Origin of the sequence: Cohnella caldifontis (genome assembly GCF_029360585.1) — a bacterium.
Taxonomy (GTDB): domain Bacteria; phylum Bacillota; class Bacilli; order Paenibacillales; family Paenibacillaceae; genus Cohnella; species Cohnella caldifontis.
Genome location: NZ_JAQZSJ010000010.1, coordinates 57,672 through 115,342, shown reverse-complemented (window position 1 = coordinate 115,342; position 57,671 = coordinate 57,672). Strand labels below are relative to the sequence as shown.

Annotated in this window: 49 protein-coding genes and 1 other annotated feature (1 of these 50 only partly in view); of the genes, 45 read left to right on the top strand and 4 right to left on the bottom strand. The window is 60.8% G+C overall.

Going from position 1 to position 57,671, the window contains the following annotated elements; all coding sequences use genetic code 11:
* The 33 genes from mraZ to PTZ19_RS15130 all read left to right on the top strand — a co-directional run.
* Nucleotides 1-184, top strand: the end of a protein-coding gene (mraZ, locus tag PTZ19_RS15290; protein WP_276355936.1) for a division/cell wall cluster transcriptional repressor MraZ. The gene continues 254 nt to the left of window position 1, outside the view; only the last 184 of its 438 coding nucleotides appear in the window; its start codon lies off the left edge, out of view; the stop codon is at nt 182-184.
* A gap of 155 nt (nt 185-339) precedes the next feature.
* Nucleotides 340-1,293: a 16S rRNA (cytosine(1402)-N(4))-methyltransferase RsmH gene (gene rsmH / locus PTZ19_RS15285; protein WP_276355935.1), complete on the top strand. Its 954-nt coding sequence runs from the start codon at nt 340-342 to the stop codon at nt 1,291-1,293.
* A gap of 61 nt (nt 1,294-1,354) precedes the next feature.
* The gene (gene ftsL, locus PTZ19_RS15280; RefSeq protein ID WP_276355934.1) at nt 1,355-1,759 is read left to right on the top strand and encodes a cell division protein FtsL; all 405 of its coding nucleotides are present in this window, start codon (nt 1,355-1,357) and stop codon (nt 1,757-1,759) included.
* Between the two features lie 12 nt (nt 1,760-1,771).
* Complete coding sequence (locus PTZ19_RS15275; RefSeq protein WP_276355933.1) at nt 1,772-4,036, top strand: penicillin-binding transpeptidase domain-containing protein; 2,265 nt, start codon at nt 1,772-1,774, stop codon at nt 4,034-4,036.
* An 82-nt stretch (nt 4,037-4,118) separates the two neighbouring features.
* The gene (locus PTZ19_RS15270) at nt 4,119-6,041 is read left to right on the top strand and encodes a stage V sporulation protein D (RefSeq protein ID WP_276355932.1); all 1,923 of its coding nucleotides are present in this window, start codon (nt 4,119-4,121) and stop codon (nt 6,039-6,041) included.
* A gap of 85 nt (nt 6,042-6,126) precedes the next feature.
* A complete protein-coding gene (locus PTZ19_RS15265) occupies nt 6,127-7,614 on the top strand; it encodes a UDP-N-acetylmuramoyl-L-alanyl-D-glutamate--2,6-diaminopimelate ligase (protein WP_276355931.1) in 1,488 nt (495 codons plus the stop codon).
* Nucleotides 7,611-9,011: a UDP-N-acetylmuramoyl-tripeptide--D-alanyl-D-alanine ligase gene (locus PTZ19_RS15260; RefSeq protein WP_276355930.1), complete on the top strand. Its 1,401-nt coding sequence runs from the start codon at nt 7,611-7,613 to the stop codon at nt 9,009-9,011. Before PTZ19_RS15265 ends, PTZ19_RS15260 begins: the two co-directional genes overlap by 4 nt.
* A gap of 3 nt (nt 9,012-9,014) precedes the next feature.
* Nucleotides 9,015-9,974: a phospho-N-acetylmuramoyl-pentapeptide-transferase gene (mraY, locus tag PTZ19_RS15255; protein ID WP_276355929.1), complete on the top strand. Its 960-nt coding sequence runs from the start codon at nt 9,015-9,017 to the stop codon at nt 9,972-9,974.
* Between the two features lie 15 nt (nt 9,975-9,989).
* Nucleotides 9,990-11,423: a UDP-N-acetylmuramoyl-L-alanine--D-glutamate ligase gene (murD, locus tag PTZ19_RS15250; RefSeq protein WP_276355928.1), complete on the top strand. Its 1,434-nt coding sequence runs from the start codon at nt 9,990-9,992 to the stop codon at nt 11,421-11,423.
* A 46-nt stretch (nt 11,424-11,469) separates the two neighbouring features.
* Nucleotides 11,470-12,567 carry a stage V sporulation protein E gene (spoVE, locus tag PTZ19_RS15245; protein WP_276355927.1) on the top strand — a complete coding sequence of 366 codons (1,098 nt, stop codon included), beginning with the start codon at nt 11,470-11,472 and terminating at the stop codon, nt 12,565-12,567.
* 5 nt (nt 12,568-12,572) lie between these two features.
* The gene (gene murG, locus PTZ19_RS15240) at nt 12,573-13,700 is read left to right on the top strand and encodes an undecaprenyldiphospho-muramoylpentapeptide beta-N-acetylglucosaminyltransferase (protein ID WP_276355926.1); all 1,128 of its coding nucleotides are present in this window, start codon (nt 12,573-12,575) and stop codon (nt 13,698-13,700) included.
* Nucleotides 13,701-13,918: 218 nt separating this feature from the next.
* Nucleotides 13,919-14,824, top strand: a complete 906-nt coding sequence (murB, locus tag PTZ19_RS15235; protein ID WP_276355925.1) for a UDP-N-acetylmuramate dehydrogenase — start codon at nt 13,919-13,921, stop codon at nt 14,822-14,824.
* Nucleotides 14,825-14,841: 17 nt separating this feature from the next.
* Nucleotides 14,842-16,131, top strand: coding sequence for a UDP-N-acetylglucosamine 1-carboxyvinyltransferase (gene murA / locus PTZ19_RS15230; protein WP_276355924.1), 1,290 nt, complete (start codon nt 14,842-14,844; stop codon nt 16,129-16,131).
* 86 nt (nt 16,132-16,217) lie between these two features.
* Nucleotides 16,218-17,000, top strand: coding sequence for a cell division protein FtsQ/DivIB (locus PTZ19_RS15225; protein ID WP_276355923.1), 783 nt, complete (start codon nt 16,218-16,220; stop codon nt 16,998-17,000).
* Between the two features lie 200 nt (nt 17,001-17,200).
* Entirely contained in the window at nt 17,201-18,448 is a 1,248-nt protein-coding gene (gene ftsA, locus PTZ19_RS15220) for a cell division protein FtsA (protein ID WP_276355922.1), read from the top strand.
* A gap of 47 nt (nt 18,449-18,495) precedes the next feature.
* Nucleotides 18,496-19,635: a cell division protein FtsZ gene (gene ftsZ / locus PTZ19_RS15215; protein WP_276355921.1), complete on the top strand. Its 1,140-nt coding sequence runs from the start codon at nt 18,496-18,498 to the stop codon at nt 19,633-19,635.
* Nucleotides 19,636-19,771: 136 nt separating this feature from the next.
* Entirely contained in the window at nt 19,772-21,559 is a 1,788-nt protein-coding gene (locus PTZ19_RS15210; RefSeq protein ID WP_276355920.1) for a sensor histidine kinase, read from the top strand.
* Nucleotides 21,544-23,145, top strand: coding sequence for a response regulator transcription factor (locus PTZ19_RS15205; protein WP_276355919.1), 1,602 nt, complete (start codon nt 21,544-21,546; stop codon nt 23,143-23,145). Before PTZ19_RS15210 ends, PTZ19_RS15205 begins: the two co-directional genes overlap by 16 nt.
* A 235-nt stretch (nt 23,146-23,380) precedes the next feature.
* The gene (locus PTZ19_RS15200) at nt 23,381-24,262 is read left to right on the top strand and encodes an ABC transporter permease (protein ID WP_276356014.1); all 882 of its coding nucleotides are present in this window, start codon (nt 23,381-23,383) and stop codon (nt 24,260-24,262) included.
* A 12-nt stretch (nt 24,263-24,274) separates the two neighbouring features.
* Nucleotides 24,275-25,210, top strand: coding sequence for a carbohydrate ABC transporter permease (locus PTZ19_RS15195; protein ID WP_276355918.1), 936 nt, complete (start codon nt 24,275-24,277; stop codon nt 25,208-25,210).
* A gap of 98 nt (nt 25,211-25,308) precedes the next feature.
* The gene (locus PTZ19_RS15190; RefSeq protein WP_276355917.1) at nt 25,309-26,850 is read left to right on the top strand and encodes an ABC transporter substrate-binding protein; all 1,542 of its coding nucleotides are present in this window, start codon (nt 25,309-25,311) and stop codon (nt 26,848-26,850) included.
* Nucleotides 26,851-27,086: 236 nt separating this feature from the next.
* Nucleotides 27,087-28,049, top strand: a complete 963-nt coding sequence (locus tag PTZ19_RS15185) for a sigma-E processing peptidase SpoIIGA (RefSeq protein ID WP_276355916.1) — start codon at nt 27,087-27,089, stop codon at nt 28,047-28,049.
* A 19-nt stretch (nt 28,050-28,068) separates the two neighbouring features.
* Nucleotides 28,069-28,791, top strand: a complete 723-nt coding sequence (sigE, locus tag PTZ19_RS15180) for an RNA polymerase sporulation sigma factor SigE (RefSeq protein ID WP_276355915.1) — start codon at nt 28,069-28,071, stop codon at nt 28,789-28,791.
* 132 nt (nt 28,792-28,923) lie between these two features.
* Complete coding sequence (gene sigG / locus PTZ19_RS15175; protein WP_276355914.1) at nt 28,924-29,706, top strand: RNA polymerase sporulation sigma factor SigG; 783 nt, start codon at nt 28,924-28,926, stop codon at nt 29,704-29,706.
* 143 nt (nt 29,707-29,849) lie between these two features.
* A complete protein-coding gene (locus PTZ19_RS15170) occupies nt 29,850-30,122 on the top strand; it encodes a YlmC/YmxH family sporulation protein (RefSeq protein WP_276355913.1) in 273 nt (90 codons plus the stop codon).
* Between the two features lie 123 nt (nt 30,123-30,245).
* The gene (gene pgeF, locus PTZ19_RS15165; RefSeq protein ID WP_276355912.1) at nt 30,246-31,052 is read left to right on the top strand and encodes a peptidoglycan editing factor PgeF; all 807 of its coding nucleotides are present in this window, start codon (nt 30,246-30,248) and stop codon (nt 31,050-31,052) included.
* Nucleotides 31,049-31,744 carry a YggS family pyridoxal phosphate-dependent enzyme gene (locus PTZ19_RS15160; RefSeq protein WP_276355911.1) on the top strand — a complete coding sequence of 232 codons (696 nt, stop codon included), beginning with the start codon at nt 31,049-31,051 and terminating at the stop codon, nt 31,742-31,744. Before pgeF ends, PTZ19_RS15160 begins: the two co-directional genes overlap by 4 nt.
* A gap of 44 nt (nt 31,745-31,788) precedes the next feature.
* Nucleotides 31,789-32,241, top strand: a complete 453-nt coding sequence (locus PTZ19_RS15155; RefSeq protein WP_276355910.1) for a cell division protein SepF — start codon at nt 31,789-31,791, stop codon at nt 32,239-32,241.
* 7 nt (nt 32,242-32,248) lie between these two features.
* Nucleotides 32,249-32,518 (top strand): YggT family protein, encoded by a 270-nt coding sequence (locus tag PTZ19_RS15150; protein ID WP_276355909.1) that lies wholly within the window; start codon nt 32,249-32,251, stop codon nt 32,516-32,518.
* An 11-nt stretch (nt 32,519-32,529) separates the two neighbouring features.
* Nucleotides 32,530-33,315 (top strand): YlmH family RNA-binding protein, encoded by a 786-nt coding sequence (locus tag PTZ19_RS15145; RefSeq protein WP_276355908.1) that lies wholly within the window; start codon nt 32,530-32,532, stop codon nt 33,313-33,315.
* A 92-nt stretch (nt 33,316-33,407) separates the two neighbouring features.
* Complete coding sequence (locus PTZ19_RS15140; RefSeq protein WP_276355907.1) at nt 33,408-33,893, top strand: DivIVA domain-containing protein; 486 nt, start codon at nt 33,408-33,410, stop codon at nt 33,891-33,893.
* A gap of 165 nt (nt 33,894-34,058) precedes the next feature.
* Nucleotides 34,059-34,327 (top strand) — a binding site (T-box leader).
* Between the two features lie 52 nt (nt 34,328-34,379).
* Nucleotides 34,380-37,466 carry an isoleucine--tRNA ligase gene (gene ileS, locus PTZ19_RS15135; protein ID WP_276355906.1) on the top strand — a complete coding sequence of 1,029 codons (3,087 nt, stop codon included), beginning with the start codon at nt 34,380-34,382 and terminating at the stop codon, nt 37,464-37,466.
* 191 nt (nt 37,467-37,657) lie between these two features.
* Nucleotides 37,658-37,954, top strand: coding sequence for a DUF5665 domain-containing protein (locus PTZ19_RS15130; RefSeq protein ID WP_422615005.1), 297 nt, complete (start codon nt 37,658-37,660; stop codon nt 37,952-37,954).
* On the opposite strand, the gene PTZ19_RS15125 is transcribed toward PTZ19_RS15130, so the two are convergent.
* Nucleotides 37,941-38,666: a TraR/DksA C4-type zinc finger protein gene (locus tag PTZ19_RS15125; protein ID WP_276356012.1), complete on the bottom strand. Its 726-nt coding sequence runs from the start codon at nt 38,664-38,666 to the stop codon at nt 37,941-37,943. The two genes, PTZ19_RS15130 and PTZ19_RS15125, sit on opposite strands and share 14 nt — an antisense overlap.
* 305 nt (nt 38,667-38,971) lie before the next feature.
* Between PTZ19_RS15125 and lspA the strand changes: the two genes are divergently transcribed.
* The 12 genes from lspA to PTZ19_RS15065 all read left to right on the top strand — a co-directional run bounded on the left by lspA (nt 38,972) and on the right by PTZ19_RS15065 (nt 54,277).
* Nucleotides 38,972-39,496: a signal peptidase II gene (gene lspA / locus PTZ19_RS15120; protein WP_276355905.1), complete on the top strand. Its 525-nt coding sequence runs from the start codon at nt 38,972-38,974 to the stop codon at nt 39,494-39,496.
* A complete protein-coding gene (locus tag PTZ19_RS15115) occupies nt 39,465-40,454 on the top strand; it encodes an RluA family pseudouridine synthase (protein WP_276356011.1) in 990 nt (329 codons plus the stop codon). The genes lspA and PTZ19_RS15115 overlap by 32 nt, the downstream gene beginning before the upstream one ends.
* Before the next feature lie 1,515 nt (nt 40,455-41,969).
* Nucleotides 41,970-43,223, top strand: coding sequence for an LL-diaminopimelate aminotransferase (locus PTZ19_RS15110; RefSeq protein ID WP_276355904.1), 1,254 nt, complete (start codon nt 41,970-41,972; stop codon nt 43,221-43,223).
* Between the two features lie 236 nt (nt 43,224-43,459).
* A complete protein-coding gene (gene pyrR, locus PTZ19_RS15105) occupies nt 43,460-44,065 on the top strand; it encodes a bifunctional pyr operon transcriptional regulator/uracil phosphoribosyltransferase PyrR (RefSeq protein ID WP_276355903.1) in 606 nt (201 codons plus the stop codon).
* 176 nt (nt 44,066-44,241) lie between these two features.
* Nucleotides 44,242-45,546 (top strand): dihydroorotase, encoded by a 1,305-nt coding sequence (locus PTZ19_RS15100; RefSeq protein WP_276355902.1) that lies wholly within the window; start codon nt 44,242-44,244, stop codon nt 45,544-45,546.
* Between the two features lie 21 nt (nt 45,547-45,567).
* A complete protein-coding gene (carA, locus tag PTZ19_RS15095) occupies nt 45,568-46,719 on the top strand; it encodes a glutamine-hydrolyzing carbamoyl-phosphate synthase small subunit (protein WP_276355901.1) in 1,152 nt (383 codons plus the stop codon).
* Nucleotides 46,706-49,927, top strand: coding sequence for a carbamoyl-phosphate synthase large subunit (carB, locus tag PTZ19_RS15090; RefSeq protein WP_276355900.1), 3,222 nt, complete (start codon nt 46,706-46,708; stop codon nt 49,925-49,927). The genes carA and carB overlap by 14 nt, the downstream gene beginning before the upstream one ends.
* 97 nt (nt 49,928-50,024) lie before the next feature.
* Nucleotides 50,025-50,765, top strand: coding sequence for an orotidine-5'-phosphate decarboxylase (gene pyrF / locus PTZ19_RS15085; protein WP_276355899.1), 741 nt, complete (start codon nt 50,025-50,027; stop codon nt 50,763-50,765).
* Nucleotides 50,762-51,415, top strand: coding sequence for an orotate phosphoribosyltransferase (gene pyrE / locus PTZ19_RS15080; RefSeq protein ID WP_276355898.1), 654 nt, complete (start codon nt 50,762-50,764; stop codon nt 51,413-51,415). Before pyrF ends, pyrE begins: the two co-directional genes overlap by 4 nt.
* Nucleotides 51,416-51,650: 235 nt before the next feature.
* Nucleotides 51,651-52,055, top strand: a complete 405-nt coding sequence (locus PTZ19_RS15075; RefSeq protein WP_276355897.1) for a hypothetical protein — start codon at nt 51,651-51,653, stop codon at nt 52,053-52,055.
* Nucleotides 52,056-52,221: 166 nt separating this feature from the next.
* Nucleotides 52,222-53,151, top strand: a complete 930-nt coding sequence (locus PTZ19_RS15070) for an ABC transporter ATP-binding protein (RefSeq protein ID WP_276355896.1) — start codon at nt 52,222-52,224, stop codon at nt 53,149-53,151.
* A gap of 4 nt (nt 53,152-53,155) precedes the next feature.
* Complete coding sequence (locus tag PTZ19_RS15065) at nt 53,156-54,277, top strand: ABC transporter permease (RefSeq protein ID WP_276355895.1); 1,122 nt, start codon at nt 53,156-53,158, stop codon at nt 54,275-54,277.
* A 79-nt stretch (nt 54,278-54,356) separates the two neighbouring features.
* Here the strand turns inward: PTZ19_RS15065 and def are convergent, their stop codons facing one another.
* From def to nagZ, 3 genes are all read right to left on the bottom strand, one after another.
* Nucleotides 54,357-54,875, bottom strand: coding sequence for a peptide deformylase (gene def, locus PTZ19_RS15060; protein WP_276355894.1), 519 nt, complete (start codon nt 54,873-54,875; stop codon nt 54,357-54,359).
* Between the two features lie 5 nt (nt 54,876-54,880).
* On the bottom strand, nt 54,881-55,123 hold the full coding sequence (locus PTZ19_RS15055) for a helix-turn-helix domain-containing protein (RefSeq protein WP_276355893.1): 243 nt from the start codon (nt 55,121-55,123) through the stop codon (nt 54,881-54,883).
* 1,134 nt (nt 55,124-56,257) lie between these two features.
* Nucleotides 56,258-57,589, bottom strand: a complete 1,332-nt coding sequence (nagZ, locus tag PTZ19_RS15050) for a beta-N-acetylhexosaminidase (RefSeq protein WP_276355892.1) — start codon at nt 57,587-57,589, stop codon at nt 56,258-56,260.
* Nucleotides 57,590-57,671 lie beyond the last annotated feature (82 nt).

Here is a 57,671-nt window from a genome sequence, read left to right as displayed (position 1 = left end):
CAGGATCAACGTGCCCGCGCACCTGCGGGAATACGCCAAGCTGGAGAAGGACTGCACCGTGATCGGCGTTTCCTCCCGCGTGGAGATTTGGGATTCGGCCACTTGGGAAGAATATTCCCGTCAGTCGCAGGATTCGTTCAATGAAATCGCCGAGAAGCTGGTCGATTTCGACTTCAATTTCTAACCGGTTCGCAACCTCATCAAAGAGAGACATCGTTTGGAATTCCAAGAGAGCAAGAGGTCCCCGCCATGCAATCGGAAACCGCGCCCGGCGTTACGGGGGCCGATTCCGGAATCCGGCATCTTGAAACGAGACAGCTTGCGGGGAGGGTACGACGCATGTTCCACCACATCACGGTCCTGAAGGACGAAGCCGTCGAAGGACTGAACATCCGTCCGGGCGGCATCTACGTAGACTGCACGCTGGGCGGCGCGGGCCACAGCTCGGAAATCGCGGCCAGGCTCGGTCCCGGCGGCCGCCTGATCGCGCTGGATCAAGACGATACCGCGCTCGAGAACGCGAGAACTCGCTTGGCCCCGTTCGGAGATCGCGTCACGCTGGTGAAAAGCAACTTCCGCCATCTCGTCCGGGCCCTGCGCGAAGCCGGCGTTCCGGAGACGGACGGGCTGCCTCGGGCGGACGGCGTGCTGTTCGATCTCGGCGTCTCGAGCCCGCAGCTGGACGAAGCCGACCGGGGCTTCAGCTACAACCGCGACGCGGAATTGGACATGCGGATGGACCGGGAACAGGCTTTGACGGCTAGAACCATCGTCAATGAATGGGAAGAGAAAGAGATCGCCCGGATCATCCGGGAGTACGGCGAAGAGAAATTCGCGCGCAATATCGCCCGCAGCATCGCGGCCGCCCGTCAGAAGGCGCCGATCGAAACGACGGGCGAGCTCGTGGAACTGATCAAATCGGCGATCCCGGCGCCGGCCCGGAGGACGGGTCCGCATCCCGCCAAACGGACGTTCCAGGCGCTGCGCATCGCCGTCAACGACGAACTCGGGGCGTTCCGGGATGCCCTGAAGGATACGATCGACGTATTGAAACCCGGCGGCAGAGCAGCCGTCATTACGTTCCATTCGCTTGAAGACCGCATTTGCAAAACGATGTTCGCGGCGGAAACCGCCTCCTGCACCTGTCCCCCGGATTTTCCGGTCTGCGTGTGCGGAGGGGGAGACGGACGGCTTCGGCTGACGCCGAGGAAACCGATCCTTCCGTCCGAGCGGGAGCTGGCCGACAATCCCCGCGCACGTTCCGCCAAACTGCGGATCGCGGAAAAATTATGACCTGGATTTGTCGAATTCTGGAAAATACGATCGAGCTCAATAAAGGGGGTTTTGCAGAAACATGGCTTATTATGGCAACCTGGCGCTTCGTCCGGAGCGCAAGCCGCAGGAGACGCAACGGCCGGAGAAAGAACGGGAGAAGGTCGTCCGCCGCCGCTCGATCCCCATCGGAGAGAAGCTGCTCTATTTGCTTACGGTGGCCGTGTGCGCCGTCGTGGCCGGACTCATAATTTACCGTTACGCGGAAATCTATCAAATGAACCGGCAAATCCAAGAGATGAACCGGCAATACGAGCAAACGACCGGCCAAATGAAGGAGCTTCAGAGGGAAGTCGAGCGTTTGAGCGACCCGAAACGGATCATCGACGAAGCGACGAACAAGCTGGGCATGGTTCCGCTCGATCCGAACCAGGGAATCACGGTCGGCGAAGGCGGCAAAGCGATCGCCATGAACACGAAGAAATAAGAGGGTAATCGCATGTCCATCAGAATCAAAAAACGGACGCTGCTGGTGGGAGGGCTCATGACTCTCCTGTTCGTCGGCTTGATTTTCCGGATTTATTGGGTCCAGGTCGGCCCCGTGTCGGCGATGTGGTCCGAACGCGCCCTGGAGCTCTGGTCCACCAAAGAAACGATCCCCCAAGAACGGGGGCAAATCCTGGACCGCGACGGCAAAGTGCTCGCAGCCGATGCCGCGGCCTACACCGTGGCGGTCGGTCCGCAGAAAATCGCCGACTTGGAGAAGGAAAACCCGGACTGGCGGATCGCCGACCGCATCGTGTCCAAGCTGCATAACGTGCTGGGCACGCCCGAGGCCGATCTCCGGAAAATGATCGAAGCGAAAAAGGATAACGGCACGTACCTCGCCCAGAAGGAGATCCGCCCGGACGGCTGGAAAATCGACGCCGCGGTGAAGGATCGGCTGGACAAATTCCGCGCGGAACTCCTGGAGCTGACGAAGAAAAAAGACGTCGGCCTTTATTTCGTGGAGGAGCAAAAGCGGTATTACCCGAACGGCACGCTCGCGGCCCATATCCTCGGCTATACGAACAAGGACGGGAACGCCGTGATCGGGCTGGAGAAAGACCTGGACAGCGAACTGAAAGGTTCGCCGGGCTTCATCCGCTACGAGAAAGACAACACGGGGGCGCAGCTGCCCAATGGCAAAGTATCGATGCAGCCTGCCGTAGACGGCAAAGACGTGACGCTGACGCTCGACCGCGACGTCCAATTTTACATCGAGCAAGCGCTGAGCAAGGCTTACGACGAGTACCATCCGATCAGCATCACGGCGATCGCGGCCGATCCGAAAACGATGGATATTCTCGGGATGTCGAGTTACCCGACCTTCAACCCGAACGAATATTGGAAATACGCCGACAACCAAGCCGCGTTCAAAGACGACGCGATCCAATCCGTGTACGAGCCGGGATCGACCTTCAAAATCGTCACGTTGGCGGCGGCCGTCCAAGAAGGCATGTTCGATCCGAACGAGACGTACAAATCCGGGAGCATCAGGGTGCCCGGGTGGACGATCCACGACCATAATTGGAGCGGATGGGGGGAAATCACCTTCCTCGAAGGCCTCAAGCGCTCCAGTAACGTGGCTTTCGTCAAGCTCGGCTACGAGAAACTCGGCGCCGGGAAGCTGCGGCAATATATCGACAACTTCGGTTTCGGCGCGAAGACGGGGATCGACTTGCCCGGCGAAGTCGCCGGCTCCATCCGTTTCCGCTACCCGTCGGAGGTGGCGACGGCCACTTTCGGCCAGGGGCTCGTTCAGGTAACGCCGATCCAGCAGGTGACGGCGGTCGCGGCCGTCGCGAACGGCGGCAAATTGATGAAGCCCCGCTTGATCGAGTCGATTTCGGACCCCGCCCACGGCACGAAGCAGGTGTTCGAGCCGCAAGCGGTCCGCCAGGTCATTTCCGAAGAGGCCGCGCGCAAAGTCGGCGATTATCTGGAAACCGTCGTCAGCGACCAGAAGATCGGCACGGGCAAAAACGCGTACATCCCCGGCTACCGGATCGCGGGTAAAACCGGAACCGCCCAGAAGGTCATCGACGGGAAATATTCGGACGACAAGTACGTCGTCTCCTTCATCGGTTACGCTCCGGTGGAAAACCCGAAGATCGTGCTTTACGTCATCGTGGACGAACCGCAGGTTCCGCTGGCCGGCGGCGGCTCCGTCGCCGCTCCGATCTTCCGGGAAATCATGGAGCAGTCGCTTCGCCATCTGGGCATTGCCCCGAACTTGCCGGACGTCCAGGCAAGCGCGAACGGCAAGAACACGGCAACCGTCGCGGCGGCCAACCCCGGCGACGTGACGGCGGTCGTGCCCGACGTGACCGGCACGGCGCCGGCCCAAGCCAAAAACGAGCTCAGCCGGCGGTCTTTCGATGTCCAGGTCATCGGCAAAGGAAGCAAAGTCTTGCAGCAGCTGCCGAAAGGCGGCAGCATCCTGCCGACTTCGCAGCCGGTCTATCTGCTCACCGACGCGAAGCCCGGCACGGTGCCGGACATGGCGGGGTTGTCGCTCCGGGACGCGATGAGCATGTGCTCGCTCCTGAAAGTTTCCTGCACGGTCGAGGGCGAAGGCTACGTCGTCTCCCAGAAGGCCCAATCGTCCGGCGGCAAAACCGCGGTCCAGCTGACCCTGGCGCCCCCGGACCGGAAGCCGGAAACGGCCGAAAAAGCGAAAACCGCCGCGAAGACGCCCGACTCCGGCGCCCCGAAAGGCTGAAGGCTTGTTCTAAAGACCCCCGACCGCGGAATAGGCTTGTATCAGGCCGATCGGCCGCGGTACGCGCAAGGGGGTCTTTGTCGTGAAAATATCCCAGGTCACGGTACGCAGACGGTTGTTCATGGCGCTCCTGTTCGTCGTTTTCGCTTTCGCGGCGCTCGTGATCCGGCTCGGTTACGTCCAGCTGTGGAAGGGCGCCGAGCTTTCGCAGAAGGCGGAGGATTCCTGGCGAAGGGAGATTCCGTTCCAAGGCAAACGCGGGGAGATCGTGGACCGCAATGGGGTTAAGCTGGCCTATAACATCAGCTCCCCGACGGTGTGGGCGATCCCCGTTCAGATCAAGGATCCGCAGGAGACCGCCCGGAAACTGGCTCCGGTGCTGGGCACGACGGAAAGCAAGCTGCTTCCGCTGCTCAAAAAGAACGAGATGTATGTCGACCTCAAGCCGGCGGGCCGCAAAATCACGCTGGAAAAAGCCCAGCAGGTGCGGGAGCTGGGACTTCCCGGCATCATGGTCGGGGAGGACAACAAACGGTATTACCCGTTCCAAAGCCTGGCTTCCCATATTCTCGGTTTCACGGGCGGTTACAATCAGGGGCTTACGGGCTTGGAGCTCCGTTACGACGACCGGCTCAGCGGACTGCCCGGCAGCGTGTCGTTCCTGACCGACGCCGCCGGACGGCAGATGCCGGGCTCCACCGACAAGTACACGCCGCCCCGCGACGGGCTCAAGCTGCAGCTGACGATCGACCAGGCCGTCCAGTCGATCGTGGAGCGGGAGCTGGACCAGGCCATGCTGAAGTTCCAGGCGAAAGACGTGATCGCCATCGCGATGAACCCGAACAACGGCGAAATCCTGGCGATGGGCAGCCGCCCGACGTACGAACCGGACAAATACCGCGAGGTATCTCCCGAAGTCTATAACCGGAACCTGCCGATCTGGATGACGTACGAGCCGGGCTCCACGTTCAAGATCATCACCCTGGCCGCCGCGCTGCAGGAGGGGAAAGTGGACCTGGAGAAGGAGCATTTCTACGATCCCGGCTCCGTGGAGGTGGGCGGCGCCAGGCTCCGGTGCTGGAAGCGGGGAGGACACGGCAGCCAGTCGTTCCTCGAGGTCGTGGAAAACTCCTGCAACCCGGGCTTCGTGGCGCTGGGACAGCGGCTGGGCAAGGATAAGCTGTTCGGCTACATCAACGCGTTCGGCTTCGGCAAAAAAACCGGCATCGACCTGAACGGGGAAGAGAACGGGATCCTATTCAAGCCTTCTCAGGTCGGCCCGGTCGAACTGGCGACGACGGCGTTCGGGCAAGGCGTATCCGTCACGCCGATCCAGCAGATCACGGCGGTGTCGGCGGCCATCAACGGAGGCAAGCTGTTCAAGCCGCATGTAGCGAAAGCCTGGATTCAGCCCGATACCGGAACGGTGCTCGAGGAGAAACAGCCGGAGCTCGTCCGGCAAGTCATATCGCCCGAGACATCCAAGAAAGTGCGGGAAGCGCTGGAGAAGGTCGTCGCCCAAGGCACCGGACGGAACGCGTTCCTGGACGGCTACCGGGTCGGAGGCAAAACGGGAACGGCCCAGAAAGTCGTCGGCGGCCGCTACTCGCCCGACGAGCATATCGTTTCGTTCATCGGCTTCGCGCCGGCGGACGATCCGCAGCTGGTCGTTTACGTGGCGGTGGACGACCCGCAAGGGATCCAGTTCGGGGGACTCGTCGCCGCGCCGATCGTGCGGAACATCATGGCCGACGCGCTGCCTTATCTGGGCGTAAAGCCGCGGACCGAACAAGTGGAGAAAGAATATAGATACGGAGATACGAAAATCGTGACCGTGCCCAATCTCGTCGGCAAGACGGTTTCCGATATTTACGAGGATCTGAACATGAACTTCCGGCTGGCTTCCTCCGGCGAAGGCAGCACGGTGATCCGGCAGGCTCCGGCGGCCGGGGCCCGCATGGAGCAAGGTTCCGTGATCCGGATTTACCTCGGAGCGGGTGACTGATTTTGCCAATCGCCTTTCCGCTCTTGATGCGGGTGCCGGCATGGTGAATAATGGAGGTACACGGGCCCTAGGAGGACGGTTGCACATGAATCTGCACGAATTGTCAAAACGGTTGCTGCTCTCCCGGATCGTCGGCGACGGCAGCGCCGCCATTACCGATCTGGAAACCGATTCCCGCAAAGCAAAGCCGGGCACGCTGTTCTTCTGCCTGCCCGGACATACCGTGGACGGGCACGAATTCGCCGGACAGGCGGCGGAGAAGGGGGCGGCGGCGCTGGTCGTCTCGCGGGAGCTGCCGGTCTCGCTGCCGCAGTTGGTCGTACCCGACACCCGGCTGGCGCTCGCCGTGCTGGCCGATTTCTTTTACGGCCATCCTTCCCGGGCGCTGCGTCCCGTCGGCGTGACGGGCACGAACGGGAAAACGACGACTACGTACTTAATCGAGAAAATTTGGCAGGACGCCGGTACGCCCGCCGGCGTCATCGGGACGATCGAGACGCGCTTCGCCGGCCGGAGCCTTCCGATGTCGGGGACGACGCCCGACGTGCTGGAGCTGCAGCGGATCTTCCGGGCGATGGCGGATGCCGGCACGCGGCGGTGCGTCATGGAAGTGTCCTCGCACGCGCTGGAGCAGGGCCGGGTTAAAGGGGTCCGATTCCGCACCGCGATTTTCACCAACTTAACTCAGGACCATCTGGATTACCACGGGACCATGGAAGCGTACGAGGCGGCCAAAGGGCTCTTTTTCGCGCGTCTGGGCAACGATTACGGCTCCGGACCGGAGGATCGTTCCTTTGCCGTCCTGAACGCGGACGACGACGCTTCCGGGCGGTTCGCGAAGCTCACCGCAGCGGAAACCGTGACGTACGGCATCGACCGCGAAGCGGATTTCCGGGCGGCGGACGTGGCGATTACCGCGAGCGGCACCTCGTTCACCTTGCGATACCCCGCCGGGGAACGGCAAGTCCGGCTGCGGCTGGTCGGCAAATTCAACGTGTACAACGCGCTGGCCGCGCTGGCCGCGGCCTTCTGCGAAGGGATTCCGGTCGACCGCGCGATCGCCAGCCTGGAATCCGTGACGGGCGTGCCCGGCCGGGCGGAGCTCGTCGACGAAGGCCAGGATTTCGCGGTCGTCGTCGATTACGCCCATACGCCGGACGGCCTCGAGAACATCCTCCGCACGGTGAGGGAATTGACCGATCGGCGCGTGATCTGCGTGTTCGGCTGCGGCGGCGACCGGGACCGGACCAAGCGGCCCAAAATGGGCAAAATCGCGGCTCGCCTCGCGGACGCGCTGATCGTCACCAGCGACAATCCGCGGACCGAGGACCCGATGGCGATCATCCAAGAGATCGTTGCCGGTTTGAGAGAAGCGCACGTGTCCGAAGACCGGTACGCGCTGGAGCCCGATCGCCGCTCGGCGATCGAAAAAGCGGTTGAAATGGCCGGCCCCGGGGATGTAGTATTGATTGCGGGCAAAGGCCATGAAACCTATCAAATCATCGGCGGCGTCACCCATGATTTCGACGACCGCCTGGAGGCGCGAGCCGCCGTAAGGAGCCGAAAAGCGTGATCCAAGCCACCCTTAGGGAAATCGCCGCCTGGTGCGGAGCCGAATATGACGAATCCGCGGGAGCGGCCCGGATCGCCGGCGTTTCGACGGATACCCGGACGCTTCGGCCGGGCGAACTGTTCGTGCCGCTCGCGGGCGATCGCTTCGACGGGCACGACTACCTCGAGACCGCCCGGACCGCGGGAGCCGCAGCGGCGCTGTGGGCGCGTTCCCGTCCGGTTCCGGAGTCGCCCGGCCTGCCGCTCTTGCGGGTCGACGATACGCTCGAGTCGCTGCAACGGCTGGCCGAGGGTTACCTGGCGTCCCTGAACGCCAAAGTGGCCGCGGTCACCGGCAGCAACGGCAAAACGACGACGAAAGACCTGCTGTCCTCCGTTCTCTCCACGCGGTTCCGCGTACATAAGACGGAAGGAAACTTCAACAACCATATCGGCCTGCCGCTCACGATCTTGCGGGCGGCCCCGGACACCGAAGCGTTCGTGCTGGAAATGGGCATGAGCGCCCGCGGCGAAATCTCCTTGCTGTCCCGTCTGGCCAAACCGGATATCGCCGTCATCACCAACATCGGCGAGGCGCACCTGGAGCATCTCGGTTCCCGCCGCAACATCGCGAAGGCGAAGCTGGAAATCGCCGACGGTTTGAAGCCCGGAGGCGCCCTTATCGTGAACGGCGACGAACCGCTGCTGCATGAAGAGATCGCCGAGCTTGGACTCGACGGGCGAGCGAAGGTGCTGACGTTCGGGGAAGGGCCGGACAACGCCCTGACGGGGTCGGACTTCCGCGTGACGTTGGAAGGAACGGCTTTCCGCGTCCGGTCGGACGGCGGCGAGGTTGCTTTCGAGATCCCCGCACCCGGCAAGCATAACGCGATGAACGCGCTGGCGGCCGTCGCCGCGGGACGCGTCTTCGGCTTGTCCGACGCGGAAATCGCCGAAGGCCTGCGTTCCGCGAAGCTGACCGGCATGCGGATCGAGCGGACCCGCGCGGCGAACGGCGCGGTCGTGCTGAACGACGCGTACAACGCCAGCCCGACCTCCGTCCGCGCGGCGCTCGCCCTTCTGGCCGGGCTGAACGGTTACCGCCGCAAACGGATCGTGCTCGGCGACATGCTGGAGCTGGGCCCGGAGGAAGTCTCGTTCCACGCCGGCATCGGCAAGTCGATCACGCCGGAGATCGCGGACGACGTTTACCTGTTCGGCCCTTTGTCGATCCATACGGCGGAAGCGGCCAAGCCGGCCTTCCCCGTCGGCGCGGTTCGCCATTTCGCGGACAAGAAGGAGCTGGCGGCCGTACTGGCCCGCGACACGGAACCGGACGACCTGGTGCTGGTCAAAGCTTCCCGCGGCATGCGCCTGGAAGAAATCGTCGCCGCTTTGCAGAAAGGAGACGCCCTTTAAGCCATGGACTACGGATCGGTGCTGCTCACGCTCGGCGTGTCGTTCGTGCTGGCGGTTTTGCTAGGGCCTCTCCTCATTCCGCTCCTGCGCCGGATGAAATTCGGCCAGCAGGTGCGGGACGACGGCCCCCAGTCCCACCTCAAGAAGTCGGGAACGCCGACGATGGGCGGGATCATCATTATGCTGGCGCTGACGCTGGCTTTCCTGAAATTTTCGGAACGGGGCTTCGAATTCTGGGCGCTGCTGGTCGCTTGCCTGGGCTTCGGCCTCGTCGGGTTTCTGGACGACTATATCAAAATCGCGTTCAAACGTTCGCTGGGCTTAACCGCCAAGCAAAAGCTGTTCGGCCAGCTGTTATTTTCCATCCTTTTCTGCGGCATCCTATACGCGAACGATCATCCGACGACGCTCGGGATTCCCGGAACCCACCTCTCCTGGCAGCTGGGCTGGGGCTATTACGTTCTCGTCGTCATCATGTTTTTCGCCTCCAGCAACGCCGTGAATTTCACCGACGGGCTGGACGGGCTGCTGTCCGGCACGAGCGCGCTCGCGTTCGGGGCGTTCTCCGTCGTCGCGGTCGAGGCCGCGGAGCCGCAGTCGGCCGTCTTCTGCGCCGCGGTCGTCGGGGCGGTGCTGGGGTTCCTGGTCTATAACGCGCACCCGGCGAAGGTGTTCATGGGCGACACGGGCTCGCTCGGCCTCGGCGGGGGAATCGCCGCCGTCGCCATCCTGACGAAAACTGAAATATTGCTGATCGTGATCGGCGGGGTGTTCGTCCTGGAAATGCTGTCGGTCATTCTCCAGGTCGCTTCTTTCAAAACGCGGGGCAAGCGCATTTTCAAGATGAGCCCGATCCATCACCATTTCGAGCTGTCGGGCTGGTCGGAATGGCGCGTCGTCGCCGTGTTTTGGCTGGCGGGGCTGATCTTGGCCGCGGCCGGTCTGTTTTTGTACAAGATGTAAAGGGGCTATATTCGGATGAATCAGCTGGAAGAATACCGCGGGCGGGAGGTCGTCGTGCTCGGCCTCGCCAGGAGCGGCGTCGCCGCCGCCAAACTGTTCCATCAAGCGGGCGCGCTCGTCACGGCGAACGATCGGAAGGAAAGGTCGCAATGTCCCGAAGCCGAGGAACTTGAGGCTTTGGGCATTTCTGTTGTATGCGGGGGACATCCGGACGGCCTGGTGAACGAACGGACTTCGCTGCTGGTCAAAAACCCGGGCATCCCGTATTCGGCGCCGCCGGTCGCGGAGGCCGAGCGCCTGGGCGTGGCCATCGTCACCGAGGTGGAAGTGGCGGGACAGCTGTCCAAAGCGCCGATCATCGGCATTACCGGGTCGAACGGGAAAACGACGACCACGACGCTGACGGGGGAGCTGCTGAAAGCCGCGGGGCAACATCCGCTCGTGGCCGGAAATATCGGCCGGCCGCTGTGCGAAGCGGCGCTGGAGGTCCGCGAGGACGGATGGCTCGTCGCCGAGCTCAGCAGCTTCCAGCTCAAGGGCACGGCCGATTTCCGGCCGCGGATCGCCTGCCTGCTCAACATCGCCGAGACGCATCTCGATTACCACGGCACGATGGAGGATTATGTCGCCTCCAAGGCGAAATTGTTCGAGAATCAGACCGGAGAAGACGTCGCGGTGTATAATGCCGACTACGCCGTATGCCGGGAATTGTCGAACCGTTTCGCCGCCCGCAAGCTGCCGTTCTCGCTGACCCAGGAGCTTGCGGCCGGCGTCTGCGTCGTGCCGCCCTATCCGTCGATCAAACCGCTCGAGGAAGAGCCGGACTTGGAGAGATGGGTCGTCTGCCGGGATTTCGAAGGGCGCGAAACGCGCCTGATCCGGGTGGGCGACATCGGCCTCCCGGGCCGGCATAATACCGCCAACGCGCTGGCCGCGATCGCCGTCTCGCTGGCCGCCGGCGCCGATCCGGCGCTGCTGGAAGAACCGCTGCGCACGTTCCGGGGCGTCGAGCACCGGCTGGAGTACGTCGGCAAGTTCGGCGGTTCGCACTATTACAACGACTCGAAAGCGACGAACCCGATGGCCACCACGATGTCCATCCTGTCGCTGCCCTCCCCGCTGATCCTCATCGCGGGAGGGCTCGACCGCGGTTCCGACTACATGGAGCTGCTCCCGGTGTTCCGGACCCGCGTGAAAGGGCTCGTCGCCTTGGGGGAGACGCGGGAGAAGCTGCGGAAGGTGGCGGAAGCCGCCGGTTTAACGGACGTGAAAATCGTCGAACCTGTGGGTGACGCCGAGGGCACGCTCCGCAGGGCCGTCGAGGAAGCCGCCGCCATGGCGCGGCCCGGCGACACGGTGCTGCTGTCGCCGGCCTGCGCGAGCTGGGACATGTTCCCGTCTTACGAGGTCCGCGGCCGCATGTTTAAGCAATCGGCGCATACGTTGTAGAAGGGGGCTTGTCCCCACTTCCACAAGTACGCGAGGTGTCCGATTCATGGCCAAGTCCCGTTCCGTTCCCGATCTTTGGATGATCGCCGCCACGCTCGGCATTCTGGCCATCGGCATCGTGATGGTCTACAGCGCCAGCGCCGTCGCGGCGTTCCACGATTACGGGGACCCGTATTATTACGTGAAGCGGCAGTTCGTATTCGCCTTGCTCGGCGTGGCCGCGATGTTCTTCACGATGAACGTGGACTACCAGGTATGGCGCAAATGGGCCGGGCCGGCGCTGCTGGCGTGCTTCGGCCTGCTCCTCATCGTGCTCGTGCCGGGCGTCGGCGTCGTCCGCGGCGGGGCCCGCAGCTGGCTCGGCATCGGCTCGTTCGGGATCCAGCCTTCGGAGTTCATGAAGCTGGCGATGATCCTGTTCCTGGCCCGGCTGCTGTCCGAACGCCAGGACCGCATGCATTCGTTCCGCGAGGGGCTGCTGCCTCCGCTGGCCATTCTGGGCGCGGCGTTCGGCCTCATCATGCTCCAACCCGACCTGGGCACGGGCGTGGTGATGTTCGGCGCCTCCCTGCTCGTCATCTACGCGGCGGGAGCGCGCGTGGCCCATCTCGGCGGGCTCGGCCTGCTGGGCCTGGCCGGCCTGGGCGGACTCATCGCCGCGGCGCCCTACCGCCTGCAACGGATCACGGCGTTTCTCGATCCGTGGCAGGATCCGCTCGGCGCGGGGTACCAGTCGATCCAGTCGCTGTACGCGATCGGGCCGGGCGGCCTGGTCGGCCTCGGGCTCGGCATGAGCCGCCAGAAGTACAATTATTTGCCCGAGCCGCAGACGGACTTCATTTTTTCCATTTTGGCGGAAGAGCTCGGGTTTATCGGGGGCACCTTGCTGCTGCTGCTGTTCCTCGTGCTGATCTGGCGGGGAATGCGCACGGCCATCACGCTCAGCGATCCGTTCGGAAGCTTGCTGGCGGCCGGCATCGTCGGCATCATCGCCGTGCAGGTGCTCATCAACATCGGGGTCGTCATCGGCTTGCTGCCGGTGACGGGCATCACGCTGCCGCTCGTCAGCTACGGGGGCTCGTCGCTCACGCTGCTGCTTACGGCTTTAGGCATTTTATTGAACTTATCCCGTTATACGAGGTGACCGCCATGCGCGTCGTGTTGACCGGCGGGGGAACCGGGGGGCACATTTACCCCGCCCTCGCCATCGGCAAGGAATGGAAAGCCCGCCATCCGGATACGGAGCTTCTGTACATCGGGGGCCGCAGGGGGATGGAGAGCCGCATCGTGCCGCAGCACGGCATCGCGTTCGAAGCGCTGGACATCACGGGTTTCCGCCGCTCGCTCTCCTGGGAGAACGTGCGGACCGTCATCCGCTTCTGGCAGGCGGTGCGCCGCTCCAAGGAACTGCTGCGCCGCTTCCGGCCGGACGCCGTGGTCGGCACCGGCGGCTACGTGTGCGGACCCGTCGTGTACGCCGCGCATAAGCTCGGCATTCCGACGCTCATCCACGAGCAGAACGTCGTGCCGGGCTTAACCAACAAATTCCTGAGCCGCTACGTGGACGCGGTAGCCGTCAGTTTCCGGGATTCGCTCCCGTTTTTTTCGCGCATACCGGACTCGGTATACGCCGGCAACCCATGCGCGACCGCGGTCGTCGGGGCGGACGCGGCCCGGGGATTCGCCTCGCTCGGCTTGCCGAAGGGCACCCCGTTCGTGCTGACCGTCGGAGGCAGCGGCGGGGCCCGGGCGATCAACGAAGCCGCCGTCGGCATGGTGCCGATGCTGGATCGGCTGCCCGGCGCGCACTTCGTCTTCGTGACCGGCGAACGGTTCCATGAGGAGACGAGGGACCGCGTGCGCGGGCTCGAATCGGCCGCGTCCGGCCGGGTTCATGTGCTGCCGTACATCCATAACATGCCGGAAGTGTTGGCCGCGGCTTCCTTGGTCGTCAGCCGGGCAGGCGCGTCGCTGATCGCGGAGTTCACCTCCGTCGGCATGCCGTCGATTCTCGTCCCGTCCCCCAACGTGACGAATAACCACCAGGAGCCGAACGCCCGCAGCTTGGCGGACGCGGGGGCGGCCGTCATGATCCTGGAGCGGGAGCTGACCGGCGAATCGCTGTTCGCGGCCGTATCTTCGATCATGAAGGACGAGAAGCGGAGAGCTTCCATGGCCGAAGCGGCCCGCAAGCTGGGCATGCCGGACGCGGCGAAGACGATCGCGGAGCAGTTGGAACGGATCATCGAAAAGCGGAAGAAAAAGACCGCCGGCTGACGGGGTGCGCCCCGCGGCGGCGGGAAGGGGAGGGCGGCCTAGGCGTTTGTCACCTCCCCTGACGGCCTGACATAAGATACAGGGTGATCGTGACAGCCGCAGACGTGCGCCAGCGCGGGAGGGCGGCGGCGACCGGCCCTCAGGCGAAGACGTAATGGAATCGGCTCGGCTTGGGCCGCCCCCGGCGGCCGAAAGCTCGAGAGAGGAGGAACTTTCGAATGCAGAAGTGGATCCAGGAGCTTGCGCAGGCTCCGGTAGGGCAGGTGCGGTTCCAAGAACCGCTGGCTCCCTATACCACTTGGAAAATCGGAGGTCCCGCGGACGCGCTCATCGTGCCCGAGAACCGCGAGGAGCTGGCCGCCGCCCTGCGGCTGCTGCACCGCCACGGCGTTCCGTGGCAGGTGCTGGGCCGCGGATCGAACACGCTGGTCTCCGACAAAGGAGTGCGGGGCGCGGTCGTCAAGCTGGGCGACGGCTTCGACGAAGCCCGGTTCGAAGGCGGAACCGTGACGGCAGGCGCTTCCTACTCCTTCATCAAGCTCTCGGTCCTGGCCGGCAAGGAAGGGCTGACCGGGCTGGAATTCGCGGGAGGGATTCCCGGCACGGTGGGCGGAGCCGTCTACATGAACGCCGGAGCGCACGGCTCGGACGTATCACGCATCTTTCAGTCAGCCGACATCGTCTGGGAAGACGGAAGCGAAGCGGTCCTCGGAACGCAGGAGATGGCGTTCTCGTACCGCCATTCCGTGCTGCACGACAGGCGCGGCATCGTCACCCGCGCGGTTTTCCGCCTTACGCCCGGGAACCGCACGGAAATCGCGGCGGCCATGGCATCGTACAAAGACCGCCGGAGGCGGACGCAGCCCCTGCAGGAGCCAACCTGCGGCAGCGTGTTCCGCAATCCGCCCGGCGACCACGCCGCCAGGCTGATCGAAGCCGCGGGCCTCAAAGGCATGCGGGAAGGCGGGGCCCAGGTCTCCCTCGTGCACGCCAACTTCATCGTCAATCTCGGCGGTGCGACGGCTGAGGACGTTCTCACCCTCATGGGGAGAATTCAGCGCACAATCGAAGCAAAGAACGGAATCCAGCTGGTGCCGGAGGTTCTCTTGATGGGTGAGCGGTAACCCGGAGGTGAAACCCCTTGGACAAACTGGTGATTGAAGGCGGTACGCCGCTTTCGGGCACCATACGCATCCACGGAGCCAAAAATGCCGCTTTGCCGATTTTAGCCGCCAGTCTGCTCGCGGAGGAACCGGTCGCGATCCGCAACGTTCCCCGCCTGCTGGACATCGAAGTCATGCTGGACATTTTGAGGGAATTGGGCTGCAAGGCCCGGTACGACAACGATAACCGTTCGGTCGCCGTCGATTCCACGATGGCCGGGTCTTCGCACATTCCGGAATTTCTGATGAGACAGATGCGTTCCTCGGTGTTCCTGACGGGACCGCTGCTGGCCCGGTTCGGCGAGGTGCAGCTGTACCAGCCGGGCGGGTGCGCGATCGGGGAACGGAAAATCGATCTCCATCTCCGAGGCTTGGCGGCCCTCGGGGCCGACATTCAGGAGAAGGGCAGCCGGATCGTCTGCCGGGCGCCCGAGCTGCGAGGAACCGAGGTCATCTTGGATTTTCCCAGCGTGGGGGCGACGGAAAACATCATGATGGCCGCGGTGAAGGCGAAGGGACGGACCGTGATCGTCGGAGCCGCCCGCGAGCCGGAAATCCAGGATTTGCAAAATTTCCTCAACCGGATGGGCGCCCGAGTTCGGGGGGCGGGGACCGACACCATCCAAATCGACGGCGTCGAATCGCTTCACGGCGGGGAGTACGAAATCATCCCGGACCGGATCGTGACCGGCACGGTCATGGTGGCCGCTGCGGCGACCCGCGGCGAAGTATCGATCGAAGGAACGCAGCCCGCGCATTTGACTTCCCTGATTCACGTCCTCCGGCGGGCAGGTGTTCAAATCGAGATCGGCAATGATATAATGAAAGTCGGCGCGTATGCCCGGCCGAAAGCGGTCGAACGCGTCGTGACGTCTCCGTATCCGGCGTTTCCGACCGACCTGCAGGCCCAGCTCATGGTGATGCTGGCGTTGTCGGAAGGCGTGAGCCTGATCAAGGAGACGGTATTCGAAGGACGGTTCAAGCACGTCGACGAACTGTGCCGCATGGGCGCGGACATCCGGGTGGACCTGAATAACGCGTTCATCCGCGGGGTTCCCGAGCTGTACGGAACGTCGGTCGAAGCGACCGATCTGCGGGCGGGAGCCGCTCTCGTCATCGCGGGATTGGCTGCCCAAGGCCGGACCGTCGTCGAGCAGGTTCACCATATCGACCGGGGATACGACCGGATCGAAGAGATGTTCGCCCGACTGGGCGGGCAGATCATAAGAGAGACGAACGAGAGAGAGATCGTGCACCAGGCCAGGTGATCCCAAGCCCCGCGCGGTATGGCTTCAGTCGCGGGGCTGCTTTATGCCATGCGGGCGGAATCGGCCCGATAGAAGGAGGAACAAGGATGAACGAACGGATCCCCGCTCTGAAACGGGAGAAGGAAGCCCCGAAACGGCGCAGCGGCCGGCTGATCGCGATGCTGGTCTTGCTGCTCTTGATCGCGCTCGTGATCCTGTTTTTCCGCTCCTCTCTATCGAAGGTGTCCCAAATCGAAGTTTCGGGCATCCATCATTTGTCGGAAGCCGACGTGAAGAAGGCGCTGGGCGTCGTACCCGGCGATTCCTTCTTTACGCCGGGTTCCGGCAAGTTGGAAGAACGGATCCGGGTTCTGCCGCCGGTGAAAAGCGTACGGGTGCTCAAGAAGTTCCCCGGAACCGTGGAGGTCCGGGTGCTGGAATTTGCCGAGGTCGCCAGCGAGATCGGTTCGGACGGCGCGGTCCGGGTCGTGCTGGAGAACGGGCTGGCGCTGCCCGCGGTTGCGGGCGGCATGCCGGACAAGCCGGTCCTGACCGGGTGGAAGCCGGACGACGCCGTCCGCAAGGCGCTGTGCGGGACGCTGGCGTCCATGCCGGACGGGCTGTTGTCCGATTTGTCGGAGATCAAGCCCGATCCTTCCAAGTCGTATCCGGATCGGATCAAGCTGTTTACGAGATCGCGGTTCCAAGTGATCACGACGGTGTCCAAGCTGAAGGAGAAAATTCCCTATCTTAGCGAAATCGTGGAAAATCGGGAACCCGGCACGATCACGATGCTGGAAGCGGACACCTACCTGCCCTTCTCCGCGCAAAAAGGGACCTCCGAAACCGGGGAAGCCGATGGACATAAGGAAAACGGCACTACTCAATAGTTTAAAAAGATGCTAGAATTTCATTTATGGGCCATCGGAATGGAAGCGTAGAATGCCGATTCGCCCTTTCGGACGAAAAACGAAAAAAATTGTAGAAAAAAGAGGGAAAATCCCGCGGATGTAGAATCTTCATAAGGATACATCCGTATCCATCCCTTAATCGCTCTCATATCCATCGATCTACGGGAGGTGCCGCCGTTTTGAGCAGCAACGACCTCATTGTCAGCCTGGATATCGGTACGTCCAAGATCCGGGTGATCATCGGGGAAATCAGCAACGGGGCCATTAACATCATTGGCGTCGGATCCTCGGATTCCGAAGGCATCCGCAAAGGCGCCATTGTCGATATTGACCAGACCGTGCAATCCATCCGCAATGCCGTCGACCACGCCGAACGAATGGTCGGCATTACGATCGACGAAGTATACGTCGGCATCGCCGGGAATCATATCGCCCTGCAGACGAACCACGGCGTCGTCGCCGTGTCCAACGAAGACCGGGAAATCGGCCAGGAAGACATCGAGCGGGTCATGCAGGCCGCCAGAGTCGTCGCCCTGCCGCCGGAGAGGGAAATCATCAATCTCGTGCCGAAGCAGTTTCTGGTGGACGGATTGGGAGACATCCAAGATCCCAGGGGCATGATCGGCGTCCGGCTCGAAGTGGAATGCACGATCATCACCGGTACGAAAGCCGCCGTACATAACCTGATGCGCTGCGTGGAGAAAGCGGGCCTGCGCATTTCGGGCATCATCCTGATGTCGCTCGCTTCCGGCATGATGGCGCTGTCCAAGGACGAAAAGATCATGGGCACCGTGCTGGCCGACATCGGCGCCGGCGCGACGACGCTGGCCGTGTTCGAGGGCGGAAGCCTGGCGGCGGTATCGACTTTGCCGATCGGCGGGGACTACGTCACGAGCGATATCTGCTACGGCCTGAAAACCCAGACGGAGCACGCCGAGAAAATCAAGCTCAAGTTCGGATGCGCCCGGGCCATGGATGCCGCCGAGGACGTCAAGTTCAAGGTGACGCGGGTCGGGACCAACGTAGAGAAAGAATTTTCCCAGGCAGACCTCGCCAATATCATCGAACCCCGCATGCAGGAAATTTTCCAGATGATCCGCCAGGAAGTGAAACGCCTCGGTTACTTGGACAAGATCAACGGATATGTCTTGACGGGCGGCTCGGTCTCGATGGCCGGCGTCCTTCCGCTTGCCCAGACAGAGCTGGAATCCAGCGTAAGGATCGCGGTGCCGGACTACATCGGCGTGCGCGACCCGTCGTTCAGCAGCGGAGTCGGCATGATCCAATACGTGACGAAATATTTGCGCAACCGGGGAGCCGCCCCCGGCAAGCGCCCGGTCAAAGCCAAAACGGCCGCCGCTTCGGGTTCCTCTTCGAAGCCGGGACTCAAAGAATGGTTCAAAAACCTGTTCAAAGAATTCATTTAAGCCGCCGCTTACGATAGGTTCAAGCGAAGCGAGGAGGAGTTTGGTACATGTTGGAATTCGATTTTGAAATGGAACCGCTCGCGAAAATCAAGGTCATTGGCGTCGGAGGCGGCGGCAGCAACGCGGTCAACCGAATGATCGAGAACGGCGTCAAGGGCGTCGATTTCATCACCGTGAACACGGACGCCCAGGCGCTTCAACTGACGAAATCCGAACAAAAGCTGCAGATCGGCGACAAGCTGACGCGCGGACTCGGCGCGGGCGCCAACCCGGACGTCGGAAAGAAAGCGGCCGAGGAATCCCGGGAAGTGATCCTGAACACGCTGAACGGCTCCGACATGGTGTTCGTCACCGCGGGCATGGGGGGCGGCACCGGAACCGGAGCGGCACCCGTCATCGCGGAGTTGGCGAAGGAAAGCGGGGCCCTGACGGTCGGCGTCGTGACGAGGCCTTTCACGTTCGAAGGGCGCAAACGCTCGACGCAAGCCGAGCTTGGCATTGAAGCGCTCAAGGAAAAAGTCGACACGCTGATCGTGATTCCGAACGACCGGCTGCTCGAGATCGTCGACAAGAAGACGCCGATGATGGAAGCGTTCCGCATCGCCGACAACGTCCTGCTGCAGGCCGTCCAAGGCATCTCCGACCTGATCGCCGTACCGGGCCTCATCAACCTGGACTTCGCCGACGTGAAGACGATCATGACCGAACGCGGCTCCGCTCTCATGGGCATCGGCCAAGCCAGCGGCGAGAACCGCGCGACGGAAGCGGCGCGCAAGGCGATCATGAGCCCGCTGCTCGAGACGTCGATCGACGGCGCCCGCGGCGTCATCATGAACATCACCGGCGGATCCAACCTGTCTCTGTACGAAGTCAACGAAGCGGCCGAAATCGTTATCGCGGCTTGCGATCCGGAAGTCAACATGATCTTCGGCGCCATCATCGACGACAACATGCGCGAAGACATCAAGGTGACGGTCATCGCCACCGGCTTCGAGCACAAGGCGCCGTCGCGCCGTCCGGGGTCGCCGCTTCCGGCGGCTGAGCATCAGCCGCAAGCCGGCGCAAGCAGCGCTTCCGAAGTGCGCCCGGCCGGCAACCTTCGGCCGTTCGGCAGCCAGCAGATGTCGAACGACCAGCTCGACATCCCGGCGTTCCTCCGCAACCGCCCGCGCGGCGGGGACCGGTAAGATGAAGAAAGAGACAAAGACGGCCTTCGGGTCGTCTTTTTTGTTGCCCTGTTGCGGAAAACGTTTTCAATTGCTAAGCTAGCAATAGCTTACAACGGAACGGCACGCGAATCGAATCGTACGGTTTATACACGGTTTGGGGGGAGTCCCGCTGAAGCGATCGATCAAGGCGCAGCTCGTGATCAGTTTCTTCGTCGTCATGATCCCGGTCGTGCTGTTCGTCGTCGGCAACAACCTGTATGCGAAGAACGTCGTGCGCGACAAAATATCCGAGACGTACCGGAACACGCTGGATCTGTTCGCGGAATCCACCGATCGCGCGATGTCCGAGATCAGCGGCTATCTGAGCAAGCTGGCCGTGCTCGATACCGACGTCGGAATCCTCGCATCGTATCCCGTCGGAAGCGACCCCTACATGCTGACGAAAATCCGGATCCAGAACAAAATCCAGAGAGACGTCGGCTTTTACAATTTGATCGACACGATCTTCGTTTTCAGCGACGACGATCTGATCTTCAGCACCTCCGGAAGGGTGGACGCCGTGAAAGTCGTGCTGAACGATAACGCCGGACTTTTCATCCGCAAAGGCCGGCTTGCGCAAAAAAACGAATGGATGCTCTGGTACGACAAGCGCATGCCGGGCGGAGATTTTCTGGTCCGGTCGATGGAGGTAACGGACGGTTTATACGTCGGGGCCATCATCCGCGTTTCCACCATTCTCGATCAATTGGCGATTCAGTGGAACGACGGGGGCATCGGGGAAAGCGCCGTTTTCGAGTGGGGCGGCCGGCGTCTGGGGGTTTCTTCCGAGGAGAGCGGTTTTCATCTGCCGAACAAGGAGTGGCTTCGGGACGACGCCCCTTTCCGCTTCGTGAAAGACGAGGCGACGGGCAAACGGTTCATGATCATGAACCACCCCAGCAGCCAGGCGGACATCACGACCAGCATCATCATTCCGGAAAGTTATATGCTTCAGGGGCTGCCCTATTTCCAGAAAGTCGCTTACTTCATGGCGCTGGGGATTTTGCTCATTTTCGCCTTTTATTTGTTGTTTATCCGCCATAAGCTTTTCAAGCCGCTTCAGCAGCTCATCTCGGGCATGAGGAAAATATCGTTCGGCATCCTGGACGTGCGGCTGCAGACGAACGATACCGTGGAATTGGTGTTCCTGGCGAACACGTTCAACAACATGGCCGAGCAGATCAAGACGCTGCGAATCGGCATGTACGAAGAACAGCTGCGTGCGCAGAGAATCGAACTGAAACAGCTTCAGGCGCAGATCAATCCGCATTTTTACATGAACAGCCTGAACATCATCTATAACTTCGCGGCGCTGGGCGAGTTGGAGCCGGTGAAGAGAATGGCCTTGCATTTGGGCGATTATTTCCGCTTCATCATGCGGGTCAACCGCGATCTGATCACGCTGGAGGAAGAACTCGGCCATATCGAAAGCTATTTGCGGATCCAGAGCTACCGGTTTCCGAACAAGCTGTCGTGGCGCTATGACGTTCCGGAGCGGATGAAAGGCAAGGCCGTTCCGGCGCTTTGCGTCCAGCCTTTCGTGGAGAACGCCATCATCCACGGGTTCGTCAACCATCGGAAGCCGTTCGTCATTACGATCGGCGGGCAAATGGTCGAGGAGGCGGGCGGACGTTTCATGCTTCTGGCGATCGAGGATAACGGAGTCGGATTCGCCGACGACGTACTGGAGCTTCTGAACGCGGGCGAAAAGCTCCCCCAATCGGAGACGAGCCGGCTGGGCGTGCTGAACGTCATTCAGCGCCTGAAGCTGCATTATCGCGGAGAGGCGAGCGTCACGTTCTTCCATGCACCTGGGAACGGCGGAGCGGCGGTGCGGATCAAGCTTCCCGCCCCGCCGGAATCCGAACGGCCGGAGGGGGAATCGGAATGTACAACTTATTGATCGTGGACGACGAAGAGGTCGCGATACGGGGAATCGCGCACGGAATCGACTGGTCTTCCTTGCCGATCGCGGATATTCACTCCGCTTACGACGCGGAAGAAGCCCGGCAAATTTTCCAAGATCATCCGGTGCACATCCTCATATCGGACATCGACATGCCGAAGGAGAACGGCATCGAGCTGCTCGAATGGGTGAATGACCACTTCCCGAACACCGAAACGATTTTCCTCACGGGGCATGCCGACTTCAAGTTCGCCCAGCAGGCGGTTCGGCTCGGCAGCTTCGATTATTTGCTGAAGCCGATCGATCATGCGGTGCTGAAGGACCGCGTGGCGAAAGCGATCGACGCGATACGCGAGCGCGAGGAGGAGGAGGTTTACCGGAAAACGTACGAATACTACCACGACCAATGGCACCGCCAAGTTCCCTTGCTCGTGGAACGGTTCTGGCTTGACGTGCTCCATCTGCGGATTGCCGCCGTCCCCCGCGAGCTTGAGCCGATGTACCGGTTGTACGGCATCGGCCTCGGGACCGGGGATCCCGTGCTGCCGCTGCTGATCAGCATCGAGGAATGGAAGCAGGACTGGAACGCCCGCGACGAAGAGATCATGACCTACGCGCTCAAGAACGCGGCTGCCGAACTGCTGCTCAAAGATCAGCCGGGCCATGTCGTGCACGATCCGAGCGGGATGCTCTTCGCGCTGCTGTACCGCCCCGAAGCGGAGACGCCGGAGCGGCTGACCGCGCGCTGCGAGGAGTTCGTTCGCAAATGCTCCGAGTATTTGCATGCGGTCGTTTCATGCTACATCGGCGAGCCGATACGGGTAGGCGCGCTTCGAACCGCCATGGATTCGCTGGCGGACATGGAGAGATCGAACGTCGGCAAGATGGGCAAAGTGTTCCGCCTTGCCGCTTTCGACCGGGAGAGGAAAACGACGGCAGCCGCGCCGAATTTGCAGGAGTGGGCGGCGCTGCTCGAGCAAGGAAAGAAGGCCGAGCTTCGCCGGCGGATCGAGCTGACGTTCGACAGGCTGCGGGCCGAGCGGGTCGATCATGCCTTCATGGTCAACTACTACTTCGGACTGGTGCATGTCGTATTCCAACTGTTGCAGCGCCGGTCGATTTCCCCGGAAGTCGTCTACCCCGGCCGGGAATGGCGCGACGGAGAGCACGCGCTGAAGTCGCTCGGGGCGATGAGAGCTTGGACGACGGCTTTTACGGATGCCGCGGCCGAGCATCTGCAAAGCCATTCGAACGAAGCTTCGAATACGATCGTCCGCGTGAAGCAGTTCATCGAGCGCCATTTGAAGACGGATTTGAACCGCGAAGCGATCGCCGCGCATGTTTACTTGAATCCCGCCTATCTGTCGAGACTGTTCCGCAAGGAGACCGGTCAATCGCTGACCGATTACACGGTCGAATTGCGGATCGAGAAGGCCAAACGCGAACTCGCGAAGACGAACGTCAAAATCAGCGATATCGCCATTTCGGTAGGTTACTGGAATTTCTCGCACTTTTCCAAGCTGTTCAAGAAGCTGACCGGCCTGACGCCCCAGGAATACCGTAAACGATACCAGGACATCTGACCATGCATGGGGAATCGATCAAACGCGATTGGCGAAGGAAGACGGGAGCCGCGCTCTCCGTCTTCCTTTTTCGCATTCGAAGGGAAGCGCCGGATATCGGTTTCCCCGAAGCAAAAAGTCATCGGAGTGTTAATTCGGTCACGTCGGCGATAGAGGGGGGAGGGCGCGTCTTCGTACAATCGAGCAGCAGGGAGCCGGAGGAGGGGTCGGATTGAGGAACATACGTCGATTCTGGATGTTTTACTTGATGCTGCTCCCGGGCGTCGCGCTGCTCGTCTTGAACAACTACATTCCGATGGCCGGCATCGTCATCGCGTTCAAGACGATCAACTACTCCGACGGGATCTTGGGCAGTCCCTGGTCGGGATTCACGAACTTCAAGTTCCTGTTCCAGTCGCACGATTCGTACGTCATCATCCGCAATACGCTTCTCTACAACTCGCTGTTCATCGCGCTGAACATGACGATCCCGCTCGCGTTCGCGTTGATGCTGAACGAGATGAAGAACCGCTTTCTCTCGAAGCTGCATCAGACGATCATGTTCCTGCCGTTCTTCCTGTCGATGATCGTCATCTCCTATCTCGTATTCGGTTTCATGAGCGACGAGCACGGTTACTTGAACGGCACGCTGCTGCCGGCTTTGGGCCTGGAGCCGATCCGTTGGTACTTCACGAAGGAAGTGTGGCCGATCGTGCTGCCGTTGATCAATACGTGGAAAGGCATGGGCTACTACGCGGTCGTCTACATGGCGGCCATGATCGGCATCGACGACGAATATTACGAAGCGGCCACGATCGACGGAGCCAGCAGATGGCAGCAGATGAAGGGGATTACGGTTCCGTTGATCATGCCGGTGATCACGATCATGACGCTGCTGCAGATCGGGCGCATTTTCAACGCCGACTTCGGCTTGTTTTTCCAAGTGCCGCGCGAATCGGGCGCGTTGTTTCCCGTGACGAACGTCATCGACACTTACGTGTACCGAACGTTCCTGACCGTCGGGGATATCGGTCTCTCGTCGGCGGCGGGGTTGTTCCAGTCGGTCGTCGGGTTCGTGCTGGTGTTCCTGTCGAATTGGGTCGTGCGCCGGCTCAACAGCGAAAACGCGCTTTTCTAGGAGGAGAAACCGATGGCTGCATCTGCAAGCAAAATCCAAGCCGGATCCCATCCGAACAATCGACCGTCCTCCCTCGCGTCGCTTGGCATTCATACATTTTTCGTCGTCTACTCTTTGCTGTGCATCATTCCGCTGCTTCTCATCGTCACGGTTTCCATCTCCGACGAGCGGTCGGTCGTGAAGAACGGGTACCGGTTTCTGCCCGATCGATTCAACACGGCCGCTTACGAGTTTCTGTTCAAGGATATCGGGCAAATTCTCCATTCGTACGGCATTTCCATCGCCGTTACCGTCATCGGCACCGTCCTGAGCATGATCGTCATCGCGCTGTATGCGTACCCGATTTCGCGTTCCAACTTTCCTCACGCCAAGTTTTTCACTTTTTTCGTCTTCTTCACGATGCTGTTCTCCGGAGGACTCGTGCCCTGGTATCTGGTGTACGTGCAGATGCTGGACCTGAAGGACACGCTGTGGTCGCTGATCATGCCGCTGATCATGTCGGCGTTCTGGGTGCTGATCACCCGGACGTTCTTCAAGGAGACGATTCCCCAGCAAGTGCTGGAGTCGGCCAAAATCGACGGGGCGGGCGAATTGCGGATTTTCATCCGGATCGTGCTCCCGCTGTCGATGCCGGTTCTGGCGACGGTGTCGTTGTTTCAGACGCTGGCGTATTGGAACGATTGGTTCTTGAGTCTCGTGTTCATCACGGACAACCGCAATATATCGGTACAGTACTTGCTCTACAAGATGCTGGCGAACATCCAATTTTTGTCGAGCAACCCGACGGCCGCGGCGGAGATCGCCCGGGCCGGGGGGATGTTCAACTTCCCGAGCGAGACGGTCCGGATGGCGCTGGTCATCGTCGGCGTAGGCCCGATCGTTTTCGCCTATCCGTTCTTTCAGCGGTACTTCGTCCGAGGCCTCACCGTCGGCGCCGTCAAAGGATAAGATGCGGCGCCGGGAGCGGAATCGTCGACTTCTTCCCTCGCGGCTTGAACCGGAATGCCGGTTGAGCATAAATTTCGAATTGGGGAGGTCCACCAGTCATGAAGCACGCGAATCAACGAGCGTTCATGCTTCTCGCCGTGCTGGCGGCGGTCGCGCTCGCCGTTGCGGCTTGCGGCGGCGGCGGCAAAAGCGGCGGCAGCAGCGGGGGCAACGGCGGCGAGCCGTCCGAGAGCGGCAGCAAGGCTTCTTCTTCGGCGGCATCGGATTTGAAGCCTTATCAGCTAAAGCTCGTATATGAAGGTCCGCCGCAAGCGGATGAAGCCAAAGTCGAAGAAGCGCTGAACAAGCTGTTGACCGAGAAAATCAACGCGACGATCGACATCGCTCCGATCGACTGGGGCGCATGGGATGACAAGATGAACCTGCTGATCGCTTCCCGCGAGCCGGCGGACGTTCTGTTCACCGCCCAATGGAACGGCTATGCGAAGAACGTGGCCAAGGGGGCGTACCTGGAACTGGGTTCGCTGCTCGACCAGTACGGCCAAGGCATCAAGGATTCGTTGGATCCCGCCTTCCTGGAAGGTTCCAAGATCAAAGGCAAAAACTACGGCATTCCGACCAACAAAGAGCTGGCCTCCGCAGGCGGCATCGTGTACCGCAAAGACATCGCCGATGAGCTCGGCCTCGATATGAGCAAAGTCAAGACGATCGAAGACCTGGATGCGATCTACAAAGTCGTCAAGGAAAAGAAGCCGGACATGATCCCGCTCTATACGACCGGCGGAGTGTTCGCGGCCCACTACTTCGTGGAATTCGACTTCCTCGGCGACGGAACGATTCCCGGGGCTATTTTGAAGAGCAAAGACGATACGACGGTCAAAATGGCCGAGGAGTTCGACGAATACAAGCATGCGCTGAAAGTCGCGCGAGACTATTTCCAGAAAGGCTATATCAATAAAGACGCGGCCACGACGCAGCTGTCTTCGCAAGATGCGTACAAAGCCGGCAACGTGTTCTCGACGGTCGAGCCGATGAAGCCGGGCAAAGCGGACGAAATCGCCAATGCCGCAGGCCTCGGCGGCAAGCTGGCGCAAATCACGCTGACGGGCAAAACGGTCGCGACGTCCGAAACGGCGGGCGCGATGCTGGCGATTTCCTCGACGTCCAAGGACCCGGCTCGGGCGATGATGTTCATCAACTTGCTCCATACCGACAAGGAAATCAACAACTTGCTGAATTTCGGGATCGAAGGCGTGCATTATACGCTGAACGGAGACATCATGACGCCGACCGCCGCGACTCCGCAATATTCCCCCGGCGTCGCGTGGGAGCTCGGCAATCAATTCCTGAACCATGTCTGGAATACGGAAGCGCCGGATAAGTGGGAGCAGTTCAAAGCGTTCAACAGCGGCGCCAAATCTTCTCCGGGTCTCGGCTTCGTATTCGACGGCGAACCCGTGAAAGCGGAAGTCGGCGCGCTTGCGAACGTCATCAAGCAGTACCAGAAACCGCTGGAAACCGGTTCGGTCGATATCGACAAAGTGCTGCCGGAATACGTAGCGGCGCTGAAAGCGGCCGGCGTAGACAAAGTGATCGCCGAGAAGCAGAAGCAATTCGACGCTTTCCTCGCTGCCAAGTAATCGAACCCGCGATAAGGGCCGTTCCCATGGGACGGCCCTTGTCTTTTGTCCGTGCAGCAGAGGGAACCTTCATGAGAGCTTCTCCCGCAAACCCCGGCCGCATTCGTCAAAAATACCCCCGCCGGCGGCGGCAAGATTAGACAGACATCGGCCGCGAAAGCCCTTATACTGGGTACATTCCATCCCGGCCCGATCCAGGCGGAATTTCGGACATCCGGACAAAGGACGGGGTTCCCGTGGTCGTGTATGTGGACTTGGTGTTTCTCACGAATCTGGCCGTCGACGGCACCGTGCTGCTGGCCACGGCCAAGGCGAGGCGCCTGCGGCCGGGCCGCGCCAGACTGGCCGCCGCTTCCGTGCTTGGCGCCGCATACGCGGCCGCCATGTTCTGGACGGACGTTCCCTACCTGTATTCGCTGGGCGCCAAAGTGCTCGTGTCGGCGCTGATGGTGCTGCTTACCTTCGGGTACGGCGGCCCGCTCGCTTTCCTCCGCACGTTCGGCGTCTTCTATACGGTGAATTTCGTCACGCTCGGCGGGGTGATCGGGCTCGGCAGCCTGCTGCAGTCCGCAGGCTCTCCCTGGAGCGGGATGTCGGTCACGCAAGACGGCGGTCTCGCGCTGGATTGGCGGATGCAGCTCGGGTTGTTCGCTGCCGCGTTCGGCTTGTCGGCGTGGCTGTTCCACGGAACGTCCGAAGTGAAGGCGAAGCAAGCCGATACCGACGCTCTGCTCTGGCGCGCGGAAATTCGCGTGGGCGGGGAGACGTGGGAAATCCCCGCCTTGCTCGACACGGGCAATCGGCTGTACGAACCGCTCACCCGGATCCCGGTCATGATCCTGGAAGCCGATTTATGGCGGCCGCACCTTCCTTCCGGATGGTGCGAGCGGCTGCAGAACGAATCCGCAGACAAGCTGATTTCGGAGCTGGACGATGCCGCGCGGGACGCGTTCCCTTGGATGGATCGGCTTCGGCTGGTGCCGTACCGCGGGGTGAACGGCGTTTCCCGCCTGATGCTGGCCGTCAAACCCGATGCCGTGACGTTATCGAGGGAAGGGGGGGCGGCGGCGGTGTCCACCCGGCTGCTGATCGGCCTCGACGGAGGCCGGCTGTCGTCCGATGGCGCTTACCGCGCCATCCTTCACCCTGATCTGGTCGCAACCGGCCGCGAGCGGCCGGCTCCATCCCAACCCGCCTGACAGGAGGTTTAAAACGCTCATGCTCGTCAAATGGAAGCTGATGTCCCAACTGACCCTCTACCGCCTGTTGCTCTGGCTCGGTTGGAAGAGCGAAGAGGTTTACTACATCGGAGGAAGCGAAGCGCTTCCCCCGCCGCTCACCCGCGAGGAAGAAGAATACTTGTTGGAACGCCTGCCGTCGGGGGACGCCGCGATCCGCGCGATGCTGATCGAGCGCAACCTGCGTCTTGTCGTGTATATCGCGCGCAAATTCGAGAACACCGGGATCAACATCGAAGACCTGGTGTCGATCGGGGCGATCGGCTTGATCAAAGCGGTCAACACCTTCGATCCCGAGAAGAAGATCAAGCTGGCCACCTACGCGTCCCGCTGCATCGAGAACGAAATCCTGATGTATTTGCGCCGCAACAGCAAAACGCGGACCGAGGTCAGTTTCGACGAGCCGCTGAACATCGATTGGGACGGAAACGAGCTGCTGCTCTCCGACGTGCTGGGAACGGAAAACGACACGATTTACCGCAACATCGAGGAACAGGTCGACCGCAAGCTGCTGCACAAAGCCCTGGACAAACTGACCGAACGCGAGCGGACGATCATGGAGCTGAGGTTCGGCCTGGCGGACGGGGAAGAGAAGACGCAGAAAGACGTCGCGGATCTGCTCGGCATTTCGCAATCGTACATTTCCAGATTGGAAAAACGCATCATCAAACGGCTCCGGAAGGAGTTCAACAAAATGGTGTGAAAGGCGCGCGTGGCGCGTCTTTTCTTTTGTCCGCGGCCCTCGTCCGCCCGGATTCGACAGGAGTCGACCGGAATAAAAAGGGGCTCCCCGGAGATACTTGACAGTAACGTTTGCTCCCGGGAGGAATTGCCATTGACCCGTAACAAAGTGGAAATTTGTGGAGTAGACACCTCTAAGCTTCCTGTCCTGACCAACGCCGAGATGAGGGAATTGTTTCTTGCTCTGCAAACCCGGGGAGAATGGGAGGCCCGCGAGAAGCTGGTCAACGGGAATTTGCGGCTCGTGCTCAGCGTGATCCAACGGTTCAATAACCGCGGGGAGTACGTGGACGACCTGTTCCAGGTGGGCTGCATCGGGCTGATGAAGGCGATCGACAATTTCGATCTCGGCCAGAACGTCCGGTTCTCCACCTACGCGGTGCCGATGATCATCGGGGAAATCCGCCGCTACTTGCGGGACAACAATCCGATCCGGGTCTCCCGCAGCCTTCGCGACATCGCCTACAAGGCGCTGCAGGTCCGGGACCAGCTGACGAACCAGCACGCGCGGGAGCCGACGATTTCGGAAATTTCCGCGGAACTGGGCGTGCCGAAGGAAGACATCGTATTCGCGCTCGACGCCATTCAGGATCCGGTTTCGCTGTTCGAACCGATCTACCACGACGGGGGAGATCCGATCTACGTCATGGACCAGATCAGCGACGAGCGGAACAAGGACATCCAGTGGATCGAGGAAATCGCGCTGCGCGAAGCGATGCGGAAGCTGAACGAAAGGGAGAAAATGATTCTTTCGATGCGTTTTTTCGAGGGCAAGACGCAGATGGAGGTCGCCGAGGAAATCGGCATCTCGCAGGCGCAGGTGTCCCGGCTCGAGAAGTCGGCGATCCAGCAAATGCAGAAGCACGTGAAAACGTAAGAGGACGGACCCGCAAGGGTCCTTTTGCGTTTCTATGCCGCGGTCGGATCGAGAACCCGTTTCGCAACGTTTTTCATGACTTTTTGGGGGCCGGGCTCATATATTTAGGGGGAAGGGGAGGAAACGGAAAGGGGGCGGCGGGGTTGAAAATTTCCGATTTCCAGACGAAGGACGTCATCAACATCGTGGACGGCAAGAAGCTCGGGCAAATCAGCGATTTGGAACTGGACCTGAGACAGGGGAGAATCGAAGCGATCGTCGTACCGGCCGTGACGCGGTTTTTCGGCATGTTCGGGGGAGGCAACGACGTGGTCATTCCCTGGCGCAACATCGTCAAAATCGGGGCTGACGTCGTGCTGGTCCGGCTGGATGACGCCAAACCGTACCGCGAAGAAGGGGAAGCCGCCAATCGATAGGCCGGAGGAAGCAGGCATGCGGGGGCCGTCTATTCGGAGATCCGCCGAGAAGCTTGGAGGGCTTACGTCCGATTTCGGCGCCGGCGCCGGTTATGGTACACTGAGGAGCGGAGGTGAGGCGGCATGGAACCATTCGCTCCCTTGGGCCGAGAAGGGGAAACCTCGCGGTTGTCCCTGACCGGCTGGGACGGCGAAGGCGTATCGGCCGGTTTTACGACGCGGCAAGCCGGCAACGTCGCGCTGCACGTGGGGGACGATCCGGCACGGGTCATCGAAAGGCGCCGCGCCGTCGCCGAGGCGCTCGGTTGGGATTTTGCCGTTTGGACTTGCGGGGAGCAAGTGCACGGAGCCGAGGCGTCCGTCGTCCGGCGGGAAGATGCCGGCAAAGGCCGCTTGGACCGGGATTCGGCTTTCCAAGATACGGACGCGTTCGTTACGAACGAACCGGGCGTTTTGCTCGTCCAATATTTCGCCGACTGCGTGCCGCTGTATTTCCACGATCCCGTCACCGGAGCGATCGGACTGGCGCACGCCGGCTGGAAAGGCACCGTGGCGGACATCGCCGGACGTGCCGTCGCCCGAATGGCCGAAACGTACGGCACGAGACCCGCGGATCTGCGAGCGGCGATCGGCCCTTCGATCGGGGCGTGCTGCTACGAGGTGGACGACGTCGTCATCCGGCGGGTGCTTCCGATGGCCGAAGACAAACCCGTCCTTCATCCGACGGCGGACGGCAAAGCCAGGCTCGACTTGAAAGAATTAAACCGACACCTTATGATAAAAGCAGGAATATTGCCGAGCCGCATCGAAATGTCTAGTTGGTGCACCAGCTGTCGGACCGATCTGTTTTTCTCCCATCGCGCGGAGAAGGGGAAAGCCGGACGGATGATGAGCTGGTTGGGCAGGAAAAAAGAGGTGACGTTGCCGTGACGCTGGACAGCCGGCTGCGGGACGTGGAACGCAGACTCGCGGAGGCGTGCGCGCGCTCCGGCCGCAAACGGGAAGACGTGACGGTCATCGCCGTCACCAAGTACGTTTCGGCGCAGACGGCGGCGGAAGCCGTCGGCGCGGGCGTCCGTCAGATCGGGGAGAACCGTTGGCCCGACGCGAAGGACAAGTGGGAGCTTCTGAAGGGACAAGCCGTCTTCCATTACATAGGTTCCCTTCAGACGAATAAAGCGAAAGACGTCGTCGGCCGTTTCGATTATATCCATTCGCTGGACCGGCTGCCGCTGGCGGAAGCCATTCAGAAGAAGGCGTCCGCGCTCGGCATCGAAGTGCCGTGCCTGATTCAAGTGAACGTATCCGGGGAAGAGAGCAAACACGGTTTGCCTCCCGAGCAAGTGCCCGAATTTCTGGGCGGGCTGCGCGCCTTCCCGGCGGTCAAGCCGATCGGTCTCATGACGATGGCCCCGCACGAAGAAGATCCGGAGCGTACGCGCCCGGTATTCCGCGGCCTTCGGGAGCTCAGGGACGAGCTGAATCGGATCGGGCTTACGGACGTCCCCTTGCGGGAGCTGTCGATGGGGATGTCGAACGACTTCGAAGTCGCGGTGGAAGAAGGCGCGACCTGGGTTCGGCTGGGTACGGTATTGGTCGGCAAGGAAAATAGAGAAGGATAACGATCCGTACCGGGGCGGAACGGACATTTGGAGGAGGGCTAACCATGGGCGTCATGAACCGATTCTTGAATTACCTGGGGCTTCAGGAGGAAGAAGAGATCGAGCGGGATACCGAGCGCGCGGGCGCCCGGGAAGAAACGGAAATTGAAACTTCCCCTTTCGAATCGCGTAGGAATGGGAGTAAGAATAACGTGGTCAGCATCCATTCCCAAAAAAGCGCCCGCATGGTGCTTACCGAACCGAGAACGTACGAGGAAGCCCAGGAGATCGCCGATCATCTGAAATCCCGCCGTTCCGTCGTGGTCAACCTCCAGCGGATTCGCCGCGAGCACGCGATCCGGATCGTCGACTTTCTCAGCGGCACCGTTTACGCGCTCGGCGGGACTATTTCCAAGCTTGGACCCGACATTTTCCTCTGCACGCCGGATTCCGTGGAAGTGTCGGGCACGATCACGGAGATGCTCTCGGAGGATGCCGATTATCCCAAAATGAGGTGACTCCGAATTGACGATCAGCGGTTACATTTATTTGCTTTATAACGTCTATTTCTACATGATCTTGATCTACGTGCTGATGTCCTGGCTGCCCGCGGTGAAGAACAGCGTGGTCGGCGATTTCCTCGGCAAGCTCGTCGAACCGTATTTGCGCCCTTTTCGCAGGCTGATTCCGCCGATCGGCGGCATTCTCGACATCTCGCCGATCATCGCGCTGTTCGCGCTGCGCTTCGTGGCGGCCGGCCTGGATGCCATCGTTTCGTTTTTCAGCCGCAGTTAGGAAGGGTGCTTATGAGCAAGAGCGAGATTTATTCGCATTTCCACCCGGAAGAAAAAGCTTTCGTGGACCGCGCCTGGGAATGGGTCGAGCGCGCCGCCGAGCGTCATGAGATGCGGCGGACCGATTTTCTCGATCCCCGCCAGGCGTTTATTTTGTCTACGCTGGCGAATCGCCATCCGGACGCCGCGGTAAGGCTGGATGGCGGAAGCCCCGAGGCGGAGCGAAAGCGGGCTTTGATCGCGCCGGACTATCGGGCGTTGGATGAGGGAGACATGGGCATCGCGGTGCTGGACATCTCGTCCGAGGACCGGCGGATTTCCGAATTGGACCATGGGGATTATCTCGGAGCTTTGCTCGGACTCGGGATCAAACGGGAGAAGATCGGGGACCTGCATGTCCGGGAAGACGGCTGCCATGCGGTGATCGCGGAGGAGATCGGGGATTTCCTGGTCGGGCATATGAAACAGGCCCATCGGGTGGACGTCCGCGTTGCCGTAATGCCGCTCTCGGAGCTGCGGGTCGTCCAACCGCAATGGGAGGAGATGACCGTCTCGGTCGCTTCTTTGCGGCTGGACGGCATCGCCGGCGACGTCTACCGGCTCAGCCGGGCGAAAATCGTCGAGCCGATCCGGGCCGGCCGTTGCCGGGTGAACTGGAAAACCGTGGAAGATCCGTCGGTCCCGCTGCGGGAAGGTGACGTCGTCTCGATGAAAGGTTTCGGCCGGTTCAAGGTAGTCGGAGTCGAAGGGCTGTCGAAAAGCGGCAGAACCCGGGTGCGAATCGGCAAATTTGTGTAGAAACGCGGAAGGATTTTCGCGGGTCCCGTCGAATTTACTCCTTGTAAAGAAGGCACGGCTTTAACGGAAAGCATATAGGAGGAGGCAAGACCATGCCATTATCGCCACTCGACATCCATAACAAGGAATTCAGCCGGCGGCTGCGTGGATATGACGAAGACGAGGTCAACGAGTTCCTTGATCAGATCATCAAGGATTACGAGGCCATGATCCGCGAAAATAAAGAGCTGCAGAACCAGCTTGCGACGATGCAGGAGAAGCTCGGCCACTTCGCGAACATCGAAGAGACGCTCAGCAAGACGATCATCGTCGCCCAGGAAGCGGCGGACGAGCTCAAGAACAACGCGAAGAAGGAAGCGCAGCTGATCGTGAAGGAAGCGGAGAAGAACGCCGACCGGATCATCAACGACTCGCTCGCCAAGTCGCGCAAAGTCGCGCTGGAAGTCGAGGAGCTGAAGAAGCAGGCCGCGATTTACCGCGCCCGGTTCCGCGCGCTCGTGGAGACGCAGCTCGACTTGCTCGGCAAGGACGGCTGGGATTCGCTCGACACGCGAGAGCCGAAGGAAATCGAAGCGTAAGCCGGAACGATGGACCGGCCTGGGGAACCGTCCGTGAGGAGAAATCCGCTTGGGCGGTTTTTTTGCGTCGTACCGGAAACGATGCCCAGCCTCGTCACGGCCGGGCGCCGAAGGATTTGACAAAAGGCGCGCCAAACCGTATAACAATAATAAGATTGCACATGGCAAACGTCGAAGACGGGAACCAGTAAGCGGAGTTTCCGATCCCAGAGAGTTGGCGGCCGCTGCGAGCCAACGTTCGGACCCGGCTGAACATCGTCCCCGAGACGCCCCTTGAACCTGCCCGCGGATCCGCGGCTCAGTAGAGGGCGCCGGATGCCTGCCGTTACCGGGCGGGCCGATCGCCGATCGGCCGACAAGTGCCGTCCCTCTGCCTTTCGAACGGGCATAGCGGCGGAACAAGGGTGGTACCGCGAGCACGCCTCGTCCCTTTCGGGGGACGGGGCTTTTTTTTATTTTGCGATCAGAAAAGAAGGGGTGTACGGGATGCGCCGAATCGACGTCAAAGAACGGGCCAGAGCCCGCGAGCAACGCATTTTGGAAACGTGGAACCGGGAAGATACCTTCCGGAGATCGATCGAGAACCGCGCCGGCCGGCCGAACTTCGTCTTCTACGAAGGACCGCCGACCGCGAACGGCAAGCCCCACATCGGGCACGTGCTGGGCCGCGTCATCAAAGACTTCGTCAGCCGCTACAAGACGATGTCCGGTTACCGGGTCATCCGCAAGGCGGGATGGGACACGCACGGGCTGCCGGTCGAATTGGGCGTGGAGAAGCAGCTCGGCATCTCCGGCAAGCAGGAAATCGAGAAATACGGCATCGAGCCGTTCATCCAGAAATGCAAGGAGAGCGTGTTCGAATACGAGCGCCAGTGGCGCGAGCTGACCGAAGCGATCGCCTATTGGACGGATCTCGACGACCCGTACATCACGCTCCGCAACGAGTATATCGAGAGCGTCTGGAACATCTTGGCCACGATCCACGACAAAGGCCTGCTGTACCGGGGCCACCGCGTCAGCCCGTATTGCCCGGATTGCCAGACGACGCTCAGCTCGCATGAAGTCGCCCAAGGATACGAAGACGTCAAGGATCTGACCGCGACGGCCAAATTCCGCCTGAAGGACAGCGGCGAATACGTCCTCGCCTGGACGACGACGCCGTGGACGCTGCCGGCCAACGTCGCGCTGGCCGTTCACCCGGACATCGATTACGTTCGCGTCCGCCAAGGTGACGAGACGTACATCGTCGCCGGCACGTTGGCCGAGAAGGTCATGAAGGGCGAGTACGAGACGCTGGGGTCCGTGAAAGGCCGCGACCTGGTCGGCTTGACGTACGAGCCGCTTTTCCAATACGCGAAGGTAGAGAACGCCTACCGCATCGTCGACGCCGATTATGTCAGCGACGCCAGCGGTACGGGCATCGTCCACATTTCGCCGGCTCACGGCGAAGACGACAACCGGGTGGCCCGCCAGCACGGATTGCCGATGCTGATGGTCGTGAACAACGCCGGCCGGTACATCGACGAAGTCACCGACTTCGCCGGCCGTTTCGTCAAGGATTGCGACGTGGACATCGTCAAGGATTTGACCGCCCGCGGCTTGTTGTACCACAAGGAAAAATACGAGCACAGCTACCCGTTCTGCTGGCGCTGCAAAACGCCGCTGCTCTACTACGCGACCGAAAGCTGGTTCATCCGCACGACCGCGGTGAAGGACCAGCTCATCGCCAACAACCGGAAAATCGCCTGGTACCCGGAGCACCTTCGGGATGGCCGTTTCGGCAAGTTCCTCGAGGATCTCGTCGACTGGAACATCAGCCGGAACCGGTATTGGGGCACGCCGCTTAACGTATGGGTGTGCGAGTCCTGCGGCAAGGAGAAGGCGCCGCACAGCCACGCGGAACTGCATTCGCTGGCCGTCGGTCACGTGGCGGAGGATCTCGAGCTGCATAAACCGTACGTGGACGACGTGAAGCTGCGCTGCGAATGCGGCGGCACGATGAACCGCACGCCCGAGGTCATCGACGTCTGGTTCGACAGCGGCTCGATGCCGTTCGCGCAGTACCATCATCCGTTCGGGGACGAAAAGACGTTCCGGGAGCAATACCCGGCCGACTTCATTTGCGAAGGCATCGACCAGACCCGCGGCTGGTTCTTCAGCTTGCTGGCGGTCTCCACGCTGTACAACGGCCAGGTGCCGTATAAATCCGTCATTTCGACCGGCCACGTGCTGGACGAGAACGGGCAGAAAATGAGCAAGTCCAAAGGCAACGTCATCGACCCGTGGGAGATCATCGACGAATTCGGCACCGACGCGTTCCGCTGGGCGCTGCTGGCGGACAGCGCGCCCTGGAACAGCAAGCGGTTTTCCAAGACGATCGTCGCCGAAGCGAAATCGAAAGTCATCGACACGCTGGTCAACACGCACGCGTTCTACGCGCTCTACGCCGACATCGACGGATTCGATCCAAAGAAGCATCCGCGCCGCAAGTCGGACAACAAGCTGGACCGCTGGATCCTGTCCCGGCTGAACACGCTGGCAGGGGAAGTCCGCAAAGGCCTGGACGCCAACGACTTCCTGAACCCGGCCCGGGCGATCGAAGGTTTCGTCGACGAGCTGTCCAATTGGTATGTCCGCCGCTCCCGCGACCGCTTCTGGGGAAGCGGGCTGACGGACGATAAAGCGGCCGCGTACCATACGCTGCGCGACACGCTGCTGACGGTGTCCCGCTTGATCGCGCCATACGTTCCGTTCGTAGCGGAGGACATTTACCGCAACCTGGGCGGCGGGGAGAGCGTCCATTTGGCCGACTTCCCGAAGGAAGACCCGGCGCTCACCGACGAAGCGCTGGAACGGGACATGGCCGCGGTCCGCGCCGTCGTGGAGCTGGCCCGCAACGTCCGCAACGAGACGGGCATCAAGACGCGCCAGCCGCTGTCCGAGCTGCTCGTGTCGCTGTCCGCGGACCTGGATCTTTCCAAGTACGAGGAGATCATCCTGGATGAGCTCAACGTCAAGCGCATCACCCAAGTCTCGGACGACAGCGGATTCGTCCGTTTCCACATGAAGCTGAACCTGAAGATCGGCGGCAAAAAGTACGGCAAAAACGTCGGGCCGATCCAGCAGGCGCTGAAATCGCTGACGGCGGAGGAAGCCCGGGAGGTCGTCTCCGGCGGATCGTTCCGGATGACGAGCCCCGAAGGGGAAGCGCTCGACATTCCGCTGGAGGAGCTGCTCGTGGAGAAGGAAGCCAAGTCCGGCTTCGCGTCCGCGTCCGGCGGAGGCGTGACCGTGGCGCTGAACACGGAAATCACGCCGGAGCTGGAGCAAGAGGGACTGGTCCGCGAAGTGATCCGAGCCGTGCAGGATACCCGCAAAAAGCTGGACCTGCCGATCGAGGCCCGCATCCGGCTCACGATCGACGCCGATGCCGAGACGGTGGCGGCGATCCAGGCGTTCGAACACGTGCTTCGCGAAAACGTCCTGCTTCGGGAGGTCGCGTTCGACCTCAAAGAGGACATGGAGCGGGTGCAGGCGGGAGACAAGACGATCGGGCTGTCGATCGAGGCGTAAAAATTGGAAACGCGCATTGCCAGGCAAAAAGCCGATTCGTGCCCGCGAGGGTTACGGATCGGCTTTTCGACTCATTCTAAAGGAACAGTCCGTTAGAATAGGCGGTGACGCTTTTGTCCGAAAAGGAACAACGTCCGATCGACGGGAATTCCGAACCTGTCCCTGATCCGAGGGACGGGGAGGCCCGGGAGTTGACCGCGTCGCTCCGCGGGGTAGCGGAGCTGATGGACCGCATTTCGCGGGATATGCAGAAAGCGCAGCTGGCCGAATACATCAACCTGATGAACCGGCCGTGGCAATTGATTTGGCGCAATTTCCTGTCCGGGCTGACGCGCGGAATCGGCATCGCGCTCGGCTTTACCTTCTTCGCGGCGACGATCGTCTGGGTGCTGCAGACGCTCGGCAAACTGAACCTGCCGATCGTCGGGGACTACATCGCCGATATCGTCCGCATCGTCCAGCGCCAGTTGCAGATCAATCCGTATTAAACGAGTCGTTTTCGTCGTAGTACCCGTCCGGCTCGAGCAGCGAGTACCCTTCGCCGGCATTCATATATCGGCGGTACTCGCGGTTGCGGACGACCGATACCCGGCGGCCGGTGATGTCGGTGGCGAGAAAGCTTTCGATCGGCTCGACGAAGCCTTCGTTCTCGTCCGCTTCGATATGGATGGAATCATAGTCCAATACCCGGTTGTCCTCGGCCATGGCCGGACTGTTGGAATTGCCCCAGTTCGCGACGATCTGCCAGGCGTCTTCGCCGTCGAAGGCGGTCTGGTCGTTCTCGTCCATGCTGGTTCTACCGAACGGCGGCTGCAGGAAGCGCTCCTCGACCGGCCTGCGTTTGGACGTATCTTGCCGGGGCTCGTGTTCCACGCAATACTCGGCCGTCGGCATGGCGTCCAGACGTTCCGGGGAGATGAAAGCCCCGCACTCCTTGCAGCGCCCGTATTCGCCGGTCTCCATCCGCTCCAGGGCGGATTCGATGCGCTCCAAGCGGTAGGCGTCCCGCTCGAGCAGCGTCCGGTCTTTGCTGCGCTCGAACATTTCGGTTCCCAAATCCCCGGGATGGTTATCGTTTACGGATAATTCGTCGAGCGAATCGCGCATGGATTCGTTCAACTGATAATGGTCGTTGCCGCTGACCCGCTTCTCCAAGTCGCTCTTGTCCCGCAGCAGCCTCCGGCGAAGCTCGTGCAGCATGTCTGGGTTCAACGGATGACTCACGGCTGTTCCTCCTTTAATCGGGAGTTTGACGGAGTCAAACTCTCTCCGTTCCAGGGAGTATTGACGAAGTCAAACGCTCCCCCCTGCGTTCTTCCTCTATTGTTCTCCGCCCGATGCCGTTTTACGTGCCGCGACCCAAGGGGGAGTCGGCCAAAACTTACGGAATTTGCCGAACGCCGCGGGGCGGATCACGTATGGGTATTGACTCGGTTCGTGGCAACGTATCCGGCGATGTGTTAAAATCAACACGTTGGAGATACGAAGAAAGGCGGAATACTTTCATGCAGCGACGCGTATGGCCCGTTTGGACTTATTATGCCATTGCGGCACTGGTGTTCCTGATCGACTACGTCAGCAAAAAGGTCGTCGTCAACACCATTCGGGAGAACGATCAAATCAAGGTGCTGGGGAATTTCTTCTGGCTCACTTCCATCCGCAACCGCGGGGCCGCGTTCAGCATCATGCAGGAGCAGCGGTGGTTTTTCCTTACGGTCACGGTGGTCGTCGCGGGAGCGATCATCTGGTATGTCCAGCGGTCGTACCGGACGGGAAGCCGGCTTCTCTTGGTCGCGCTCGGCATGATCCTGGGCGGAGCCCTGGGCAATTTCCTGGATCGCGCGTTGTACGGCGAAGTCGTCGACTTTTTGCAATTCAATTTCGGCAGCTATACGTTCCCGGTCTTCAACCTTGCCGATTCCGGCATTTGCGTCGGGGTGGCGCTGGTGATTCTGGATTCGCTGCTGTCGAACAAACGGGAGAATCGATCGAATGACAATGGAGAATCCACCCGAGAGCAGCCCATCTGAAGAGTGGGATTTGGATGCTTCGGAAGAGTTGGACCGCAAGCGGTCATGGACGGTGGAAGACGGGCAAGCCGGAGAGCGGGCGGACAAGCATATCACGGACGCGATGGGGGATCCCGCCGTCTCCCGTTCCCAAGTGCAGGAATGGATCCGCGGGGGGCTGGCGACGGTAAACGGGTTGGCGATCAAGCCCAACGCGCGGGTAGCGGCCGGCGATCTCGTCGAAGTGACGATCCCCGAACCCGAGCCGGTGGAAATCGTGCCGGAAAACATCCCTTTGGATATCGTGTACGAGGATGGGGACGTCATCGTCATGAACAAACCGCGGGGCATGGTCGTCCATCCCGCCGCCGGCCATCCTTCCGGGACGATCGTCAACGCGCTGATGTACCACTGCCGCGATTTGTCGGGCATTAACGGCGTCATGAGACCCGGCATCGTCCACCGCATCGATAAAGATACATCCGGGCTGCTGATGGCGGCGAAAAATGACCTTGCCCACGCTTCCTTGGCGGCCCAGTTGAAGGAACATTCCGTCACCCGTCGGTACCAGGCCATCGCGTACGGCATCATCCCGCACGACCGGGGGACGATCGACGCGCCGCTCGGACGGGACCCGCATGACCGCAAGCTGTATACCGTAACCGAAAAAGGCGGAAAACGCGCCGTCACCCATTTCGCGGTGGCCGAACGGTTTCCGCCGGACTACACGTTCGTGGAGCTGCGGCTGGAGACCGGAAGGACGCACCAGATCCGGGTGCATATGAAGTACATCGGTTTCCCGCTCGTGGGCGATCCGGTGTACGGAGGCCGTGCGGGGAGGACGCTGGGCATGTCCGGCCAGGCGCTGCACGCCGGCGTGCTGGGCTTCGATCACCCGCGGACGGGCGAGCGCCTGGAGTTCTCCGCGCCGCTTCCCGAGGACATGGAGCATGCGCTCGCGATTTTGCGCACGCGATGAGGGACGCGGGTAACGCGGCAGTGGCAGAACCGCGATGAACGCGCCGAACGCGTTAAGTCGGTGAGACCGACTTCATGGTGCGCGACAGGCACGGAGTGTTGGCGTTACGTCGGTGAGACCGACTTAATGGTGCGCGACAGGCACGGAGTGTTGGCGTTAAGTCGGTGAGACCGACTTAACGGTGCGCGACAGGCACGGAGTATTGGCGTTAAGTCGGTGAGACCGACTTAAAGGTACGTAACAGGTACGGAGTATTGTCGTTAAGTCGGTGAGACCGACTTAACGGTGCGTGAAGGGTACGGAGTACTGGCCTTAAGTCGGTGAGACCGACTTAACGGTGCGCGACAGGCACGGAGTGGTGGCGTTAAGGCGGTGAGACCGACTTAACGGTGCGCGACAGGCACGGAGTGGTGGCGTTAAGGCGGTGAGACCGACTTAACGGTGCGTGAAGGGTACGGAGTACTGGCATTAAGTCGGTGAGACCGACTTAAAGGTGCGCGACGGGTACGGAGTACTGGCATTAAGTCGGTGAGACCGACTTAACGGTGCGTGAAGGGTACGGAGTACTGGCCTTAAGTCGGTGAGACCGACTTAAAGGTGCGCGACTGGTACGGAGTTATGGCTTTAAGTCGGTGAGACCGACTTAAAGGTGCGCGACGGGTACGGAGTACTGGCATTAAGTCGGAGAGACCGACTTAACGGTGCGTGAAGGGTACGGAGTACTGGCATTAAGTCAGTGAGACCGACTTAACGGTGTGCGACAGGCACGGAGAATTGGCGTTAAGTCGGTTAGACCGACTTAAAGGTGCGTAACAGATACGGAGTATTGGCGTTAAGTCGGTGAGACCGACTTAATGGTGCGCGACAGGCACGGAGTATTAGCGTTAAGTCGGTGAGACCGACTTAACGGTGCGCGACGGGCACAGAGAATAAGTGTTAAGTCGGTGAGACCGACTTAACGGTGTGTGAAGGGTACGTATCGGGAGGATTAAGCCTGCAAGACAAGCTTAATGGTGCGTGAAGGGTACGAAGCGTAGGGTTTAAGCCTGCGAGACAGGCTTAACAGGTCAGAGACGGGCAGTGCTACGGGGGTTAAGCCTGCGAAACAGGCTTAATGGTGCGTTGACTCAACAGTGCGCGCATCGTTGTCCGATTTTGTCGTACATCTCTCTTGAAAACGCTCAAAGATACCATCAATATCGGATTTTTTCGTACATCGCCCGGTTTTTTGAACAAAATGGCCTTCGCTGTACGACTTTCCCGTACATCACCCTCCAATTTTCGAAAAACGGCCGGCGATATCCGATTTTTCCTTACATCAACCCGAATCTGATCATTGGCGACAACGAAGCGGAAGCGCGCTTTACGTTGTCGTCTTTTTTGTGCGCGTGCTCGCGCCTCGCCCCCGGCTTCGCCATCGGGATTCTGCAAATGTTCGGCAAAATAATGCATGGAGAATCCGGAGCCGGTCAGGCATATTAGTCATCAGAATGAAACGAAGGAGAGTCGGACAAAGTGAGCGTGGAACAATACCAGAACACGTACATCCAGGAGTCGTTCGCGAAACGCATCGGCGGATCGGACTACGGCAAGGATACGAACATCTACAAATTCGAGAAAATCAAACGGGCCAAAGCGGCCGCCAGACAAGCCCATCCGGACGTCGAGCTGATCGACATGGGCGTCGGGGAACCCGACGAAATGGCCGACGCGCAGATCGTGGCGAAGCTGGCCGAAGAGGCAGCCAAGCCCGAAAACCGCGGCTACGCCGACAACGGCATTCCCGCGTTCAAGGAAGCGGCGGCGCGTTACTTGAAAAACGTATTCAACGTGGACGGCATCGACTCGGTGACGGAAGTGCTCCACACGATCGGGGCCAAACCGGCGCTGGCCATGCTGCCGGCGGTATTCATCAACCCCGGCGACGTCACGATCATGACCGTGCCCGGATATCCGGTCATGGGTACGCATACGAAGTACTACGGCGGCGAAGTATACAACGTCAAACTGACGAAGGAAAACAACTTCCTGCCGGACCTGGACGCGATCCCGGAAGACATCGCGCGCCGCGCGAAGCTGCTGTACCTGAACTACCCGAACAACCCGACGGGCGCCGCCGCGACGGTCGAATTTTTCGCGAAGGTGATCGAGTGGGCCAAGAAATACGAAGTCATCGTCGTGCATGACGCGCCGTATGCAGCGCTGACTTACGACGGAGCGAAGCCGTTCAGCTTCCTGTCCGTGCCGGGAGCGAAGGACGTCGGCGTGGAGCTGCACTCCCTCTCCAAATCGTACAACATGACCGGCTGGCGGATCGGCTTCATCGCCGGCAATCCGCTGATCGTCAAGGCGTTCGGCGACGTGAAGGACAACAGCGATTCCGGCCAGTTCATCGCGATCCAGAAAGCCGCCGCTTACGGCCTGGAGCATCCGGAGATCACGGAGGCGATCTCGGCCAAGTATTCCCGCAGGCACGACCTGCTGGTCGCCGCGCTGAACGAAATCGGGTTCCGCGCCGAGAAACCGAAGGGCTCCTTCTTCCTCTACGTCGAAGCGCCGAAAGGCATCAAAGGCGGCCAACGGTTCGAGACCGCCGAGGACTTCTCGCAATACTTGATCCGCGAAAAAATGATTTCCACCGTGCCGTGGGACGACGCCGGCCATTTCATCCGGCTGTCGGTTACGTTCAACGCGCCGGGAGAAGCGGAAGAACGCCGGGTCATCGGGGAAATCAAGCGCCGCCTGACCGACGTGGAATTCGAATTTTAATCGGAAACCGTCCCAAACCCGTTATACGCCTTGACAGTCCCGGATCGGCGTGGGATAATCCTAGGAGATCGATTCGCACCTTTAAATCAGTCCCGTGAGACTGGCAAGGCGGCGCAGCGCATCCCTTAGGCTCGGCAATGGCTTTCGTCCGGAACGGACTGGCCGCATCGCCGTGTCCATAGGTAGGGTCAAACTGTGAGCAATCCCCCTTGCGTCTGACGCAAGGGGGTATTTTTATGGCCGTTGGGCCGATGGAAGGCGGTGCCCATGTGCAAGATTCCCGCGTGATCATGGACGAATCCGCGATCCGGCGGGCGCTTACCCGGATCGCCCATGAAGTGCTCGAGAAGAATAAAGGAATCGAAGGCTGCGTGCTGATCGGCATCCGCACCCGCGGCGTCTTTTTGGCCAAACGGGTGGCGGAACGGATTCTGGAAATCGAAGGGGTGCCCGTCGCCGTGGGCGAGCTGGACATCACCCGTTACCGGGACGACCGCCCCGAGCAAGAACGGGCGGCCGCCGGACCCCGCAGCGGCTCTTCCGAACCGGGTCTCGGCCTGCCGTCCTCCACGCAGGACAAGCGGATCATTCTGTTCGACGACGTGCTGTATACGGGACGCACGATCCGTGCCGCGCTGGACGCCTTGATGGACCACGGGAGACCCCAATCGATCCAGCTTGCGGTCCTGGTCGACCGGGGACACCGCGAACTCCCGATCCGGCCCGATTATATCGGCAAAAACGTCCCGACTTCCCGGCACGAGCAAATACGGGTATCGCTGCAGGAAATCGACGGCACGGACCAAGTCAAAATTTTGCATCCCCTGGAACCGGAAGCATAAGCCGCAACGGTTCTGGGCGGTCATCGTGAATCTTTATGCAAGCTGACGATTTTTTACCCCTAATAAGTGACAACTCATCATCATAGGTATACAATAAAGTGTATAAAAATTCACGATGACCGGGGTTGCCGCATCAAGCGTGAAAGACGAAACGAAACAGGAGGCGTAGCTGCGTAATGGCGATCTGGATTTTGAACGCGTCGGCCATCGATCCCGTCAGCGGTGAGAAGGAAACCTTGCATCTCCGGGTGGCGGAAGGCAAAGTGGCGCAAAGGCTGTCCGGTGCGGAAAAGCCGGACACCTCGGGCCACGAGGTCATCGACGCCGCGGGCAAGTTGATTTCCCCGGGCTTCATCGACATGCACGTGCATTTGCGCGAGCCCGGATTCGAATATAAGGAAACGATCGCCAGCGGGACGCGTTCCGCGGCGAAGGGCGGATTCACGACGATCGCCCCGATGCCGAACACGAGGCCCGTCACGGACAACGCGGAGACGGTCCGATTCGTTCTCGATAAAGCCCGCGCCGAAGGCGTCGTCCGGGTGCTGCCGTACGCCGCGATCACGAAGAACGAGCTCGGCCGCGAATTGACCGATTTCCCGGCTTTGAAGGAAGCCGGAGCGATCGGATTCACCGACGACGGCGTAGGCGTGCAGAACGCGCAGATGATGAAAAACGCCATGGCCGCCGCGCAGGCGCTCGGCATGCCGATCATCGCCCACTGCGAGGACGATACGTTGGTCGAAGGCGCGGCCGTCACCGAAGGCGAATTCGCCAAACGGCACGGACTAAAGGGCATTCCGAACGAGTCGGAGGCGATCCACGTCGGGCGGGATATCCTGCTGGCCGAAGCGACGGGCGTGCACTACCACGTCTGCCACGTGAGCACGGAGCAGTCCATTCGCCTCATCCGCCTTGGAAAATCGGTGGGCGTGAACGTCACCACGGAAGTGTGCCCGCACCATTTGCTGCTGTCGGACGAGGACATCCCCGATTCGATGGACGCCAATTGGAAAATGAACCCGCCGCTGCGGACGCCGAAAGACGTCGAGGCCTGCATTCGGGGCCTTGAGGACGGCACGATCGACATCATCGTGACCGACCACGCGCCGCACAGCGGGGAAGAGAAAGCCCGCGGGATGGCCCGGGCGCCGTTCGGCATCGTCGGTCTCGAGACCGCATTCCCGCTGCTCTATACGAAATTCGTCCGCACCGGCCGCTGGACGCTGGGCTTCCTGCTCGGCAAATTGACCCGGGAGCCCGCGCGGGTGTTCGGGCTGCCCTACGGCACGCTGGACGTCGGGGCGCCGGCGGACTTGACGCTGATCGACCTGGATACGGAACGGGAGGTCGATCCGGCAAGCTTCGCCAGCCAAGGACGCAACACCCCGTTCGCGGGTTGGAAATTGTACGGATGGCCGGCGCTGACGATGGTGGAAGGCAATGTGGTTTGGACCGATAACGGCGGCACGAACCGTTAAACTTGGGGGGAGTGGAAACACATGCAGAAACAGGCTAGATTGCTGCTGGAAGACGGCACGCTGTTCACGGGACTCGCGTTCGGGGCGGAAGGCGCCCAGGTCGGGGAAGTCGTTTTCAATACCGGTATCACCGGATACCAGGAAGTCGTATCGGATCCGTCTTACTGCGGCCAGATCGTCACGATGACGTTTCCGCTGATCGGCAACTACGGCATCACGCGGGACGATTTCGAATCCGGACGTCCTCATATCCACGGCTTCGTCGTCCGCCGGCATGAGCCGGTGCCGAGCAACTGGCGCGCCCAGGAATCGGTCGACGACCTGATGAAGGAATACGGAATCATCGGGATCAGCGAGATCGACACCCGCATGTTGACGCGGATTATCCGCAACCACGGCACGATGAAAGGCATTCTGACGACCGGGACGGAGCGGGTGGAAGAGCTGCGGGAGCGCCTCGGCCTCTCGTCTCTGCTGCGCGATCAAGTGGCCCGCACTTCGACGAAGCATATGTTCTCAAGCCCGGGCAACAAGGAAAGAATCGTTCTCATCGATTACGGGGCCAAGAGCGGCATCCTGCGCGAGCTGACCCAGCGCGGCTGCGACGTCGTCGTCGTCCCCCACGACACGACCGCCGAGCAGATTCGCCGCCTGCAGCCGGACGGCATCCAGCTGTCCAACGGGCCCGGGGATCCGAAAGACGTGCCGCACGCCGTCGAAACGATCCGCCAGCTGCTGGGGGAATATCCGATTTTCGGCATCTGCCTGGGGCATCAGCTGTTCGCCCTCGCCTGCGGCGCGGATACCGAGAAGCTCAAGTTCGGCCATCGCGGCGGCAACCATCCGGTGAAGGAGCTCGAATCCGGGCGCTGCTACATCACGTCCCAGAACCACGGCTATACGGTGAAGGAATCGTCCGTTGCCGGGACCGAGCTGGAAGTCACCCACATCAACAACAACGACAAAACGATCGAAGGACTCAAACATAAACGTTTCCCGGCCTTCTCGGTGCAATACCATCCGGAAGCGGCGCCGGGACCGTTCGACAGCGGCTACCTGTTCGACCGTTTCCTGGACATGATCCGCGAGCACAAGCGGAACCATCCGCAGCCGCCGCGGCAGGCGGTATTGGCGGAGACGCGGAGAGGAGAATTGCAATATGCCCAAAAATAAAGCCCTCAAAAAAATTCTCGTTATCGGCTCCGGCCCGATCGTCATCGGCCAGGCCGCCGAATTCGACTACGCCGGCACGCAGGCTTGCCAAGCGCTCAAAGAAGAAGGCCTCGAAGTCGTCCTGATCAACAGCAATCCGGCCACGATCATGACCGACACGAACATGGCCGACAAAGTGTACATCGAACCGATCAACCTGGAATTCGTCTCGCAAATCATCCGCCAGGAGCGCCCGGACGGCCTGTTGCCGACGCTTGGCGGACAGACCGGCCTCAACATGGCGGTCGAGCTCGCCCGCGCCGGCGTATTGGAGCAGGAAGGCGTGAAGCTGCTCGGCACGCAGCTGACGGCGATCGAACGGGCGGAGGACCGCGACCTGTTCCGCGAACTGATGCGGGAACTGGAGCAGCCGGTTCCGGAGAGCGAGATCGTCACGACAGTAGAAGGCGCGGTAGACTTCGCGAACAAGATCGGTTACCCGGTCATCGTTCGTCCGGCTTACACCCTCGGCGGCACGGGCGGCGGCATCGCCGCCACGGAGGAAGAGCTCCGCGAAACCGTGGCCAACGGCATCCGCTACAGCCCGATCGGCCAATGCTTGATCGAGAAATCGATCGCCGGCATGAAGGAAGTCGAATACGAGGTCATGCGCGACGCGAACGACAACTGCATCGTCGTCTGCAACATGGAGAACATCGACCCCGTCGGCGTCCATACCGGCGACAGCATCGTCGTGGCGCCCAGCCAGACGCTGTCCGACCGCGAGTACCAGATGCTCCGTTCGGCGTCGCTCAAGATCATCCGCGCGCTGAACATCGAAGGCGGCTGCAACGTGCAGTTCGCGCTCGACCCGCACAGCTACCAGTACTACGTCATCGAAGTGAACCCGCGGGTCAGCCGGTCGTCCGCCCTGGCTTCCAAGGCCACCGGTTATCCGATCGCCAAGATGGCCGCCAAAATCGCGATCGGCTATACGCTCGACGAGATCGTCAACCCGGTTACGGGCCAAACGTACGCCTGCTTCGAGCCGACGCTGGACTACATCGTCACGAAAATCCCGCGCTGGCCGTTCGATAAATTCACGTCCGCCAACCGCAAGCTCGGCACGCAGATGAAAGCGACCGGCGAAGTCATGGCGATCGGCCGCACGTTCGAGGAATCGATCCATAAGGCCGTGCGTTCGCTCGAAATCGGCGTCCACCGCCTGCTGCTCAAGGAAGCGGGAGAAATCGACGACGAGACGCTGAGCGGCCGCTTGGCCAAAGCGGACGACGAGCGGCTGTTCCTGGTCGCCGAAGCGTTCCGCCGCGGCTGGGCGCTGCAGAAGATCCAGGACATCACGAGAATCGACTGGTGGTTCCTCGACAAGATCGAGCGGCTCATCCGGTTCGAGGACGTCATCCGCCGGGAACCCGGCCTGACGGCCGAAACGCTGTACCAAGCGAAGCGGTACGGCTTCACGGACCGCGCGATCGCCGAGCTGCGCAAGGAAGGCCAAGGCGCTTCCGCCGCGATGACTTCGGAAAACGACGTCCGCGCCTACCGCAAGCAATTGGGATACACCCCGGTCTACAAAATGGTCGATACGTGCGCGGCGGAGTTCGAAGCTACCACTCCGTATTACTACTCGACCTACGAGACCGAGAACGAAGTGCTGCCGAGCGACAAGCCGAAAGTCGTCGTGCTCGGTTCCGGCCCGATCCGCATCGGCCAGGGCATCGAGTTCGACTATTCGACGGTGCACGCCGTATGGGCGATCCGCAACGCCGGTTACGAAGCCGTCATCATCAACAACAACCCGGAGACCGTCTCCACCGACTTCAACACGTCGGACAGACTGTACTTCGAACCGCTCTTCTTCGAAGACGTCATGAACGTGATCGAGCAGGAGCAGCCGATCGGCGTCATCGTGCAGTTCGGCGGGCAGACGGCCATCAACTTGGCCGCGCCGCTGGCCCGCGCCGGCGTCAAGATCCTCGGCACCTCCCTGGATAGCATCGACGAGGCCGAAGACCGCAAACGGTTCGAAGCGCTGCTGCGCAGGCTGGATATTTCCCAACCGAAAGGCAGCACCGTGACGTCCGTCGACGAAGCGGTCGGAACGGCCCAATCCCTGGGTTATCCGGTACTCGTCCGTCCGTCCTACGTGCTCGGCGGCCGGGCGATGGAAATCGTCTATTCCGAGGAAGAGCTGCTGGCCTACATGAAGGAAGCCGTCAAGATCAATCCGGAGCATCCGGTCCTGATCGACCGGTACATGCTGGGCAAAGAAATCGAAGTCGACGCGATCTGCGACGGCGAAACGGTCCTTATTCCGGGCATCATGGAGCATATCGAGCGCGCAGGCGTGCACTCCGGCGACTCGATCGCGGTCTACCCGCCGCAGACGTTGTCCGAGTCCGTCAAGCGCCAGGCGGTCGACATCACGACCCGCATCGCGAAAGAACTGAAAACCGTCGGCCTGGTCAACATCCAGTTCGTCGTCTTTAACGAAAAAGTATACGTCATCGAGGTCAATCCGCGCTCTTCCCGGACCGTGCCGTTCCTCTCCAAAGTGACGAGCGTGCCGATGGCCAACTTGGCGACGCAGGCGATCCTCGGCAAAAAGCTGAAGGATCTGGGCTATAGCGAAGGCCTCTGGCCGGAAAACGAGTACGTATCGGTCAAAGTCCCGGTCTTCTCCTTCGCGAAGCTGCGGCGGGTCGACCCGACGCTGACGCCGGAGATGAAGTCGACCGGCGAGGTCATGGGCCGCGATACGCATTTCGCCAAGGCGCTATACAAAGGTTTGATCGGCTCCGGCATGAAGATCCCGACCTCCGGATCCATCATCGCCACCGTCGCCGACAAAGACAAAGAGGAAGCGATCGAGATCCTCAGAGGCTTCTACCGGCTCGGCTATAAACTGATCGCCACCGGCGGCACGGCCGACGCGCTGGAGGCCGCGGGGCTCAAAGTGCGCCGCGTCAACAAGCTGTCCGAAGGCTCGCCGAACATCGTCGACCTGATCCGCACGGGCGAGGCGCAGTTCGTCGTCAACACGCTGACGAAGGGCAAGACGCCGGAGCGGGACGGCTTCCGCATCCGCCGCGAAGCGGTCGAGAACGGCGTCGTGTGCCTGACGTCCCTGGATACCGTAAGCGCGCTGCTCCACATGCTGGAAGCCCTGCGGTTCTCCAGCGAGCCGATGCCGGCGTTCCAAGCGTAAATCGAAGGTTGGATGCCCGGTCCCTCCGCTTCCGGCGGATAGGGGATCGGGCTTCTATATGAAATCCTAAGCGGTGGAAAAAGGGAGGCTTTCACGAATGGCCGAGTTAACGGTACGCGATGCGGCAGCCAAAGTGATGGTCGCGCTGGACAAGCCCGACGCGGACGCCGCCTTGCGGCTGGCTTCGCGGCTGCAGGGCGCCGGCTGCTGGATGAAGGTCGGCATGGAGCTGTTTTACGCCGCCGGCCCCACGGTCGTCCGGGAACTGAAAGCCCGGGGTTTCCGGGTGTTCCTGGACGTCAAGATGCACGACATTCCGAACACCGTCCGCGGAGGCGCCCGCAGCATCGGCCGGCTCGGGGTCGACATGTTCAACGTGCATGCGGCCGGGGGCCTCGCCATGATGAGCGCCGCCATGGAAGGGGTGCGGGAAGCCGTCGAAGCCGGCGCCGCCGAACGCGCCCCGGCCGTGATCGCGGTCACCCAGCTGACGAGCACGAGCCAAGCCGTTTTGAACGGGGAGATCGGCATCCCCGGCGGCGTAGAGGAAGCGGTCGTCCGTTATGCCCGTTTGGCCCGCGAAGCCGGCCTGCAGGGAGTCGTCGCTTCCCCGCATGAAGTCGGCGCCGTCAAGGACGCCTGCGGGAATGCGTTTCTCACCGTCACGCCGGGCATTCGGCCGAAAGGCGCCGACATCGGAGACCAGTCGCGAATCATGACCCCCGCCGAAGCGGTCCGGGCCGGAACCGATTACCTCGTGATCGGCCGTCCGATCTCGGCTGCGCAGGACCCCGCCTCCGCGTTCGATACCATTTTGAAGGAGATGACCGAGGGATGAGCACGAACAACGCCAACATGGAAGCTCTGGCTGCGGCAATCGCAGGAAATCTGCTGGACATCGGGGCCGTATCCTTGAGACCGCATGAGCCTTTCACGTGGACTTCGGGGATCAAATCCCCGATTTACTGCGACAATCGGCTCACGATGAGTTACCCGGCCGTACGGGAGACGATCGCCGAAGGCTTCGCTTCCGTGATCCGGGCGCGATTTCCCGGCTGCGAAGCGGTGGCCGGCATCGCGACGGGCGGCATCCCGCACGCGGCTTGGGTCGCCCAAAAGCTGAATCTGCCGATGCTCTACGTACGGGACAAGGCGAAAGGCCACGGCAAAACGAACCAGATCGAAGGCCATTTCGCGCCGGGGCAGAAGGTCGTGCTCATCGAGGACCTCATCTCTACGGGCGGCTCTTCGCTCAAAGCGGCCGTGGCGGTGCGCGAAGCCGGATGCGAGGTGCTGGGCGTCGTCGCCATTTTCACGTACCAGTTCGCTGCGGCGGCGGAAGCTTTCGCCTCCGAGAATATCCCGCTTTACACGCTGTCCAACTACTCGGCGCTCATCGAAACCGCGCTTGCGCGGGGAACGATCCGCCGGGAGGACGTGGAGCTGCTCCAGTCTTGGCGCAGCGATCCCCAATCGTTCGGGAAATAAAGACTCCGTCCAACTCGAATCGAATATCATGCGAATCTGTGCCCTGGCTCCCGAACGGTCCGTTCGGGAGCCTATTGTTTTGCCGCCCGCTGAATTTTTTGCCCCGGCGCGCGCTAACAGGACCTTTGCCTCAGTTTTCGAAAAATTTGTCGAGCTACTGCAAATAATGGATGAAAATTTACCCAATCTCGTGATAGAATTAGTCCATAAGAAATAGAGAATCGAGGTCGGATTTATGCCGAATGAACTAATCGTGGAACACTGTCCAAGCTGCGGAAAAATCTATCAGAAAAACATGCGAAACCTCTGTTCCGACTGTTCGGCGATGGAAGACCGCGATTATCGGCAATTGGAACGCGCGCTGATGCGCAACCGGTTTTTGAATACGGAGGAAGCGGCCGCGGCGGCGGAAGTCCCCGCGGAGAAAATCCGGGGCTGGATCCGAAGCGGCAAACTGAGACTGGGGGACTATCCCAACCTCGCCGACCAATGCGATCTCTGCAAGGCTCCGACCCGAACCGGCCGCCTGTGCCTGTCCTGTTCCAACCGGATCAAGAACGAGCTGGCGCATGCGCTGGACCAAGAGCGGAAGTTCAAAGAGCGGATGCGGACGGCCAACGCGTACATCAGCAAACGTTAATCCATACGGCAGCAAGGCCCGTTCTCGCGCGAATGATTCGCCGAGGGCGGGTTTCTTTTTTCTCCGTCCCGAGACCGATCCGGTTGGCCATCCGAAGACTGTCGCGTTTCCCGGACGCGTAAAGTACAATAGCGATGGAATTGGAAAATGGAGGGAGAGAACGAACGTGCCGATTTTGGAAGCGCGCGGGTTGCGCAAGACGTATGGCTCCGTAACCGCGGTAGAAAACATCAGCTTCGAGGTCGAAGCGGGGGAAATATTCACGATCATCGGACCCAACGGGGCCGGCAAAACGACGACGCTCGAAATGATCGAAGGGCTGATTCCCCCCGACGCGGGCACGATCGCGATCGATGGGCTGACTTGGGCCAAAGATGCCGAGAAAATCAAATACCGGATCGGCATCCAGCCGCAGTCCAGCGCGATGTTCGAACTGCTGACCGTCGAGGAGAACCTGGAGTTGTTCGCCACGTTCTATCCGAAAGCGAAGAGCGTGGGCGAAGTGCTGGCCATGATCAATTTGGCCGAACATCGGAACAAACGCGTGAAATCGCTGTCGGGCGGCCAGCGGCAGCGGCTGGCGATCGGTCTGGGCATGATCAACGACCCGGACATCGTGTTCCTGGACGAGCCGACGACCGGCCTCGATCCCCAAGCCCGGCGCAATATTTGGGACATCGTGCTGAATCTGAAGGCGCTGGGCAAAACGACCATCCTGACCACGCATTACATGGAGGAAGCCGAGAAGCTGAGCGACCGCGTCTGCATCGTCGATCAAGGGAAAGTCGTCACCCTGGATACGCCGGCGGCATTGATCGGCCGCTTGACGCGGGAGCGGGAAGTCCGGCTGTCCTTCCTGGACGGGGAAGAGGCGGCCGCGGCGGCCGAATCGGCTGCCCAAAGCGCGGGCAGCGTCGTTCGGACTTCCCGGGAAGGAGCCCATCTGGCGCTCTGGTCGGTGCAGCCGGAGGATACGCTCTACGGATTGTTCGGCTTCACCAAGGAACGGGGGTACCGGGTAGAACAGGTGTCCATCCGCGAAATGAGCCTGGAAGACGTCTTCATCGCCTTTACGGGCAAGGAATGGAGGGACTGACCGAGTGAACCGGAGCAAGCAGTTCCGCAAGCTGTTCGCGGCCACTCTGAAAATGATGTTCCGCGAGAAGCAGGTATGGTTCTGGAATATTTTTTTCCCGATCATTCTGATGTCCATCTTCATGGTGATATTCGGAGGCAATGACGGCAGCGACTTCAAGGCGAAAGTCGCGGTGGTACAACCGGCGCGGAACGAGGCAGCGGACGGGATGCTGTCGGGCCTCAGGCAAATTCCGGTGTTCGAGTGGAAATCCGAAGCGCCGGTGACGGCCGAACAGGCGGACGAGTGGATCAAAGAAAAAGACGTCGACGGCGTCATCTACCTTCCGGCAGACGGGCAAACCCAGTCCCTCAAGCTGGTCGTGAATACGGAGAATGAGCAAAGCGCGACGACGCAGGTGATCCGCGGCATTTTGGAGCAAGTCGTGCAGCAGTCCAACCTGGCGGCGGCCGGCGTGCAGACGCCTCCGTTCCATCTGGAAATGCAAGCGGTGACTTCCGGCAGCGAGGATTTGAGCTATACGGATTTCCTGATGACGGGCATGATCGCGCTGGCGCTGGCGCAGGGAGGCCTGTTCGGAATGGTCGATCTCGTGGAAATGCGGCGCAAGGGGCTCCTGAAACGGCTGCGCATGACGCCGGTGCGGATGGGGTTGCTCGGACTGGCCAGCATGCTGGTGAGGTTCCTGCTGGGCGTGTTCCAGGTGTGCGTCCTGGCGGCGATCGGCGTGTTTCTCTTCGGGGCGCATCTGCACATCGACGTCCCGACTTTGATCGTCGCGTTTTTCATCGGCAGCCTTGCCTTCAATGCGCTCGGGTACCTGTTTTCCTCGTTCAGCAAAACGCTGGAAGCCTATATGGGCGTAGCGAACATCGCCAGCTTCCTGATGATGTTCATCTCGGGCATCTTCTTCCCGACGAACAGTTTGCCCGGTTGGCTGCAGCCGGTCAAGGACGCGTTGCCGCTGACGTATTTCGCGGAAGGTCTGCGCGACGGCATGGTGTACGGCAGCGGAATCGCGTCGACGGAGTTTTGGCTTGGCGCGGGCGTCATGGCGCTATGGGGCGTCGTTGCCTACTTGATCGGAGCGACGCTGTATCGGCGCGCGAAAGTGGAGGCTCGGTAAAAGAGGCGGTGCCGCATTCAGCGCAAGACCTCCCGCGTCCGCCGAAATGGAGGCCGCAGGAGGTCTTGTGCGGTTTTACTCAATTTTCTTGGCGGGACAGACGGATCACGTCAAGCAGGGGGAGCTTTTCGCCGGTTTTTTCTTGATACAGCCATGGCTCCTGGACATGGTCGACGAACAAAACGCCGTTCAGATGGTCGATTTCGTGCTGAAAGCAGCGGGCCGAAAATCCTTCGCCCTCGAGGATGACGGACTCACCTTGCCGGTTTAACGTTTTGACTTTGACTTTCTGCGCTCTCTTCACGTAACCGTAGTAGCCCGGAAAAGACAAGCAAGCTTCCGTTCCCGTCTGCTCGCCCTCCGCTTCCACGATTTCGGGATCGATCAGCTCGATCAGGCCTTCGCCGCAGTCCATGACGATCAGTCGGCGGAGAATGCCGATTTGGGGAGCGGCAAGGCCGGCGCGTCCCTCGGCGGCATACAACGTTTCCGCCAGGTCGTCCAGCGTTTTCAGGATTCTCTCCGTGATTTCCTCGACCGGCTTGGCTTTCTTCCGCAATATCGGGTCCCCGAACGGAAGGATCGGTTTAACGGCCATGTTGCTCAGGCTCCTTTCCCATTAGGGGTCGGCATATGCGCCCACAGATCGTTCGGCGTGCAATCCAAGGCGGTGCAGAGCGCGTCGAGCGTCTCCGCCTTCATTTGCCGCGGCGGCTGGGTCAATAAGGCGCTGATCGAAGCCGGGGACAGCCGGTAATTCGCTTTTTCCAGCAGCAGCCGGGCCAACGCGGCCCCCGTCCAGATTCCTCTCTGGGCCATGACCTGTCTTAACAGCCATACGAGCATTTGGGATCGCTCCTCATGTAGGGTATTAGGCGCTAACTTAAGAAGTTAGGCATTGCCTAAAATGTAGCACAAACGAAACCCCCGCGTAAACAGCAGGGGCGAGGTAATGCGGCCCGATGTTCCGGAACAAAGGAGACGCGGATGATCCGGAACAAAGGAAATGCGGTCCGATATTCCGGAACAAAGGAGACGCGGATGATCCGGATCAAAGGAAATGCGGTCCGATGATCCGGAGTAGGCGAAACTCAGTTAACTCCATTTTACCGCCGGATGGAAAACCCTGTTTAGCTTCGAGATACGTAAGAAAGTTACACAACTCGCTCCAACGCGGCGGATTTGCTGCGAGATACGTAAGAAAGTTACACAACTCGCTCCAACTTGGCGGATTTGCCACGAGATACGTAAGAAAGTTACACAACTCGCCCCAACGCGGCGAATTTGCTTCGAGATACGTAAGAAAGTTACACAACTCGCTCCAACGCGGCGGATTTGCTGCGAGATACGAAAGAAAGTTACACAACTCGCCCCAACGCGGCGGATTTGCTGCGAGATACGAAAGAAAGTTACACAACTCGCCCCAACGCGGCGGATTTGCTGCGAGATACGTAAGAAAGTTACACAACTCGCTCCAACGCGGCGGATTTGCTGCGAGATACGAAAGAAAGTTACACAACTCGCCCCAACGCGGCGGATTTGCTGCGAGATACGAAAGAAAGTTACACAACTCGCCCCAACGCGGCGGATTTGCTGCGAGATACGTAAGAAAGTTACACAACTCGCTCCAACGCGGCGGATTTGCTGCGAGATACGTAAGAAAGTTACACAACTCGCTCCAACTTGGCGGATTTGCCACGAGATACGTAAGAAAGTTACACAACTCGCCCCAACGCGGCGAATTTGCTTCGAGATACGTAAGAAAGTTACACAACTCGCTCCAACGCGGCGGATTTGCTGCGAGATACGAAAGAAAGTTACACAACTCGCCCCAACGCGGCGGATTTGCTGCGAGATACGAAAGAAAGTTACACAACTCGCCCCAACGCGGCGGATTTGCTGCGAGATACGTAAGAAAGTTACACAACTCGCTCCAACGTGTGGGGCGGGATCGTCAATGCGCTCTTTAAGCGGGTTTCCTCATCTTCCGGCTGCCTTGACTTCCGCCAGCCAACGTCGGATGTCGGCATTTGGCAAATCCGACGCGGAAGGAACGGGAACGGCATCGTCGGTCAAACCGTAAGTCCGTTTCAGCTTAAGGATGCGCGTGACGCTCTCGTCGATCCGGCTTTCCGGGATTCGTCCGTCGCCGACGGCGCCCAGCAGCGCTTCGCGGATCCGATGCTCGGTCCCGTATCCGTGGGCCATCAGCAGCACGTCGGCTCCGGCCAAGACGGCGCGGATGGCCGCGTCTTCGAGGCCGTAATGCTTGGCGATGGCGCCCATCGACAAGTCGTCGGTGATGACGACGCCGTCAAACCCCAGCTTGCCGCGGAGCAGCCCGCCGATGATGTTGCCGGACAGCGAGGCCGGGACGTCCGGGTCCAGCTCCGGGAATAGGATGTGGGCCACCATGACGGCATCCGCGCCCGACTGGACCGCGGCTTCGAACGGAATCAACTCGAGCGCTTGCAGCTCGGCTTCGGTTTTGCGGACGATCGGCAGGTCGAGGTGCGAATCGACGGCCGTGTCGCCGTGTCCGGGAAAATGCTTGACGACGGGAATGATGCCGCCGCCGCGGATGCCGGCCGTTTCCGCCAGCCCCATGTCCGTTACCAGATCCGCCCGGCTGCCGAACGACCGGTCTCCGATCACGGGGTTTTTCGGATTGCTGTTGATGTCCAGCACGGGGGCGAAGTCCGTGTTGAAGCCGAGCAGCTTGAGTTGGCGCGCGATCAAGGCGCCCATCTCTTTCGCGAGCGGAGCCTGGCCCGTCTTCCCGACCGCCGCGTTCGCCGGCATGGGCACGAAGTCCTTCGGCAGCCGGTTGACGCGGCCGCCTTCCTGGTCGACGCTCAGGAAGAGAGGAGCGGGATTGCCGGCGTTGGCCGCCTTCAAGCCGTTCAGCAGCTCCACGGAGGAGCGAACTCCGCTGGACAGGTTGTTTTTAAACAGAATGATGCCGCCGACGCGATCCTCCGCGATCATCCGCCTGGCCGCCGCATCCGCCGTCGTGCCTTCAACCCCGGCGAGCAGCAATTGCCCGATCTTCTCTTCCAGCGTCATGGAACGTACAAGCCGGGCGAGGTCATCGCCGGATTCGGACGCCCCGCCTTCGCCGGCTCCCGAATCCGATGAGGCACTGGGCGACGGAACTGAGGACGGAGAGGAAGGGGGAGCGGTCGTTCCGGCCGGCGCGGACTCCACGGGGGAAGAAGCCGTCCCCGCGGGAGACGGGGTCGATCCGGATCCGCATCCCCCGATGAGCAATAGCAGCAGCAAACCCGATCCGATCCAACCTCGGGCAGACATGGTCGCACCTCCTCGTTCGTTTCGACGATACAGACGCCCCCGGGATCCGCAATGTTGCGGCGGATCGCTCGGGGGCGTTTTT

Excerpts from the sequence above, each read along its gene's own strand:
- rsmH (WP_276355935.1), top strand. The coding sequence starts at position 340 with ATGTTCCACCACATCACGGTCCTGAAGGACGAAGCCGTCGAAGGACTG.
- ftsL (WP_276355934.1), top strand. The coding sequence starts at position 1,355 with ATGGCTTATTATGGCAACCTGGCGCTTCGTCCGGAGCGCAAGCCGCAG.
- PTZ19_RS15275 (WP_276355933.1), top strand. The coding sequence starts at position 1,772 with ATGTCCATCAGAATCAAAAAACGGACGCTGCTGGTGGGAGGGCTCATG.
- PTZ19_RS15265 (WP_276355931.1), top strand. The coding sequence starts at position 6,127 with ATGAATCTGCACGAATTGTCAAAACGGTTGCTGCTCTCCCGGATCGTC.
- mraY (WP_276355929.1), top strand. The coding sequence starts at position 9,015 with ATGGACTACGGATCGGTGCTGCTCACGCTCGGCGTGTCGTTCGTGCTG.
- murD (WP_276355928.1), top strand. The coding sequence starts at position 9,990 with ATGAATCAGCTGGAAGAATACCGCGGGCGGGAGGTCGTCGTGCTCGGC.
- spoVE (WP_276355927.1), top strand. The coding sequence starts at position 11,470 with ATGGCCAAGTCCCGTTCCGTTCCCGATCTTTGGATGATCGCCGCCACG.
- murG (WP_276355926.1), top strand. The coding sequence starts at position 12,573 with ATGCGCGTCGTGTTGACCGGCGGGGGAACCGGGGGGCACATTTACCCC.
- murB (WP_276355925.1), top strand. The coding sequence starts at position 13,919 with ATGCAGAAGTGGATCCAGGAGCTTGCGCAGGCTCCGGTAGGGCAGGTG.
- PTZ19_RS15225 (WP_276355923.1), top strand. The coding sequence starts at position 16,218 with ATGAACGAACGGATCCCCGCTCTGAAACGGGAGAAGGAAGCCCCGAAA.
- ftsZ (WP_276355921.1), top strand. The coding sequence starts at position 18,496 with ATGTTGGAATTCGATTTTGAAATGGAACCGCTCGCGAAAATCAAGGTC.
- PTZ19_RS15205 (WP_276355919.1), top strand. The coding sequence starts at position 21,544 with ATGTACAACTTATTGATCGTGGACGACGAAGAGGTCGCGATACGGGGA.
- PTZ19_RS15200 (WP_276356014.1), top strand. The coding sequence starts at position 23,381 with ATGTTTTACTTGATGCTGCTCCCGGGCGTCGCGCTGCTCGTCTTGAAC.
- PTZ19_RS15195 (WP_276355918.1), top strand. The coding sequence starts at position 24,275 with ATGGCTGCATCTGCAAGCAAAATCCAAGCCGGATCCCATCCGAACAAT.
- PTZ19_RS15190 (WP_276355917.1), top strand. The coding sequence starts at position 25,309 with ATGAAGCACGCGAATCAACGAGCGTTCATGCTTCTCGCCGTGCTGGCG.
- sigE (WP_276355915.1), top strand. The coding sequence starts at position 28,069 with ATGCTCGTCAAATGGAAGCTGATGTCCCAACTGACCCTCTACCGCCTG.
- pgeF (WP_276355912.1), top strand. The coding sequence starts at position 30,246 with ATGGAACCATTCGCTCCCTTGGGCCGAGAAGGGGAAACCTCGCGGTTG.
- PTZ19_RS15155 (WP_276355910.1), top strand. The coding sequence starts at position 31,789 with ATGGGCGTCATGAACCGATTCTTGAATTACCTGGGGCTTCAGGAGGAA.
- PTZ19_RS15145 (WP_276355908.1), top strand. The coding sequence starts at position 32,530 with ATGAGCAAGAGCGAGATTTATTCGCATTTCCACCCGGAAGAAAAAGCT.
- PTZ19_RS15140 (WP_276355907.1), top strand. The coding sequence starts at position 33,408 with ATGCCATTATCGCCACTCGACATCCATAACAAGGAATTCAGCCGGCGG.
- ileS (WP_276355906.1), top strand. The coding sequence starts at position 34,380 with ATGCGCCGAATCGACGTCAAAGAACGGGCCAGAGCCCGCGAGCAACGC.
- PTZ19_RS15125 (WP_276356012.1), bottom strand. The coding sequence starts at position 38,666 with ATGCTGCACGAGCTTCGCCGGAGGCTGCTGCGGGACAAGAGCGACTTG.
- lspA (WP_276355905.1), top strand. The coding sequence starts at position 38,972 with ATGCAGCGACGCGTATGGCCCGTTTGGACTTATTATGCCATTGCGGCA.
- PTZ19_RS15115 (WP_276356011.1), top strand. The coding sequence starts at position 39,465 with ATGGAGAATCCACCCGAGAGCAGCCCATCTGAAGAGTGGGATTTGGAT.
- pyrR (WP_276355903.1), top strand. The coding sequence starts at position 43,460 with ATGGCCGTTGGGCCGATGGAAGGCGGTGCCCATGTGCAAGATTCCCGC.
- PTZ19_RS15100 (WP_276355902.1), top strand. The coding sequence starts at position 44,242 with ATGGCGATCTGGATTTTGAACGCGTCGGCCATCGATCCCGTCAGCGGT.
- carA (WP_276355901.1), top strand. The coding sequence starts at position 45,568 with ATGCAGAAACAGGCTAGATTGCTGCTGGAAGACGGCACGCTGTTCACG.
- carB (WP_276355900.1), top strand. The coding sequence starts at position 46,706 with ATGCCCAAAAATAAAGCCCTCAAAAAAATTCTCGTTATCGGCTCCGGC.
- pyrF (WP_276355899.1), top strand. The coding sequence starts at position 50,025 with ATGGCCGAGTTAACGGTACGCGATGCGGCAGCCAAAGTGATGGTCGCG.
- pyrE (WP_276355898.1), top strand. The coding sequence starts at position 50,762 with ATGAGCACGAACAACGCCAACATGGAAGCTCTGGCTGCGGCAATCGCA.
- PTZ19_RS15075 (WP_276355897.1), top strand. The coding sequence starts at position 51,651 with ATGCCGAATGAACTAATCGTGGAACACTGTCCAAGCTGCGGAAAAATC.
- def (WP_276355894.1), bottom strand. The coding sequence starts at position 54,875 with ATGGCCGTTAAACCGATCCTTCCGTTCGGGGACCCGATATTGCGGAAG.
- PTZ19_RS15055 (WP_276355893.1), bottom strand. The coding sequence starts at position 55,123 with ATGCTCGTATGGCTGTTAAGACAGGTCATGGCCCAGAGAGGAATCTGG.
- nagZ (WP_276355892.1), bottom strand. The coding sequence starts at position 57,589 with ATGTCTGCCCGAGGTTGGATCGGATCGGGTTTGCTGCTGCTATTGCTC.